This window comes from Sphingobacterium sp. JUb56 (assembly GCF_014191365.1).
GTDB lineage: Bacteria > Bacteroidota > Bacteroidia > Sphingobacteriales > Sphingobacteriaceae > Sphingobacterium > Sphingobacterium anhuiense.
Genome location: NZ_JACHWL010000001.1, coordinates 4210017 through 4267687, shown reverse-complemented (window position 1 = coordinate 4267687; position 57671 = coordinate 4210017). Strand labels below are relative to the sequence as shown.

The 57671-nt window shown below is 37.7% G+C and carries 45 protein-coding genes, 6 tRNA genes and 2 rRNA genes (2 of these 53 cut by a window edge); 22 read left to right on the top strand and 31 right to left on the bottom strand.

Going from position 1 to position 57671, the window contains the following annotated elements:
* The 6 genes from FHR29_RS18145 to FHR29_RS18120 form a co-directional block, all read left to right on the top strand.
* Positions 1-19, top strand: a tRNA-Ile gene (locus FHR29_RS18145); it begins 58 nt to the left of the window's first position.
* A gap of 79 nt (positions 20-98) precedes the next feature.
* Positions 99-172, top strand: a tRNA-Ala gene (locus FHR29_RS18140).
* 223 nt (positions 173-395) lie between these two features.
* A 23S ribosomal RNA gene (locus tag FHR29_RS18135) occupies positions 396-3283 on the top strand.
* A 93-nt stretch (positions 3284-3376) separates the two neighbouring features.
* Positions 3377-3488: ribosomal RNA gene (rrf, locus tag FHR29_RS18130) — 5S ribosomal RNA — on the top strand.
* An 833-nt stretch (positions 3489-4321) separates the two neighbouring features.
* Positions 4322-5731: a Gfo/Idh/MocA family protein gene (locus FHR29_RS18125; protein ID WP_021190651.1), complete on the top strand. Its 1410-nt coding sequence runs from the start codon at positions 4322-4324 to the stop codon at positions 5729-5731.
* A gap of 242 nt (positions 5732-5973) precedes the next feature.
* Positions 5974-6942 carry a formylglycine-generating enzyme family protein gene (locus FHR29_RS18120; RefSeq protein ID WP_132772550.1) on the top strand — a complete coding sequence of 323 codons (969 nt, stop codon included), beginning with the start codon at positions 5974-5976 and terminating at the stop codon, positions 6940-6942.
* A gap of 79 nt (positions 6943-7021) precedes the next feature.
* On the opposite strand, the gene carB is transcribed toward FHR29_RS18120, so the two are convergent.
* Complete coding sequence (gene carB, locus FHR29_RS18115; RefSeq protein WP_132772548.1) at positions 7022-9838, bottom strand: carbamoyl-phosphate synthase large subunit; 2817 nt, start codon at positions 9836-9838, stop codon at positions 7022-7024.
* 227 nt (positions 9839-10065) lie between these two features.
* Positions 10066-12327, bottom strand: a complete 2262-nt coding sequence (locus tag FHR29_RS18110) for a family 20 glycosylhydrolase (RefSeq protein WP_183916174.1) — start codon at positions 12325-12327, stop codon at positions 10066-10068.
* A 148-nt stretch (positions 12328-12475) separates the two neighbouring features.
* On the opposite strand from FHR29_RS18110, the gene lipA reads away from it, so the two are divergent.
* From lipA to FHR29_RS18075, 7 genes are all read left to right on the top strand, one after another.
* A complete protein-coding gene (gene lipA, locus FHR29_RS18105; protein WP_021190648.1) occupies positions 12476-13357 on the top strand; it encodes a lipoyl synthase in 882 nt (293 codons plus the stop codon).
* 90 nt (positions 13358-13447) lie between these two features.
* Positions 13448-14011 (top strand): Crp/Fnr family transcriptional regulator, encoded by a 564-nt coding sequence (locus tag FHR29_RS18100; protein WP_183916172.1) that lies wholly within the window; start codon positions 13448-13450, stop codon positions 14009-14011.
* Positions 14012-14111: 100 nt separating this feature from the next.
* Complete coding sequence (locus tag FHR29_RS18095) at positions 14112-15503, top strand: TolC family protein (RefSeq protein WP_183916170.1); 1392 nt, start codon at positions 14112-14114, stop codon at positions 15501-15503.
* A gap of 2 nt (positions 15504-15505) precedes the next feature.
* A complete protein-coding gene (locus tag FHR29_RS18090) occupies positions 15506-16477 on the top strand; it encodes an HlyD family secretion protein (RefSeq protein WP_183916168.1) in 972 nt (323 codons plus the stop codon).
* 5 nt (positions 16478-16482) lie between these two features.
* Positions 16483-17664 carry an ABC transporter permease gene (locus tag FHR29_RS18085; protein WP_183916166.1) on the top strand — a complete coding sequence of 394 codons (1182 nt, stop codon included), beginning with the start codon at positions 16483-16485 and terminating at the stop codon, positions 17662-17664.
* 240 nt (positions 17665-17904) lie between these two features.
* A complete protein-coding gene (locus tag FHR29_RS18080) occupies positions 17905-18144 on the top strand; it encodes a hypothetical protein (RefSeq protein ID WP_156169715.1) in 240 nt (79 codons plus the stop codon).
* A 154-nt stretch (positions 18145-18298) separates the two neighbouring features.
* Positions 18299-18895, top strand: coding sequence for a hypothetical protein (locus tag FHR29_RS18075; RefSeq protein WP_183916164.1), 597 nt, complete (start codon positions 18299-18301; stop codon positions 18893-18895).
* Positions 18896-19005: 110 nt separating this feature from the next.
* On the opposite strand, the gene FHR29_RS18070 is transcribed toward FHR29_RS18075, so the two are convergent.
* On the bottom strand, positions 19006-19416 hold the full coding sequence (locus tag FHR29_RS18070) for a BrxA/BrxB family bacilliredoxin (RefSeq protein ID WP_021190642.1): 411 nt from the start codon (positions 19414-19416) through the stop codon (positions 19006-19008).
* 171 nt (positions 19417-19587) lie between these two features.
* Between FHR29_RS18070 and ahcY the strand changes: the two genes are divergently transcribed.
* On the top strand, positions 19588-20904 hold the full coding sequence (ahcY, locus tag FHR29_RS18065; RefSeq protein WP_021190641.1) for an adenosylhomocysteinase: 1317 nt from the start codon (positions 19588-19590) through the stop codon (positions 20902-20904).
* A gap of 419 nt (positions 20905-21323) precedes the next feature.
* Here ahcY and FHR29_RS18060 read toward each other — a convergent pair whose 3' ends face one another.
* The 5 genes from FHR29_RS18060 to upp all read right to left on the bottom strand — a co-directional run bounded on the left by FHR29_RS18060 (position 21324) and on the right by upp (position 24653).
* A complete protein-coding gene (locus FHR29_RS18060) occupies positions 21324-21896 on the bottom strand; it encodes a Crp/Fnr family transcriptional regulator (protein WP_183916162.1) in 573 nt (190 codons plus the stop codon).
* Positions 21897-22092: 196 nt separating this feature from the next.
* Positions 22093-22623: an AAA family ATPase gene (locus FHR29_RS18055; protein WP_183916160.1), complete on the bottom strand. Its 531-nt coding sequence runs from the start codon at positions 22621-22623 to the stop codon at positions 22093-22095.
* Between the two features lie 34 nt (positions 22624-22657).
* Positions 22658-23263 (bottom strand): nicotinamide riboside transporter PnuC, encoded by a 606-nt coding sequence (pnuC, locus tag FHR29_RS18050; protein WP_132843893.1) that lies wholly within the window; start codon positions 23261-23263, stop codon positions 22658-22660.
* Positions 23264-23416: 153 nt separating this feature from the next.
* On the bottom strand, positions 23417-23890 hold the full coding sequence (locus FHR29_RS18045) for a ribonuclease H-like YkuK family protein (RefSeq protein WP_132843891.1): 474 nt from the start codon (positions 23888-23890) through the stop codon (positions 23417-23419).
* A 118-nt stretch (positions 23891-24008) separates the two neighbouring features.
* Positions 24009-24653, bottom strand: coding sequence for a uracil phosphoribosyltransferase (gene upp / locus FHR29_RS18040; RefSeq protein ID WP_021190634.1), 645 nt, complete (start codon positions 24651-24653; stop codon positions 24009-24011).
* Positions 24654-24805: 152 nt separating this feature from the next.
* On the opposite strand from upp, the gene uvrB reads away from it, so the two are divergent.
* Positions 24806-26836: an excinuclease ABC subunit UvrB gene (uvrB, locus tag FHR29_RS18035; RefSeq protein ID WP_183916158.1), complete on the top strand. Its 2031-nt coding sequence runs from the start codon at positions 24806-24808 to the stop codon at positions 26834-26836.
* Positions 26837-26858: 22 nt separating this feature from the next.
* Here uvrB and FHR29_RS18030 read toward each other — a convergent pair whose 3' ends face one another.
* The gene (locus FHR29_RS18030; protein ID WP_183916156.1) at positions 26859-27281 is read right to left on the bottom strand and encodes a hypothetical protein; all 423 of its coding nucleotides are present in this window, start codon (positions 27279-27281) and stop codon (positions 26859-26861) included.
* A 162-nt stretch (positions 27282-27443) separates the two neighbouring features.
* On the opposite strand from FHR29_RS18030, the gene proB reads away from it, so the two are divergent.
* From proB to FHR29_RS18015, 3 genes are read left to right on the top strand one after another with little or no spacing between them, the layout of a single operon-like run.
* Positions 27444-28478, top strand: coding sequence for a glutamate 5-kinase (gene proB / locus FHR29_RS18025; protein WP_183916154.1), 1035 nt, complete (start codon positions 27444-27446; stop codon positions 28476-28478).
* Between the two features lies 1 nt (position 28479).
* The gene (locus FHR29_RS18020; protein WP_260292198.1) at positions 28480-29727 is read left to right on the top strand and encodes a glutamate-5-semialdehyde dehydrogenase; all 1248 of its coding nucleotides are present in this window, start codon (positions 28480-28482) and stop codon (positions 29725-29727) included.
* Between the two features lies 1 nt (position 29728).
* Positions 29729-30127: a hypothetical protein gene (locus tag FHR29_RS18015; protein ID WP_132843887.1), complete on the top strand. Its 399-nt coding sequence runs from the start codon at positions 29729-29731 to the stop codon at positions 30125-30127.
* A gap of 97 nt (positions 30128-30224) precedes the next feature.
* Here the strand turns inward: FHR29_RS18015 and FHR29_RS18010 are convergent, their stop codons facing one another.
* Positions 30225-31364 carry an acyl-CoA dehydrogenase gene (locus FHR29_RS18010; protein ID WP_183916151.1) on the bottom strand — a complete coding sequence of 380 codons (1140 nt, stop codon included), beginning with the start codon at positions 31362-31364 and terminating at the stop codon, positions 30225-30227.
* 180 nt (positions 31365-31544) lie between these two features.
* Here FHR29_RS18010 and FHR29_RS18005 point away from each other — a divergent pair, with 180 nt between their 5' ends.
* Positions 31545-32180 (top strand): peroxiredoxin, encoded by a 636-nt coding sequence (locus FHR29_RS18005; RefSeq protein ID WP_183916149.1) that lies wholly within the window; start codon positions 31545-31547, stop codon positions 32178-32180.
* A gap of 70 nt (positions 32181-32250) precedes the next feature.
* On the opposite strand, the gene FHR29_RS18000 is transcribed toward FHR29_RS18005, so the two are convergent.
* Positions 32251-33363 (bottom strand): trypsin-like peptidase domain-containing protein, encoded by a 1113-nt coding sequence (locus FHR29_RS18000; RefSeq protein WP_243655489.1) that lies wholly within the window; start codon positions 33361-33363, stop codon positions 32251-32253.
* A 26-nt stretch (positions 33364-33389) separates the two neighbouring features.
* Entirely contained in the window at positions 33390-33959 is a 570-nt protein-coding gene (locus FHR29_RS17995; protein WP_183916147.1) for an RNA polymerase sigma factor, read from the bottom strand.
* A 339-nt stretch (positions 33960-34298) separates the two neighbouring features.
* Between FHR29_RS17995 and FHR29_RS17990 the strand changes: the two genes are divergently transcribed.
* Positions 34299-38342 (top strand): glycoside hydrolase family 2 TIM barrel-domain containing protein, encoded by a 4044-nt coding sequence (locus FHR29_RS17990; protein ID WP_221197865.1) that lies wholly within the window; start codon positions 34299-34301, stop codon positions 38340-38342.
* 413 nt (positions 38343-38755) lie between these two features.
* Here FHR29_RS17990 and FHR29_RS17985 read toward each other — a convergent pair.
* The 9 genes from FHR29_RS17985 to FHR29_RS17945 form a co-directional block, all read right to left on the bottom strand.
* Positions 38756-38829, bottom strand: a tRNA-Asp gene (locus FHR29_RS17985).
* 14 nt (positions 38830-38843) lie between these two features.
* Positions 38844-38920, bottom strand: a tRNA-Asp gene (locus tag FHR29_RS17980).
* A gap of 26 nt (positions 38921-38946) precedes the next feature.
* Positions 38947-39023: transfer RNA gene (locus FHR29_RS17975), tRNA-Asp, on the bottom strand.
* A 48-nt stretch (positions 39024-39071) separates the two neighbouring features.
* Positions 39072-39148, bottom strand: a tRNA-Asp gene (locus tag FHR29_RS17970).
* 73 nt (positions 39149-39221) lie between these two features.
* Positions 39222-40295 (bottom strand): peptide chain release factor 1, encoded by a 1074-nt coding sequence (gene prfA, locus FHR29_RS17965; protein ID WP_132772513.1) that lies wholly within the window; start codon positions 40293-40295, stop codon positions 39222-39224.
* 92 nt (positions 40296-40387) lie between these two features.
* The gene (locus FHR29_RS17960) at positions 40388-40717 is read right to left on the bottom strand and encodes a multidrug efflux SMR transporter (protein WP_021189301.1); all 330 of its coding nucleotides are present in this window, start codon (positions 40715-40717) and stop codon (positions 40388-40390) included.
* A gap of 62 nt (positions 40718-40779) precedes the next feature.
* Positions 40780-41358, bottom strand: a complete 579-nt coding sequence (locus FHR29_RS17955) for a Crp/Fnr family transcriptional regulator (RefSeq protein WP_132772511.1) — start codon at positions 41356-41358, stop codon at positions 40780-40782.
* Positions 41346-42095, bottom strand: coding sequence for a UDP-2,3-diacylglucosamine diphosphatase (locus tag FHR29_RS17950; RefSeq protein ID WP_183916143.1), 750 nt, complete (start codon positions 42093-42095; stop codon positions 41346-41348). The genes FHR29_RS17955 and FHR29_RS17950 overlap by 13 nt, the downstream gene beginning before the upstream one ends.
* 101 nt (positions 42096-42196) lie before the next feature.
* Positions 42197-44371: a M1 family aminopeptidase gene (locus FHR29_RS17945; protein WP_183916141.1), complete on the bottom strand. Its 2175-nt coding sequence runs from the start codon at positions 44369-44371 to the stop codon at positions 42197-42199.
* Between the two features lie 149 nt (positions 44372-44520).
* Between FHR29_RS17945 and FHR29_RS17940 the strand changes: the two genes are divergently transcribed.
* Positions 44521-46638 carry a prolyl oligopeptidase family protein gene (locus FHR29_RS17940; protein ID WP_183916139.1) on the top strand — a complete coding sequence of 706 codons (2118 nt, stop codon included), beginning with the start codon at positions 44521-44523 and terminating at the stop codon, positions 46636-46638.
* An 80-nt stretch (positions 46639-46718) separates the two neighbouring features.
* Positions 46719-47768, top strand: coding sequence for an NAD(P)-dependent alcohol dehydrogenase (locus tag FHR29_RS17935; protein WP_183916137.1), 1050 nt, complete (start codon positions 46719-46721; stop codon positions 47766-47768).
* Positions 47769-47847: 79 nt separating this feature from the next.
* Here the strand turns inward: FHR29_RS17935 and FHR29_RS17930 are convergent, their stop codons facing one another.
* The 10 genes from FHR29_RS17930 to FHR29_RS17885 all read right to left on the bottom strand — a co-directional run.
* Positions 47848-49077 (bottom strand): thioredoxin fold domain-containing protein, encoded by a 1230-nt coding sequence (locus tag FHR29_RS17930; RefSeq protein ID WP_183916135.1) that lies wholly within the window; start codon positions 49075-49077, stop codon positions 47848-47850.
* A 129-nt stretch (positions 49078-49206) separates the two neighbouring features.
* Positions 49207-50394 (bottom strand): aminopeptidase C, encoded by a 1188-nt coding sequence (locus FHR29_RS17925; protein WP_183916133.1) that lies wholly within the window; start codon positions 50392-50394, stop codon positions 49207-49209.
* A 131-nt stretch (positions 50395-50525) separates the two neighbouring features.
* Positions 50526-51584 carry a TerC/Alx family metal homeostasis membrane protein gene (locus FHR29_RS17920; protein ID WP_021189307.1) on the bottom strand — a complete coding sequence of 353 codons (1059 nt, stop codon included), beginning with the start codon at positions 51582-51584 and terminating at the stop codon, positions 50526-50528.
* A gap of 3 nt (positions 51585-51587) precedes the next feature.
* A complete protein-coding gene (locus FHR29_RS17915; protein WP_132772498.1) occupies positions 51588-52559 on the bottom strand; it encodes a polyprenyl synthetase family protein in 972 nt (323 codons plus the stop codon).
* 58 nt (positions 52560-52617) lie between these two features.
* Positions 52618-53181 carry a DUF3109 family protein gene (locus tag FHR29_RS17910; protein ID WP_132772496.1) on the bottom strand — a complete coding sequence of 188 codons (564 nt, stop codon included), beginning with the start codon at positions 53179-53181 and terminating at the stop codon, positions 52618-52620.
* A gap of 9 nt (positions 53182-53190) precedes the next feature.
* Positions 53191-53976 carry a DUF3108 domain-containing protein gene (locus tag FHR29_RS17905; protein WP_132772494.1) on the bottom strand — a complete coding sequence of 262 codons (786 nt, stop codon included), beginning with the start codon at positions 53974-53976 and terminating at the stop codon, positions 53191-53193.
* 41 nt (positions 53977-54017) lie between these two features.
* Positions 54018-54530 (bottom strand): DUF2480 family protein, encoded by a 513-nt coding sequence (locus tag FHR29_RS17900; protein WP_132772493.1) that lies wholly within the window; start codon positions 54528-54530, stop codon positions 54018-54020.
* A 61-nt stretch (positions 54531-54591) separates the two neighbouring features.
* Entirely contained in the window at positions 54592-56697 is a 2106-nt protein-coding gene (locus tag FHR29_RS17895) for a SurA N-terminal domain-containing protein (protein WP_132843869.1), read from the bottom strand.
* Positions 56698-56857: 160 nt separating this feature from the next.
* Complete coding sequence (gene lptC, locus FHR29_RS17890; RefSeq protein ID WP_183916131.1) at positions 56858-57466, bottom strand: LPS export ABC transporter periplasmic protein LptC; 609 nt, start codon at positions 57464-57466, stop codon at positions 56858-56860.
* A gap of 13 nt (positions 57467-57479) precedes the next feature.
* On the bottom strand, positions 57480-57671 hold the 3' portion of the coding sequence (locus FHR29_RS17885; RefSeq protein ID WP_183916129.1) for a hypothetical protein. Its footprint extends 1131 nt past the window's final position; only the last 192 of its 1323 coding nucleotides appear in the window; the start codon falls outside the window, past its right edge; it ends in the stop codon at positions 57480-57482.

Here is a 57671-nt window from a genome sequence, read left to right as displayed (position 1 = left end):
AATCTGCTCGGGACTACCATCTAGATGTGAGATGACAGACATGAGATCTGAGACGTAAAGTCTACTTTCTCTGTTCCTGAATCTATAATCTACACCACGGGGAATTAGCTCAGCTGGCTAGAGCACCTGCCTTGCACGCAGGGGGTCATCGGTTCGACTCCGATATTCTCCACACGTATGCCCGGACACTAAGATATTGTGTTCACGATAAGGCTACAAAGAGTTCTTTGACATATTGAAAGAAAAAAAATTACAAGAGAAGACAACAGTAGAGACAATACTGTGATGTGCTTGATGTATTATGAAGACCCTCGGTCAAGGCCGAACGGATTAATGCGTAGCATCACGGTTATATATCAAAAAGCAACCCATAGTAGCAAAAGGGCTATGAGGTGAAGAAAGTAAATAAGGGCACACGGGGGATGCCTAGGCTCTCAGAGGCGATGAAGGACGTGATAAGCTGCGATAAGCTTCGGGGATTAGCAAATGTGAGTTTGATCCGAAGATTTCCGAATGGGGCAACCTAGCATACTGAAGGTATGTTGTAAAATACGCGAACGCGCTGAACTGAAACATCTAAGTAGGCGTAGGAGAAGAAAATAATAATGATTTCCCAAGTAGTGGCGAGCGAACGGGAAAGAGCCCAAACCAATAATGTTACGGCATTGTTGGGGTTGTAGGGCTGCGATGTGGCATTAGCAAACAGAAGTGGAATGGGATGGGAAGCCCAGCGATACACGGTGATAGCCCTGTACACGTATAGAATGCTAGCCTAGCAGTACCCTGAGTACCGCGGGGTCGGAGACGCCCTGTGGGAATCTGTCAGCACCATCTGATAAGGCTAAATACTCCTGAGAGACCGATAGTGAACTAGTACCGTGAGGGAAAGGTGAAAAGAACCTCGAACAGAGGAGTGAAAAGAACCTGAAACCGTGTGCTTACAAGCGGTCGGAGCTGGCAGGTCCAGTGACGGCGTGCCTTTTGCATAATGAGCCTACGAGTTACTCTTGTCTGGCAAGGTTAAGTGGTTCAGCCACGCAGCCGAAGCGAAAGCGAGTCTTAATAGGGCGCATAGTCAGATGAGGTAGACGCGAAACCTTGTGATCTACCCTTGGGCAGGTTGAAGTTGCAGTAACATGTAATGGAGGACCGAACCGATAAACGTTGAAAAGTTTCCGGATGACCTGAGGGTAGGGGTGAAAGGCTAATCAAACTGGGAAATAGCTCGTACTCCCCGAAATGTTTTTAGGAACAGCGTCGGCATGGAGTCTTATAGAGGTAGAGCTACCGATTGGGTGCGGGGGAGTCAAATCCTACCAAATCCAGACGAACTCCGAATGCTATAAGATATGGCCGGCAGTGAGGCTTTGGGTGCTAAGGTCCAAGGCCGAGAGGGAAAGAACCCAGACCATCAGCTAAGGTCCCTAAATATACGCTAAGTTGAACTAACGAGGTCCGACTGCACAGACAGCTAGGATGTTGGCTTGGAAGCAGCCATTCATTTAAAGAGTGCGTAACAGCTCACTAGTCGAGCGGTCGGGCGTGGATAATAAACGGGCATCAAGTGTATTACCGAAGCTATGGATTCATGCATTTAGTGCATGTCTGGTAGGGGAGCATTCTATTTACGGAGAAGCGGTCTGGTAATGGGCCGTGGAGTTGATAGAAAAGCAAATGTAGGCATAAGTAACGATAAGGCGGGTGAGAAACCCGCCCACCGAAAGACTAAGGTTTCCTGATCAACGCTAATCGGATCAGGGTTAGTCGGGGCCTAAGGCGCATCCGAAGGGAGTAAGCCGATGGACAACTGGTTAATATTCCAGTACTTTTTATAACTGCGATGTGGTGACGGAGTAGTGACACTGCCGCGAACTGACGGAATAGTTCGTTAAAAGGCGTAGGTATAGGGACGGTAGGCAAATCCGCCGACCCTGCTGAAACCCAATAGTACAGCAAAGCTTCGGCGGCGCTGATAGAGCAGGTAAACAGACTTCCAAGAAAACCCGCTAAGCTTCAGGTTATAAAAACCCGTACCGTAAACCGACACAGGTAGTCGAGGAGAGAATCCTAAGGTGCTCGAGTGAATCATGGCTAAGGAACTCGGCAAAATGGCCCTGTAACTTCGGGAGAAGGGGCGCTTCCTCCAGCGATGGAGAAGCCGCAGTGAAAAGGCCCAGGCGACTGTTTAACAAAAACATATGGCTTTGCAAAATCGAAAGATGAAGTATAAGGCCTGACACCTGCCCGGTGCTGGAAGGTTAAGAGGGGATGTCATCGCAAGAGAAGCATTGAATCGAAGCCCCAGTAAACGGCGGCCGTAACTATAACGGTCCTAAGGTAGCGAAATTCCTTGTCGGGTAAGTTCCGACCTGCACGAATGGTGTAACGATCTGGGCGCTGTCTCAGCCATGAGCTCGGTGAAATTGTGGTATCGGTGAAGACGCCGATTACCCGCAACGGGACGGAAAGACCCCATGCACCTTCACTATAGCTTAACATTGAAATTGGGTACAGGATGTGTAGGATAGGCGGGAGATGTTGAAGTGGCTTCGCCAGGAGTCATGGAATCAACCTTGAAATACCGCCCTTTCTGTATTCGGTTTCTAACTCGATCATGTCGAGGACATTGTTTGGTGGGTAGTTTGACTGGGGTGGTCGCCTCCAAAAAGGTAACGGAGGCTTTCAAAGGTAAGCTCAGTACGCTTGGTAACCGTACGAGGAGTGCAATGGCATAAGCTTGCTTGACTGTGAGACCAACAAGTCGAACAGGGTCGAAAGACGGACATAGTGATCCGGTGGTTCTGTATGGAAGGGCCATCGCTCAAAGGATAAAAGGTACGCTGGGGATAACAGGCTGATCTCCCCCAAGAGCTCATATCGACGGGGAGGTTTGGCACCTCGATGTCGGCTCGTCACATCCTGGGGCTGGAGAAGGTCCCAAGGGTTGGGCTGTTCGCCCATTAAAGTGGCACGCGAGCTGGGTTCAGAACGTCGCGAGACAGTTCGGTCCCTATCTGTTGTGGGCGTTGGAAGTTTGAGTGGATCTGTCCTTAGTACGAGAGGACCGGGATGGACTGACCGCTGGTAAACCAGTTATGCCGCCAGGTGTACGGCTGGGTAGCTACGTCGGGAATAGATAAGCGCTGAAAGCATCTAAGTGCGAAACTAGCCACGAGATGAGACTTCCTTATAGGGCCGTAGTAGACTACTACGTTGATAGGTTGCAGGTGTAAAGGTAGAAATACCATAGCTGAGCAATACTAATCACCCGAAGCTTTCTCAAGCAACGCAAACACTGTTGTCTTCCTCTTTTAGTTTTTCTTTCAATTGTCTATAGATAATGCTTTTTATAGAGCATATATCACATAAAAACATTTTAGGTGCCTATATCGGCGGTGTCTACCTCTTCCCATTCCGAACAGAGAAGTCAAGCCCGCCAGAGCCGATGGTATTGCCGTAACAGGTGGGAGAGTAGGTCGGTGCCTTTTTTTATACAGAAGCCTTTGCTATACAGCAGAGGCTTTTTTGTGTTTATACCTTTTTATGCTGAGAACAGGGCTATTCCTGTTCTTCCGGTAGCTTCTGCAGGCCCTTCATGCTCATCATTTAACCTATTCGGCTTCTATATCCTCTTCCTATCGGACAAGCATAATGGCAGCTTCTGCTTTTATGCTATACATACCCATGCTTATAACCCCATTAGTTTCAGAATCCATAATTACTTATTGATTGCTCCTCATAGTGGCATTAGATTCTCTTAATATGTTGATTGATTCTTCAACATATTACTAGGATTGTGTTCAGTTTGATAACACATTATTATTTCATAGTATATTTTAATAATTCATAAGATATGCTAACGAGCTCTTCAGATTGATGTTTATTAATCCAAAAGAAGGACTTCAGAAATGATTTTTATTTTAATAACAGATACATGTCTCTGCGTTTCATGATAAGAGAATTCAGGATGCTATAAATTATAATTCAGAAGTTTCTTCATTTAATTATGAACAAGATTATTAGATGTAACTAATTGGTTACTAGAATTTGAGAAATATCTGAATGCTGGATGTCACTTTGCAAACGGTTGTTTATTTTAAGCAAACGATTGCTTTGTTTTTTTATTTTTAATTACCGATTTTCTAGTGTATTCTTGTTATAGAAAAGGTCTACGGCTGATTCTATAACTAATTATTGAACGACTGTTATCATTAAGTTTGATAATCATTTCAAAGACTGTTTAGTTTGTTTTAAAATAGGTGATTTTAGAGGGGCTTTCTATGGCCCCTTTAATTTTGTATGTAAATTAATCTATCAAAATATGAATTCTAATAGAAGAGATTTCTTAAAGAAAGCGGGTATCTTATCATCTGTAGCGGTGACATTACCAACTTTAAATTCCAATGTATTGGCTGCAACAAAATTCAACATGTCCGGTCATGCGGCCCCTAAGATTGATAAAGTGCGTGCAGCAGTTATTGGTTTAGGAATGCGTGGTCCTGGTGCTGTGGATCGTTTGTCTTACATTGATGGTGTTGAGATCGTTGCGTTATGTGATAAACATGCAGACCGTGTAGAACGGGCTCAAGGTATCCTGCGTAAGAAATCGCTGAAAGATGCAAAATCTTATTCTGGTGAAGACGGATGGAAAGACATGCTGAAAAATGAGAAATTGGATTTAGTTTATATCTGTTCTCCATGGGACTATCATACTCCCATGAGTATCGGCGCAATGAAAGCTGGTGCGCATGTTGCGTGTGAAGTGCCGATTGCCTTAACTCTTAAAGACTGTTGGGAAGTGGTTCGCGTATCAGAAGAAACGAAAAAACATTGTATGATGTTGGAGAACTGTTGCTATGATTTCTTTGAAATGCTAACATTAAACATGACGCGTCAAGGTCTATTTGGTGAGCTGTTACATGGCGAAGGAGCATATATTCACGATTTATTGGACTTAAATTTTGCGAAAAATGGTTACGATAATATGTGGAGATTGCGTGAAAATATTAAGTTAAATGGTAACTTATATCCAACACATGGTTTAGGTCCGGTTGCGCAATGTATGAATATAAACCGTGGTGATAAAATGAATCATTTAGTTGCTATGTCTACAAATGATTTCCAAATGGGCGCTAAAGCGAAAGAATTGGCAGCAAAAGATTCTTTTTATCAAGAATTTGTTGGTAAGAACTTCCGTGGTAATATGAATACAACTTTAATCCGTACAGAATTGGGTAAGACAATTATGTTGCAACATGATGTGACTTCGCCAAGACCATATTCTAGATTACATACATTAAGCGGTACAAAAGGTTATGCGCAGAAATATCCTGATGAAAATATTGCGTTTGGACATGAATTTATCTCCAAAGATAAAATGAAAGAACTGTATGCTAAATATACACCTGAACTAGTGAAATTTATTGGTGAGCAGGCAAAACAGGTAGGTGGTCATGGTGGAATGGATTTCATGATGGACTGGAGATTAATAGATTGTTTGCGCAATGGTTTACCATTGGATCAAGATGTTTATGATGCAGCTTCTTGGAGTTGTATCGTTCCTTTAAGTTTTGATTCTGTAAAAAACAACTCTAGAACGGTCAATATTCCTGATTTTACTAAAGGTGCATGGAAAACGAATAAGCCTGTAGATATCACTTTAAATGGTGGTGGTACAACGAAAATACGTTCAAAAGAAGGTAAAGTAAGCGGTGTTCAATTAGACGTATAATCTTTTTGTTAACTATTAGAAAGGGAGAGCGGTTATTGTTCTCCCTTTTTTATTGACGATCGTTTCACTTCTTGTTTAAAAATATCTAAATTGTAACTTTATTTGTTATCGACCGACCTATGTACAGGAATATATTCTTTTGTGTCCCATGTTTTGTCTTATTGACTTCATGCTTCAGTAACAGTAAGCCGAAAGGTAATACTGCCGATCTCTTTGTTTCGCAGGATTCTTCCCGCTGTTATATGGCAACAAATATTCCCTCTCGATTCTCGAATTTAGATACTGCGCATCATATTGTTGAAGGGGCTGGTATTGATCAAGTTAAAATGGTCAAGGTTACAGGTGGATATTTTATGATGGGTTCGGATCAGTTTGTTGATGCTAAACCAGTTCATGAAGTTAAAATCAATGATTTTTTAATTGATGAACATGAAGTAACAAATGGTCAATTTGAAGCATTTGTAAAAGCGACCGGTTATGTAACTGTGGCTGAAAGACCGTTAGATCCAAAGGAATTTCCAGGTGTAGATCCGGCGATGTTAAAGCCAGGTTCTGCTATTTTTTCACCACCAAAAGAGGTTCAAGGTTTAACCAATCATCTGCAGTGGTGGTCTTATGTCGTAGGGGCTAATTGGAAGCATCCTGAAGGTCCAAATACCAGTATTGAGGGTAAAGAGGACTTTCCTGTTGTACACATTGCTTATCAAGATGCTGAAGCCTATGCAAAGTGGGCAGGAAAACGTTTACCAACAGAAGCCGAATGGGAATACGCAGCACGTGCTCGTACATCAAATCCGATGACCTATTATTGGGGAAATGAATTGTTGGATAATGATCGTTATTTGGCTAATATTTTTCAAGGACAGTTTCCTGTTCTCAATACGAAGTTAGATGGTTACATCGGTACGTCGCCAGTTAAAGCTTTTCCTGCAAATTCAATCGGTCTGTATGATATGGAAGGGAATGTTTGGGAATGGTGCGCTGACTTTTATCGTCCTGATTATTATGCAAAAAGTACTGCCGATAATCCTAAAGGTCCAACTGATGCATATGATCCCGATGAACCGGGGGCTGTAAAACGAGTACAACGGGGTGGATCGTTTCTCTGCAATGATCAATATTGTGAGCGTTATAAAGCAGGTAGCCGGGGAAAGGGTGAGATTAATAGTCCGACAAACAATGTAGGATTTAGATGCGTTAAAGACATTTAACTCGTGAACAAATATGATCCTATAAAAAAAGCCTTCTTAAATAAATAAGAAGGCTTTTTTATGCAATAAGAGTTTAAGCTTATTTCGATAAGAACATCGATTTTTTAGCAACTAAATCTCTAAAGTAAGGGTCATTTAAATCTTTGATGAAACGGATAGCTTCACCTGTAGACTTCATTTCTGGACCTAACTGTTTATCAACTTCAGGGAATTTAGAGAACGAGAATACAGGTTCTTTGATTGCCCAACCTTGTAATTTGCGCTCGATTTTGAAATCTTTCAATTTGTTTACGCCTAACATGATTTTTGTTGCGATGTTGATGTAAGGTACATCGTATGCTTTAGCGATAAAAGGAACTGTACGAGATGCACGTGGGTTTGCTTCGATTACATATACATTTTCACCTTTCACGGCGAATTGAATATTTAATAGCCCTCTTACATCTAATGCTTTCGCTAATTTGATCGAATACTCTGCCATTTTATCTTGTACAGCTTGTGATAAGCTAAATGGAGGTAGTACTGCGTAAGAGTCACCAGAGTGGATACCTGCAGGTTCGATGTGTTCCATCATACCAATGATGTGTACATCTTCACCATCACAGATGGAATCAGATTCTGCTTCTTCAGCACGATCCAAGAAGTGGTCAATTAGGACACGGTTTCCAGGAAGGTTTTTCAATAAGTTAACAACTGCTTTCTCTAAGTCATCATCGTTGATCACGATGCTCATTCCTTGACCACCTAGTACATATGATGGACGAACAAGAACTGGATATCCAACTTCGTTCGCAACTTTGATTGCTTCTTCTGCCGACTCAGCTACACCATACTTAGGATAAGGAATATCCAAAGATTTCAATAGATCTGAGAAACGACCGCGATCTTCAGCTAAATCCATATTTTGGAAATCTGTTCCGATGATCTTAACACCAAGTGCTTCTAATTGATCAGCCATTTTAAGAGCTGTCTGACCACCTAATTGAACGATAACACCTACTGGTTTCTCTAATTCAATAATTTCGCGAACATGTTCCCAGAATACTGGCTCAAAGTATAATTTATCAGCCATGTTGAAGTCCGTTGAAACTGTCTCTGGGTTACAGTTAACCATGATTGCTTCGAATCCTGCTTCTTTAGCGGCTAATAAACCGTGTACACAAGAGTAATCAAATTCGATACCTTGACCGATACGGTTAGGACCTGAGCCTAATACAACGATTTTTTTCTTATCAGAAGCTACTGATTCGTTTTCTTCTTCAAAAGTAGAGTAGTAGTATGGTGTTTGCGCAGGGAATTCCGCAGCACAAGTATCAACCATTTTGTAAACACGGCTAATGCCTAATGCCTTACGACGGTCATATACTTCATCTTCCGTTACATTTCCTAATAACCAAGAGATTTGGATATCTGAATAACCTTTTTGTTTCAAGGTCATGAAGAAGTCTTTTGGAATATTGTTCAATTGGTAGCGGCGAAGTTCTGTTTCTAAGGCTACTAACTCTTGAATTTGTACTAAGTACCATTTATCGATACGTGTTGCTTTGCGGATAGATTCCAATGGAACACCCAATTCAAACGCATCTTTGATATGAAACAGACGATCACCACTTGGATGCTCAAGGCTATGCATGATTTCTTCTAAATTGCGTAATTGACGACCATCAGCTCCTAAACCTGCGCGGTTTGTTTCTAATGATTGACATGCTTTTTGAAGTGCTTCGATAAAAGTACGGCCGATTGCCATTACTTCACCTACCGCTTTCATCTGCAAACCTAATTCTGTATTTGCTCCTTTGAATTTATCAAAGTTGAAACGAGGTACTTTTACGATTACATAATCTAAAGTTGGCTCGAAGTAAGCTGACGTAGTTTTTGTGATTTGGTTTTGTAATTCATCCAAATTGTAACCAATCGCTAATTTAGCAGCAATTTTTGCAATGGGGTAACCCGTTGCTTTAGATGCTAATGCTGAAGAGCGAGATACACGAGGGTTGATTTCGATTGCGATGATGTCTTCATCCTCCGGATTAACAGAGAACTGTACGTTACAACCTCCTGCAAAGTTACCAATAGAACGCATCATCAGGATTGCTTGATTACGCATGTCTTGGTAGCATTTGTCGGATAAAGTCATCCCTGGAGCAACCGTGATTGAGTCACCTGTATGGATTCCCATCGGATCAAAGTTCTCAATAGTACAGATGATAATTACGTTATCATTGGTATCACGTAATAACTCTAATTCGAATTCTTTCCAGCCTAATACTGCTTTTTCAACTAATACTTCGTGAGTAGGAGAAGCACTTAAACCTCTACTAAGAGCTGCGTCGAATTCATCTTTCGAGTGTACAAATCCGCCACCAGTACCAGCTAAGGTATAAGAAGGACGAATCACTAATGGATAACCAATTTCTTGCGCTGCTTCTTTACCTTCTAAGAAAGAGTTAGCGATTTTCGAAGGTGCTACACCTACACCGATATCAATCATTAATTGACGGAACTCTTCACGGTTTTCTGTTTTTTCAATTGCAGCAACATCAACACCGATAACTTTAACGTCGTATTTTTCCCATAGTCCGATGTTTGAAGCTTCGATACATAAGTTTAACGCTGTTTGGCCACCCATAGTAGGTAGAACGGCGTCAATCTTTTGTTCTTTAAGAATTTCTTCAATACTTTCTACAGTTAAAGGAAGTAAATAAACGTGGTCTGCAATGACTTTATCAGTCATAATCGTTGCAGGGTTCGAGTTGATGATGGAAACTTCAATGCCTTCTTCTTTTAGAGAAAGGGCTGCTTGAGATCCCGAATAATCAAATTCACAGGCTTGACCAATTACAATTGGACCTGATCCAATGATTAAAACCGATTTAATGGAGGTGTTTCTTGGCATTATATCTAGTTCAAAAAATAAAATTTCAAAGTATGAACAAAGACAATCAAAAATGCGCTTCGAGAAGGGTATATTCCGACCGCTTTGTCGGAGTGCAAAATTACATTATTTTATTTGATTTTCCGATATTTATTTTCAGATAAATCATTTATGTACGGGAGGATAGTCAAAAAGAGAGCAGCAGCACATTTTTTTAATACCGCTGCTCTCTGTAAAGAATGCATTATTTAATAGACAATCAGCTCATCCGCAAATAGAAATCCTTTTTTCGGATTTGTTGCTACGACACGTACAAAACGTGCTTGTTGAGGCTTCGCTAATTTCAATTCAAACCGTTTGAAAGTTAAGGTTGGGTCTTGATCAGAAACGTCGTTCTGTACGATACCGACCTCTCTGAAAGTTCGACCATTTTCGGATAATAAAACTTTAAATTCTCCAGGCATATATACGCCAGGACCTGTAATCTGCATGAAATTCATGGCAACACTATTGATCTCTTCACGTCGCTCGAAATCAACAACAACATCAAGATCTTTTAAAAATCCTTGCCATTGCCCATCTTGGTATGTTAACCCGCCTTTAACACCGTTTGTTAATGTCAGTTCTTTCTGTGCAGGATATCCATCGTCCCATTTATTTGTATAAGAAACAGCTTTTCCTATTGCTTTATGAACATCCAGTTGGATCGTTTCGATGGGTCCGACCTGAGTTGAATCTAAAAAGTAAGCTGCTTTAACAATCGTAGGAACAGAGAGATCAAATGAATTGTTATAAGGGGTTGCTTGATAAGTGGGTTTTGATCCATCTATCGTAAATCGGATATTATCTGCATGTAATTGTTCGGTCGTTAATGTTACCGTATTTGAGGCCTTCTTTGCATCAAAATCTACGGAAGCTTTTACATTGTACGATGGTCGATAATAATTGATATCGAAGTGCTGTAAAATTTTATAGTGTGATTGCAGTCTTTTATGGAAGTTCGGCCAATTTTTTAGATCAGCTTTTGTCCAGACAACTTCAGCTAAAGCTAATGTTCTTGGAAAAGCCATGTATTCTAATTGTTGATAATTAGGCATGTATTCTGCCCATAAATTTGCCTGAGCACCTAAAACATGCTTAATTTTATCTTGCTGAATAGCAGCTGGAATAGGGTTGTATTCATAGACTTTACTGATAGGAAGGTATCCGCCAATTGTTTCAGGTTGCGTTCTAGGGTCCGTTTGGTATGAATCAAAATAAAGGTGGGATCCTGGGGTCATGATGACATCGTGTCCTGCATTAGCCGAATTGATACCTCCTGATTCGCCTCTCCAGCTCATCACAGTAGCACCTTTTGTCAATCCTCCTTCTAAGATTTCGTCCCAGCCGATAATTTTACGACCTTTAGATTGGACATATTCATCCATCTGTTTAATCAAGTAACTTTGAAGTTCTTCTTCAGATTTTAAACCTTCTTTTGCTTTTAAAGCTTGACATTTAGGACAGGTTTTCCAATGTTTCTTATCGGCCTCATCTCCTCCAATATGAATGTAAGGTGAAGGAAATATGGCAATAACTTCATCCAGTACATTTTTTAAAAACTCATAAGTTTTCTCATTACCGACACAGAATTCAGATTGTGTATACGGTTTACCGGAGCAGGATAATTCGGGGTAAATGGCTAAAACTTCTTCAGAGTGTCCAGGCATTTCAACTTCAGGAATGACATTAATCCCCCGTTGCGCGGCATAGGCTACGAGTTCTCTGGCTTGATCCTGTGTATAGAATCCACCACTTGCATTTGGAGTTCCTGCATCCACATATTGACGGCCATTGTTCCACCAGTCTTTCCATTTTACATGCGTGCGCCACGCCGCTTTATTGGTTAATTCTGGGTATTTCTTAATCTCTAATCTCCATCCCGCTCCATCAGTCAAATGCCAGTGCAGATTATTCAATTTGTAGAGAGCCATAACATCTACAAATTTCTTCATAATAGGGAAAGGAATAAAATGACGTGAAGGATCTAAATGTAATCCGCGATATGAAAAACTTGGTTGATCTTCGATATCCACAGCATTTATCTGAGCAGGATCGTCCTGTAAGTAGCCGAGTTGAACAAGTGTGTAAATGGCATTGATGACAGGGGCAACTTCATGAGCTAGGATAACAATTCCTTTATCAGTAATACCGATGCGATAGGCTGCTTTATCTAGTTTATCTGTTTCCTCAGCTTTTAAGATGCGAATTCCTTCTTTGGGGGCTTTCTTTATCTTTTTTACAATTTCGGTCGTAATAGATGTTATAGCCGGATGTTCCGTTAGTAACTGACTGGCATTTATGAATTCTTCTGAAACATAAACTTTTGGAAAAGCTGGAATTTGATAAGAACCAACTGCTAGTGTAAGACTGCTGGGTTTCGGTATTAAGTCAAAATTTTGCTGAGCAAATATTTTTAGGGGTAAAAGTCCCGCTAAAAGTACCAAAGTTACTGAATGGCTAAATCGCATGTGAATTGGTATTTAATATGATGTTTTACAAATATCATAAAAAAAACAATACGTTCAACTGTATGATATGTGGTGACAATGGTTATTATGATAGTATTCAAACAAAATGTCGATAAAAAATTACATTTATAATCATTAACTTTGCATCATGATTGAACTTCCAGTTATCCCTGCAACACAAACACAGCGTAAGCCAGATTGGTTGCGTGTAAAATTGCCAGTTGGTAAAGAATATAGACATGTAAGAGGACTAGTAGACGAGCATAAGCTACATACGATCTGTGAGAGTGGAAACTGTCCTAATATGGGTGAGTGTTGGGGTGCAGGAACTGCTACATTCATGATTTTAGGCAATATTTGTACACGTTCGTGTTCGTTTTGCGCTGTATCAACGGGGCGTCCCAAAGCTGTTGAACTGGATGAACCAGCGCGAGTTGCTAATTCGGTTAAACTGATGCAGGTGAAACATTGTGTCATTACTTCTGTCGATCGTGATGACTTGAAAGATGGGGGTTCTATCATTTGGGCAGAAACAATCAATGCTATTCGTCAAGAAAGTCCTACAACTACTTTAGAGACTTTGATTCCTGATTTTAAAGGACAATGGGAAAATCTTGATCGCGTGCTTGCTGTTCGTCCAGAGGTTGTATCTCATAATATTGAAACCGTAAGACGTTTGACTCGTGAAGTGCGTATTCAAGCAAAATATGATCGTTCATTAGAATGTCTTCGTCGTATTTCTGAAGCCGGTCTGCGTACCAAATCGGGTATTATGCTTGGTTTTGGAGAGACTGAGGAAGATGTTATTGAGACAATGCAAGATTTATTTAATGTAGGGGTTGATATTTTAACAATAGGTCAATACTTACAGCCGACTAAGGCTCATCACCCTGTAGTGGAGTGGGTTACACCTGCGCAGTTTGATAAATATAAAGAAATTGGTTTAAAAATGGGATTCAAATATGTTGAATCTGGTCCATTAGTGAGATCTTCTTATCATGCAGAAAAGCATTTGTTTGATATGCAATAGAAGAAAAAATATATGTTAGAAAAGCCCTTACTATAAATAGTAAGGGCTTTTTTTTGTGGTTTTTTGATTTAAAATTGGCATATTTAAGTTATGACTGCATTGGAACATTTCAAAACCTTATATCTTATTGATGACGACTTAATGTTGTTGTTTTCTCAGATTATTGAAACAAAGGAATTTTATAAAGGAGATATAATTTTTGAACCTGATAGCTACTTAAAATATATTTATTTTGTAGAATCTGGCTTAACACGGATCTTCTACTATAAGAATGGTAAGGATATTACACATTATTTCTTTGGACCCAATACATTTAGTACAGGTATAGAGAGTGTTTTCTATCAAAAACCTTCTTTATTTGGTTTTCAAGCCTTGACCACATGTAAAATTTCATTCATATCTTTTCAACATATTTTGGAATTAGCAAAGACTCACATTGTCGTGAATCAGATCATTCAAAAAGTTTTACTCGATTCGGTGATCAGTTTCTCCAATCGGTTTTATAATATGCAGTTTCAAACGGCTATGGAACGATACCAATTATTATTAACAGAAAATTCGGAACTTCTTAAAAATGCTTCTCTAGGACATATTGCCTCATATTTAGGGATGTCGCAACAGACTTTATCGGTAATAAGAGGACAACTTGATTAATTTTTTCCTTTTTAAGATATCTTAAAAATTAAATCGTAAAACATACGCATCTTTGTATTGTTACTTAATATACTAATCGACCCTTATGCGAGTTATGAATATGTTAGTTAAAAAGATTTCATGCTTTATATTTTTAATGCCTTTTCTGTTTCAAAATACAACGTTTGGACAGCAAGGTATTAGTCCCCAGCTAAAAGAATTTATTCAAAAGGCAATTCAGAATAATAGCGATATTAAGAATAGTTATTTAGAAAATCAGAAAACCCTTTTAGATAAGAATTCTGTGAGCGGAAAGTTATTACCCCACATATCTGCTATGGGCATGTATGGATATCTCAATGCTAGTGGAGAATTGGATCTTCCAACAAAAACCCTTCCGATCTTGGGACTGAATCTTTTTGAAGGCGCACAAAAATTTAATACCTCTTCTCAGGTTGGCTTTGCAGGTGTAAATGCGACACAGGTTATCTTTAGTGGTCTACAGATTACGAATGGGAAAAAAGCTTTGGACGAAAAGTATAAAGCACAGCAGCTGATGACCGAGGCCGGTTATGAGGGCCTTGCTCAGGAAGTGGTGCAGACTTTCGACCAGATCATGTTATTGAAAGAAGTTGATGCCTTGATTGCTGATTCGGAGAAAAGATTGAATAAGGAGCATCTTAAAGTAGTAAAAGCGATCGAGAATGGTTTGGCTATACCTTACGATCGTGATAAAATTAAATTGGCTATGCTGGAGTTAGAAAGCAAGAAAGCCGAATCGACCAATAGTCGTGAACTCTTATATTTTAAATTGGAGGAATTGACTAAAATGCCTCTAGATAGTCTTAAGACAGTGAGCTATCCATTGGAACTAGCGATTGTAGATCCGATACAACCTGCTGTAGAGAACAGGAAGGAAATGCAAGCTTTGGCAAGTTCTCAACGTGCATACGAGTATGTACTGAAAAAAGAAAAGGGTGCAAAATTACCACAGATTTTTGCTTTTGGTAGTGCTTTTTATTTCAACGCCTTTGACACAAAGTTCAAATTCAAAGATGTACCGCTTGCCGGTGATCTTAATTTAAGTGCTAATCATTTTCAGATGGCACCGGGTTTTGCTGTAGGGGTTGGTGTTAAGTGGGATGTATTTGATGGAAATCAACATCGAAATAATATCAAAAAAGCAAATCTGGATCTGGTTATGAATCAGAATAAATGGAATGATACGCGGGATAAACTAATGTTGCTGCAACGTAAGACAAATTCGGATTACCAGTTGTCGATGAAAAAAATGGCGGTGCATGAACAGCAGATAAAAATTGCAAATAATAATCTTTCATTGGCATCAAAGCAATTTGAAGCTGGATTAATAGATGTAACGGAAAGGTTAAGTGCAGAAAATGAGCTTTACAAGCAGTCACTTAGTTTTTATAATCAACTTTTATTACAGCGTACTGCTGTTTTAGAATTATTAAAATCACAAGGAAGTCTTTATCAATCATTAGTGAAATAATTATGAGAAAATATATATCTATACTTGGAATCGCGGCATTAATGCAAAGCTGTAGCAATGAAGCTCCTCTTAAAAATACTTTTGAGGGAAAGATTGAGCGGGATCAGATTGCTGTAACGACCAAGATTCCTGGCAAAATACATCAGATTTTAGTGAGTGAGGGCGATGTTGTGCAGGCTGGTGACACCTTGATGATTTTGGAGTTTCCAGAGGTTGAAGCCAAATCTATTCAGGCTAAAGGGGCTCTTGAGTCTGCTGAGGCGCAATATAAAATGGCTGTAAAAGGAGCAACAGATAATCAGTTGAAGCAATTGCGAGCGAAGCGTGATGGGTTGCGTGAGCAATTTGAATTTGCACAAAAATCACTGAATAGAATGCAAAACCTCATTAAGGACTCTTTGGTTGCTCAACAGCAATACGATGAAGTTTATATGAAATTTCAAGGAGCAAAGAATCAATATTTAGCTGTTCAGGCCGAACTTGCGGATGCTGAAAACGGTGCCCGAGTAGAACAGCAGAAAATGGCGCTGGGACAAAAGGAGAGAGCAATAGGGGCGGTATCCGAAGTGGATGTTGCAACGAAGGAACGTTTTATCATCGCGCCTCAAAATATGACAATTGAAACCATAAATTTAAAAGTCGGGGAACTTGCTTTGGCGGGATATAGCTTAATTTCTGGTTACTTGGTGGATGGTACCTATTTTCGGGTTACAATTCCTGAAAAGCAGTTACATAACCTGACGGTAGGAAGTAAGCAGCAACTTTCATTTCCATATTTAGAGAATAAAAAAATAGAAGCTGAGGTGGTTTCCATTAAAACATTGAGTTCTTATGCGAATATTGCTACGGCTTATCCTGATTTTGAACAGCAGGAATCTTTGTTTGAGGTAAAATTGAAACCTGTGCAAAAAGATGGTTCGGATAAATTATTGACTAAGGCGACGTTTATTCTTCATCTTGATAACACAAAATAAGTATTATGCGCACATTCGTATCCTTATTAAAACGAGAATTTAGGCTCTTTTTTCAAAATAAAGTGTTATTGATGCTTTTTGTGGGCGCACCTATTTTATATGGGGTGTTAATTGGTGCAGTTTATCAAAAGGGTAAAGTGACTCATCTACCTATTATCGTTGTAGATCAAGACAGAAGTCCGCTAAGCAAGCAACTGATCACAATGTTTAATGAGAGTGAGGTGATTTATGTTGCAGCAGTTTTGCCAGATGCTTTTAATGCAAAACAAGAGGCATTGAAACATGAAGCAACGGTTGTGGTACAGATTCCAAAGAATTTTGATTCGGATGTGAACTATAACCGTTCTACGGAGTTGACGCTCTTTGTCAATGCAGCCAATACATTAACTTCTAATTATGCGAGCATGGCGGCGAATGTCTGTGCAGCAACATTAAAAGCTGGTATTCAGATTAAAGCACAGCAGAAGAAAGGTGTCCCAGGGTACGTAGCCAATCAGCAATATGAACCTTTTAAAACTACAATCATTAAACAGCATATTAAAAGCGGAAACTATTTATATTTCATGCTTCCGGGCGTGCTATTAACTGTATTACAACAAGTGATGATGTTAGCTTTGGCATTAAGTTTTGCATCAGAGTTTGAAAAGGGAACATTTGTGGAGTTAGTATCTAAATCGTCTAATGTGCTGCTGCTGATTTTAGTGAAAATAGCTCCTTTTTTGATCATGTCCGTAGGTATTTATTTTCTTTATTATGGTTTTTCACTTTTTTATAGAATGCCTCTTGAAATACCAATTGGTCCGTTTTTATTAGGAACTGTATTCTTCTTACTCGCAGTTAGTTTTATCGGTATACTGGTGAGTATTATTATTCCGAGTCAACTTAAAGCAACCGAGATACTCATGGTTATCGCTACACCAAGCTTTATCTTGAGCGGCTTTACGTGGCCTTTGAGCCAGATGCCTGATTGGGTAGTCTATATCTCTAAATTGATTCCGCTGACACATTATTTAGAGATCTTCCGAGTGTTAGTGATAGAACAGGGGGCAGTTGCAAATGTGAAGTCCTCGATCTTAGCGCTGGCTTTGACAACAGTTGTTTGTTTTATTCTTTCATTTGTTCTATTGTATTTAAAAGTTCGAAAAATAAAGAAGGAGAATGTACCAGTTGTTAAGGAGATTGAATGATGTGTATGAATATAAGGATATGTGCATGAAGTATGGAGGTTAAAACATACAGTTTTAATATTTTACAAATTTCAGTTTAAAAATAACATCATTACTTGTAATCATAATTATTATAATACAATAATAAATGATTTTTGATTTTAATTTATTGTAAATAAGTGTGTTAAATAATTTTGGGATTGTTTTGTGGCACTTGGTTTGAGCGATTCTTATCAAAATAAACTAACGCTATCTTCAATTATGAAAGCAATAAAATTTTCAGGAATAACTGCAGCTATCGTTGCCTCTTTATTGGTTTATGGAGCAGCCGCAGTATCTGCGCAACAGACGCATCCTGTGAAAAAATCGGAACCAAAGGTGAAGCCAGCAGCACCGGTTAAAGAAAATCCTGAGGCGGCAAAGGATTCAACTGCAGGAAAAAAGACTCCTGACAGAAAGGGTAATAAAATGATGCCTAAAGCTAAGCCACCAGGTAAATAAAGAACCAGATTAAAGGGTTTTATGACTGATCTCATAAAACCCTTTTTTATTAACCATTAGTAACGTTAAATGTCTGTTAACGTGCTTGTTGTTAAGGCGTTTTGGCATTTATTTTGATTTTTAAAACTAGTTTTACACTTAAATATATTGGGTTATGAATACCTTAAATTATTTTAAAAAAATGGCAGCATTAGCTGCATTTATTTCTTTGTTTGGTATTACCATGAGTACTGCACAAGAAACTACTCCAAACAAGGCTGTTAAAAAAACAGAGAAAGCGGTGAAGGATAATACCGTAAAAGCAAAAGAGACAGCTAAAAAGGAGAAGGTTTCCGCAAGTAAAACGGTAAAAGCTTCGGAAAAAGTAAAGGAGAATGCTGCAAGTACAAAACAGGTCGCTGAAAAAGAAAGTAAGGTCGCTAAATCAGATGCCGTTAAAGCTACTAAAGCTGCCGGAAAAGCGAAGGATGAAGCAATAAAAGCGAAGGAAGTAAATAAGCAGTCAGTTAAGAACGAAAGCGCTTTATCAAAAGCGGAATCTGAAAAAGCGATTAAATCAACTGAGAAAGCTAAAAGTAATGTGACAGCTTCAACAAATAAGGTGAAAAAATCGACTGCAACTCCTACTAAAGCAACTGCAGGCAAGTTATCTTCAGAGAAGTATAATGGTCATGATGTATATATTGGCCCAGAAGGGGGCAAATATTATATCAATAGTAATGGTAATAAGACTTATATTCCAAGAAATTAATTTGAATCTGCAGGGCTCATTTGAGCAAAACAAATGATTTGATAATATCAAAAAAGGCTATTCGAATAACTCGAACAGCCTTTTTCTTTTTCAAAAATCAAAATAAATGATTAACAGTACTCGTCAAATGCAGCTGCTAAATTATCAGCGATCATTTGGGCAGAGCGACCTTCAATCATGTGTCTTTCTATCATGTGAACTAATTTGCCATCTTTGAATAATGCCATAGCAGGAGAAGACGGAGGATAAGGCAACATATAGTTTCTAGCTTTATCAACAGCTTCTTTTTCCATACCAGCAAAAACAGTAACAAATTTAGTTGGATGTTTTTCATTTTTTACTGCCGCTTTAGCAGCAGGACGAGCATTTGCTGCTGCACAACCACATACTGAGTTTACAACCACAAATACAGTTCCTTCTGTAGCAATAGCCGCATCAACTTGCTCAGCAGTTTTTAATTCTTCGAAACCTACATCTGTAAGCTCTTTACGCATTGGTTCTACTAAATATTCTGGATACATAATCTTCTTTTTTAAATTTAATCATACAAATATAAGTGTTGTTAGGAGCTAAGTCAAGACGTTAGTCTCAAAACAATGTCAGAATTTTACAGCTTTCAAATTCAACGTTTTGATTTAAAGGTATTGAATGGTATTTTTGCTAATAAATTTAAAACTTAAAAAGAATAATATATGTCATCAGTAGAAAGTACGTACGTACCATACAAAGTTAAGGACATCACCCTTGCTGAATGGGGCCGTAAAGAAATAGAATTAGCGGAAGCTGAAATGCCGGGTTTAATGAGCCTTCGTGCTGAGTTTGGTGCTGCAAAACCTTTAAAAGGTGCGCGTATTGCGGGTTGTCTTCACATGACTATTCAGACAGCTGTTTTAATTGAAACTTTGGTTGAACTGGGTGCTGATGTGACTTGGTCATCTTGTAATATCTTTTCTACACAAGACCACGCCGCTGCTGCCATTGCAGCTGCTGGGATTCCCGTATATGCTTGGAAAGGTATGAACGAAGAAGAATTCAATTGGTGTATTGAGCAAACATTATTCTTTGGTGAAGAGCGTCAACCGTTGAATATGATCTTAGACGATGGTGGTGATTTAACAAATATGGTGTTTGATAAATATCCAGAATTGATCGCTGAAATCAAAGGTTTGTCTGAAGAAACAACTACTGGTGTTCACCGTTTATACGAACGTATGAAGAACGGGACATTACATTTACCAGCTATCAATGTTAATGATTCTGTTACAAAATCTAAATTTGATAATAAATATGGTTGTCGCGAATCTTTAGTGGATGCTATCCGTCGTGCAACAGATTTGATGTTGGCAGGTAAAGTTGCTGTTGTAGCGGGTTACGGTGATGTAGGAAAAGGTTCTGCAGAGTCTTTACGTTCTGCTGGTGTTCGTGTTATCGTGACTGAAATCGATCCTATCTGTGCTTTACAGGCAGCTATGGAAGGATTTGAAGTGAAAAAATTTGCTGATGCTGTGAAAGAAGCTAATATCGTTGTTACGACTACAGGTAATAAAGATATTGTTCGTCCTGAGCATTTCAAATCAATGAAAGACAAAACGGTCGTTTGTAATATCGGTCACTTTGATAATGAAATTGATGTTGCTTGGTTAAATGAAAACTATGGTAATACAAAAATTGAAATTAAACCTCAGGTTGATAAATATACGATTGACGGTGTTGATATCATTTTATTAGCAGAAGGTAGATTAGTGAATTTAGGCTGTGCTACTGGACATCCTTCATTCGTAATGTCAAATTCATTCACAAACCAAACGTTAGCGCAATTGGAATTATGGACGAATACGGCTGCTTATGAGAATAAAGTGTACACACTTCCAAAATATTTGGATGAGAAAGTTGCTCGTTTACATTTAGCGCATATCGGTGTTGAACTGGATGTGTTGACTGAAGAGCAGGCTTCTTATATTGGTGTTACAGTTGACGGTCCGTTTAAAGCGGAAGCTTACCGTTACTAGTATTATTTTTTGTAAAAAGCCTCAATTGATTTCAATTGAGGCTTTTTTGTTTATTGCTGTTGGTCGCTTTCACATAACTGACCATGCATTCATAAAGGTGAAAATAATCAGTAATGTAATTAAGATATAATGTTCTTTAAATTTTATGAGTAGAATATAAACTAGAATAATTGGTAATATTAATTGAAATATAACATATACGATCATGTCTAGCTGTAATGTATACCGATCATAAGTTTCATTGATTCTACTATCTTCTATTTTTGTGCAGATATAAAACCATAATAGATATTGATAAGCATTCAATAGGATGCTTAAATAGGAAATAATTAAAATAAGCTTTTTCATAATTATGTAAATGAATTGTTTACCAAACTTATTTTAATATTATCTTAATCAATTTGACAAATGTCAAATAATTATGTATTTGCTCTGATCCGACTTAATGTTGATAAATTAATGCCTAAATACGAGGCAATATATCTTAATGGTATTCTTTTAAGAGCCTGTTGGTTTTCTTCAATAAATTGGAAATAACGATCTTTTGCAGATAACATTCTTAAATTATAAATGCGTTTTTCTGAATTTATATAGTATTCCTCCGTCATTCTTCTTCCGAAATAATTGAATTCTGGGAAATCTTCATATATTCTTTCTAATTGTTTTTTGGGAATTTTAATTATTTCACAATCTTCAATAGTTTCGATCGCTTCTACAGATGGTTTATTGCTAAAAAAACTAAATACAGATAAAACCAGATCATTTTCAAATAATAAGCTTGAGGTTTGATTATTTCCCTGTTGATCGTAAGAGTGAATTCGAATGGAACCCGAAAGAATAAAATAAATGTGTTGACTGATTTGTCCTTCTTTGAGTAATTTGGTTTTTTTTGGATAGTGAATAATTTCAGTGTATTCGTCTAAAAAGTTGATTAATCCTCTTGATGGTTCTTTATACTTAAAGAAAATTCTAGCAATTTTTTCTGTATTCATAAATTGGTTCAGTTCTGCTACAAAGCCTATTGCATGTTAAAATACGATTTATTTTGCGGTAATAACAAGATAAAATCTTTTTTATGATCAATATTACTTTTGACATTTCTATAACCGGAATCTATGAATTTCTATAACCGGAATCTATGAATTATGAACGAGCTTCGATATCAGTTTAATACAAATGGCAAAAAAGTTATTTGCTTTTAATCGCCTTAAGTGCATTTTCAAAACGTTCAGCTCCTAATCCGGAAATAATGGCATATCGAGCATTGAGTTGATTTAATTCCTGTTTCCACACTTCCATAAAGTGTTCACGTTGCTCCGGGAAATCGCGTAATGGATCTTCCTCCCATGGTAGGTCGATATCCATGAGTAGGAAAAGGTCATATGGTCGTTGTTGTATTTCGTTTTTTACTTCCTGAGGTGTATTACCAAAGAGATGATCACACCAGATTTTGACAGTCAATATCGTTGTATCACATATCAACATATTATTATAGGCTAAAGGTATTAAAGTGTCTTCAAGCGCGATTTGTCCATAATACATATTAACTTCATCTTGCAGCGTGTATTCATTATGCAAGTTTTTACAATATTCACGTGCAAATTCAGGCACGCAAACCGTGCTGAAATGTCTTGCTATAGCCTGAGCAATCGTTGATTTACCTGTTGATTCAGGTCCAACGACAGCGATCTTCATTAATTCTGGATTTGATGTACTCATTTGTGCGCATAAAGTTAGGCATCTTGTTTGGACATTATTGCATAAAAGTACGATAAGTGGACTTCCAGTCTCTATAGCCTCCCCAAGCAATCACGGCAAATACAAAATATAGAATCGCCGTTAGCAATAAACCTTTATGTAGGTAAAGTGGAATATAACAGATATCTACAAAAACCCACAGTAGCCAGTTCTGCAGTACTTTTCGTGTCATTAAAAATTGTGCAACAAAGCTTACGGCAGTGCAAAAACCATCTGCATATGGAACGTCTGAATCGGTCAGCTTTTGTAGAAAAGTGCCAAGCAAAGCAGTCAGGATTCCGATAGTAATTATCGTGAACAGCATTTCACGTTTTGTAAAGGAGACAATAGGCTTATCGTTTTCTCTGATTTTCTTTGACCAATAATACCAGCCATAAATGGCTGTACCTAAAAAATAGAGTTGTAATACAGCGTCCCCATATAATTTACTATGATAGAAAATATAGCCATAGGTCACCACACTGATTACGCTGATGGGCCAATTAAGGATATGTTGTTTAGCGGCGAGATAGACACATAAAAAACCGGTGATGGTACCGATCCATTCAAGCATGGTCGTCTGGGCAAATTGTTGTATAATCTGCTGTATAATTGCTGGCATAGCTCTCGTGTCTTTAGAAGTAAAGATACGAATTTAGCAAAACCGTTCATTTGTCCAAAAGTAATTTTAGGACATCAACACTTTAAGATGAATTTCGCACTATTAGAGCTATCGTATCGAACGATCTTTAAGGTGCTCAGTCACTATTTTCATTTATTGTACTTGCTTGTTTGCACAAGTCGTACTGGCAAATGATTCTGGTTTTGCCTTGAACACAAAACCCATTCCCATAATGTAACCCATGGCTTCTTTTAATGCGACATTAGATTGAAAATTAGGGTTGGTATTAATGTCTGCATGGACTTCCAAATCGATTTGGTATTGCTCTAGGAGTGGACAAAGTGCGTAAGCAACGTCGATGGATTTTTGAACTTCGAGGAGCATCCGTTCTTTAATGCCCATCAGGTGATTTCTTTTATCTTTATGTACGAACATAAATCCGCCTCGGTGTTCTCGGAGGAAAACAATAACGGTTGCAAAATCAATAGTTCCTCTTTTAATCTGTGAATCTGTCCCGATATAGACTTTGAGCTTATTGCCTAGATCTATTTCTTTTAAGATGTTGGTTTCAACAGCATCCCATATGGATGTCTTGATGCTTTCGCCATTGTATTTTTGCCAAGTCATATAAAGATAAGTTAGTTTGTGTATGTGCGTATTTCATTTTGTTGTTTAAATTTACTGATATATAATGTGTTAAGAGCGGTGCTCTGTATTAAGTTTTTACTACTAAATTATTAAAAAACTAATGCTTATTTCCAAAAGCAAGGTCTCCCGCATCGCCTAAACCGGGTACAATGTACGCTTTGCTTGTCAGTTCATTATCTACTGCTCCGACCCATATTGTCGCTTTGGGTAAGAATGCCTGCACATGTCTAATACCTTCTTCGGAAGCGATGGCAATAACAATATGTAATTCTCTAATTGCATAATCATTTAAAAGATCCTTACAGCATAGTACTGCGCTTTTTCCGGTGGCGAGCATCGGATCGGCAACAATGACAATTTTGTTATCCAGATTTGGGGTGTTTACATATTCTTTATGGATTTCAAATTCACCACTTTTCTTGGTGTGACGATAGGCCGCAATAAATGCACTGTCCGAGTGATCGAAAACATTCAACAAACCTTGATGTAAGGGTAATCCTGCTCGCAGAATAGTTGCCAAAACGGGTTGATCAAGGAGCATCTGCGTATTTGCAACACCCAATGGAGTTTCTACATCTACAGGTGCATAAGTCAGTGTTTTACTGATTTCATAGGCAAATATTTCCCCAAGGCGTTCTAGATTGCGCCGGAAGCGCATGCGGTCTTTCTGAATGTTGACATCACGTAGTTCGGCAATGTATTGATTTGCGATGCTGTTCTGTGTGCTGAGGATATTGAGCATATCGTGTAGATTTTAGTGATTATACCAATTTACACAAATATTATTACTTATTGTTTGTTTAAACGGAAAAATAGTTGTGAATAGCAGACTCATTGAATAATATAAATGCCTCATTTATTTTGATTAAATTTGTATTACTTGAATAAGATTTTATGAAGTTCCAACTTACGTCTGAATATAAGCCTACTGGAGATCAACCTACTGCAATCAAAGAATTGGTGCAGGGTTTAAACGAAGGAGAACAATACCAAACACTCTTAGGGGTGACTGGATCTGGAAAAACGTTTACAGTGGCGAATGTGATTCAGCAAACACAGAAACCGACTTTAATACTCAGCCATAATAAAACATTAGCAGCTCAGCTTTACGGAGAGTTTAAGCAGTTTTTTCCTGACAATGCTGTCAATTATTTTGTTTCTTACTACGACTACTATCAGCCGGAAGCTTTTATCGCGTCATCGAATACGTATATTGAGAAAGATCTAGCGATCAATGAAGAGATTGAGAAATTACGTCTTGCTACTACAACGGCACTGATGTCGGGAAGGCGTGATGTTATTGTTGTATCTTCTGTTTCCTGTATTTATGGTATGGGTAATCCTGAAGATTTCTCCAAGTCGATTTTTCGATTTGCTGTTGGGACAGTGATTTCCCGTAACGCATTTTTGCATCGCTTGGTTGAGATCTTGTATGCGCGTACGACGACTGAATTTAAGAGAGGTACTTTTCGTGTAAAGGGAGATACAGTAGATATTTTCCCAGCCTATTTGGATTTTGCCATTCGCGTATCATTTTTTGGTGATGAGATTGATGAGTTGAGTGAAATCGATCCGGTAACAGGAAAGACCTTAAGTAGAATGGAAGATCTAGCTCTTTTTCCTGCAACACTCTTTGTAACACCAAAGGAAAAGTTTACTTCAACGATCTGGGCAATTCAAGAAGAGATGGTGCAACGTAGAACACAGTTGGAAGAGGAAGGTAAGATGCTGGAAGCGAAACGTCTGGAAGAACGTGTTAATTACGATCTGGAGATGATGCGAGAGCTTGGCTATTGTTCCGGAATTGAAAATTATTCCCGGTTTTTTGATGGTCGTGAGCCTGGGATGCGCCCTTTCTGTTTACTGGATTATTTTCCCGAAGATTATTTACTTGTTATAGACGAAAGTCATGTAACGATTCCGCAATTACGGGCCATGTATGGTGGAGACCGTTCCAGAAAAATTGCTTTGGTAGAACATGGTTTTAGGTTACCGGCAGCGCTTGACAATAGGCCTTTGAATTTCCCTGAATTTGAATCTTTGACGAATCAGACGATTTATGTTTCTGCAACACCGGGAGATTACGAGTTACAGCAGACGGAAGGTGTTTTTGTTGAGCAAGTTATACGGCCGACAGGGTTGTTAGATCCGATTATTGAAGTTCATCCTGCGATTAATCAGGTGGATGATTTCCTTGAGGAAGCAGATAAGGCCATTAAAGCCGGAGGACGTGTGTTAGCGACAACGTTGACGAAGCGTATGGCAGAAGAGTTAACCAAATATATGACTAAGCTGCATATAAAAGTTAGGTATATCCACTCTGAAGTAAAGACATTGGAACGGGTCGAAATATTAAGAGGATTGCGTCTTGGTGAATTTGATGTTCTGGTAGGGGTTAACTTATTGAGGGAAGGTCTTGATTTACCTGAAGTAACATTAGTCGCGATATTGGATGCTGATAAGGAAGGTTTTTTGCGATCTCAGAGATCATTGATTCAGACAATCGGTCGTGCTGCGCGTAATGACAAAGGGCGTGTGATCATGTATGCAGATCGGATGACGGATAGTATGGCTGCTACTATTGATGAGACTACCCGCCGTCGTGAGAAACAAATGAAATATAACGAAGACCATCATATTACGCCTCGAACTGTCGGAAAAACTAAAGAGGAGATTATGGAGCAAACCTCGGTCGCTGATTTCAATGGACTGGAGCCGAAGATATATGTTGAGCCAGATCCTTCGGTAGCCATTGCCGCAGATCCGGTGTTACAATACCTAGGTGAGAAAGAGCTTAAAAAAGCGATCGACACAGTTCGTAAGAAAATGGAAAAGGCAGCTAAAGAAATGGACTTCTTAGAAGCCGCTAAACTTAGAGATGAGATGTTCTCCTTAGAGAAAATATTTGATGAACGATTTAAATAAAAAAAGGGCTTAAGCCCTTTTTTTATTCTTTTTCTTTATATAAAGTTTTGTCGCCTTTAATTAATGTCCAGCAATGCTGATCCTGAATTAACTTGTAATCCTGATTTTCATACTCATATTCTTTGACGTGTTTTAAGACAATGCTTTCTGGGCTTTCTTTTAGAAAAACCTCTGCGGCATGTTTCTTATCATCAATAATCAGAAATGCCGCTGTTTCATAGCTATCTGAATTATTAACGATATCCAATTGTATCTGCTCAAAAGGCCTAACACAGCTATCTTTTAAAGTTGACCAAGTGTATCCTGCACTTGCGATACAGCCGTGCTTGTCTTTATCACCGCCCACTGTCGCTGTTTCTTTGGATTGGGTAGCCTCCTTGTTCTTTTGTTGGCATGAAACGAACAAAAGCGAAGCAACCATGATACTGTTAAGTAAACGATTCATATATGATGGTGTTTTGAATTGAGAGTATTCCTACACAAATTGTACCATATAAAATATACCTTTTTGGTAGATAATTTTTCATAAACCTTTCTTTTGTCAAAACGCTTCTTTATTTTTATAAGAATAAGTAATTACCTAAACAAAATAAACACAAAAAAATATATGAAAAAGCCAATTGTTGTTATCAAGTTTGGCTCAGCTTCTATTACGACAGCGGACGGGGAGGTAGATGAACGGATCGTATTGGAGATCGCAAGACAGGTCGCTCAAATACAACAGCATTATAATGTCGTTCTGGTTTCTTCAGGAGCAGTTGCGGCAGGGAAAAAGTTTTTGACACGGTATTCGGGGACTTTGTCAGAAAGAAAGGCTGCAGCAGCTATTGGTAATCCTTTGTTATTGCAAATTTATAGTACTTATTTTCGACCCTTTAAAATTGCTTTAGCTCAAAGTTTATGTGAGCGTCAGCATTTTGCAAATAGGAATCAATTTGTGCAATTGAAAAATACTTATGAAACTTTATGGAAAAATAACATTATTCCTATTGCCAATGAAAATGATGTGGTGAGTAATAAAGAATTGAAATTTTCTGATAATGATGAGTTGGCGACTTTGATTGCAGTTGGCTTTGGTGCTGAGCAAATTTTATTTACAACTTCGGTACCCGGAGTTATGGATTCGGAAGGAATAGTTATCCCCGAATTAAAAGTGATCGATAAGGCCGCACTTTCTTTAGCAAGAACAGATAAGTCTTCTGTCGGTCTTGGTGGTATGACGTCAAAATTAAATTTTGCACGGTTGGCTAATCAGATGGGGATACGGGCTGTTATTTTTAGCATGCAAACTGAAAATGCCTTGCTGAAGGCGATCGAAGGTCAAACGGGTACGATCTGCATGGCACAGCCTAAAAAGGTTTCTTCCCGCAATAAATGGTTAGCAAGTGGAAGTTTAATTAAGGGTAAAGTAATTATTGATAGAGGTGCTGCAGAGGCACTTTTGCAACGAAAAAGTCTCTTACTTGTTGGTGTTAAAACCTGTGTTGAACAGTTTGAGGAAGGTGAAGTGTTCCATATTTTTGACGAAGATGATCAAATCATTGCTGTTGCTAAATCTAAGTGGGATATGGGCGATTTAATGAAGAATGTAAAACGTAAAGATATCATCTTAGCACATGCTGATGATATCGTATTGTTATAATATGGAAAATATCACAGAGCAATTAGAAGCAGCATTGGCTGCAACAAGGGATATAAATCAATTGGATTCAGATACAAAAGCACATATTTTAACTGATCTGGCAGAGGCATTGCGAGGACGGGTTACTGCTATTCTATTTGAAAATGAAAAAGATCTGAAATTATTAGATGCAGATGATCCGAAAAGGGATCGGTTGGTTTTGAATGCCGAAAGGATAGAGGCTTTGGCAAAAAGTGTGTTGGATGTTGCTAAACTTCCTGATCCTTCCGGAAAGTTATTAAACCAACAGGTTTTGGATAATGGTTTATTGTTGGAAAAGAAAGCAGTTCCTTTGGGGGTAGTCGCGGTTATATATGAGTCTAGACCGAATGTGACTATTGATGTGGCTGCATTATGTATTCGCTCGGGCAATGTTTGTCTGTTGCGGGGTGGCACGGATGCTTTTCATACAAATCAGATATTGGTTGAGATCATTCAAAAAGTTTTGATTCAGCATCATTTAAACCCAAATATTGTTCAATTACTGCCAACAGACCGGAAATTTGTACAAGAATTACTTACGGCAACTAAATTTGTGGATATTATTATCCCCCGAGGTTCGCAATCATTGATTGATTTTGTTCGTGCGCATGCTAAAGTACCCGTTATTGAAACAGGTGCTGGAGTGTGTCATACCTATGTAGAGCAATCAGCAACAATCGATAAGGCAGTTGCTATTGTTGCTAACGCAAAAATATCCCGACCTTCTGTTTGCAATGCATTGGATACGATATTATTAGATGAAGAGATTGCTGATTCATTTTTAGATGGAATTATCGTTCCCTTTGAAAAGGAGCGGGTGGAAGTTTTTGCTGATGAACGGAGTTATGCTATTTTAGAGCGATTGGGATATCCTTATTTGCAACAAGCAAATGAAGTTGATTTTGGGCGTGAATTTTTAGATCTTAAATGTTCAATTAAAATATTAAACGGACTGGAACAGGCTTTGACGCACATTGCTACTTATTCCTCCCGTCATTCAGAATGTATTGTCTCCAATGATTCGGAAAAATTGGAACGATTTATGAATGCTGTGGATGCCGCTGCAGTGTATGCCAATGCCTCCACGCGATTTACAGATGGTGGAGAATTTGGTTTAGGAGCTGAGATCGGTATTTCTACACAAAAGCTTCACGCTAGAGGACCTTTTGCCTTAGAAAAATTAGTGACTGAAAAATGGTATGTAACGGGTAATGGACAAATAAGATAGTATGGGAATTAGATTTGAAAGTAATTCATTGTTGAATTGGACAAATGAAATGGGTAAGTTTTTGAGATTACTTGTCGATGAACAGCATGTTTTTGATGAGCCTTCATCCATTGTATTTGATAAAGCTTACGATGAGTTTTTTAAAAAAAGCCGTCAATTTTTCTTGACGGTAACTGATGAAGCTTTATTAAGCTACGCGAAAGAAGATCTGGAAGTGGAGCAGATAAGACCATTAGCATTGGTACTGATGCACGATGGTTTGAAAAGTAAGGACGTTCAAGAACAGCAAATCTTACTTCTAAAATCTAAGTTGTTATTAAATTATGTAATGAAAGAAACCTCTAGCTTTGCATTTGAAGATTATGGCTATTTAGCAACAATAGATGGTAAGCTTGTTTAATGGCAGATAAAATTTGATCACTTTTTAATCTGCTATCCTTAAAATAGAGGAAAATAAAAAGATTCACAGGGCATGACCGGTTACCCTGTGAATCTTTTTATTTTAGTATCTCTCTAGCGATGACTAATCGCTGTATCTCAGAAGTTCCTTCATAAATCTGTGTGATCTTTGCGTCACGCATCAATCTTTCTACATGGTACTCTTTTACATATCCATATCCACCATGGATCTGAACGGCTTCAATACTTGTTTTCATCGCAACTTCGGAAGCATGTAGTTTGGCCATTGCCGCTTCTTTGCTGTAGGGCAACCCTTGATCTTTTGTCCATGCTGCTTTATATGTCAATAGTCTTGCGGCTTCTATTTCAACTTCCATATCTGCGAGTTTAAATTGGATAGCCTGATGCTCTGCAATTGGTTTTCCAAAGGTTTTTCGCTCTTTTGCATAAGCAAGAGCGAATTCATAAGCACCTGCGGCGATACCTAATGCTTGGGCCGCAATACCAATTCTACCTCCATCTAATGTTTTCATGGCAAATTTGAATCCAAATCCATCTTCACCTATGCGGTTTTCTTTAGGGACTTTAACATCAGTAAATAAGAGTGAGTGGGTATCTGAGCTTCTGATGCCAAGTTTATTCTCTTTTGGTCCGATTGTAAAACCAGGCATCTCTTTTTCTACAATCAGTACATTTATTCCGCGATGTGCTTTTTCGGGATGCGTCTGTGCAATGATGAGGCAAATATCGGCATTACCGCCATTTGTGATCCAGTTTTTAGTGCCATTTAAAAGGTAATGATCTCCTTGATCTATTGCTGTTGTGTGCTGGGATGTTGCATCGGAACCCGCTTCAGGTTCGGATAGGGCAAAAGCACCTAGCTTTTCTCCAGAAGCTAAAGGTCTTAAATACTTTTCTTTTTGCTCTTCGGTGCCGAAAGCTTCTAAGCCGTAGCATACGAGAGAATTATTAACAGACATGATCACTGCAGCTGATGCGTCGATTTTAGCAATTTCTTCCAAGACCAAGGTATAAGCTAATGCATCAAGCCCTGCACCTCCATACTTACTGTCGACCATCATGCCCATAAATCCTAATTCACCCATTTTCTTCACCTGGTCGTAAGGGAATAGTGCTTTCTCATCCCGTTCTATGACACCCGGTTTTAAATCCTGCTGCGCGAAATCTCGAGCAGCTTCCTGAATCATGCTATATTCTTCGTTTAATTCAAAATTCATAATGTGTACATTGGTAATGGTTTGTAAGTAAATATACTTATTTTATTATTATGCTCGCATAATAAAGTTTGATAATTTTTAACAGGTTTTTGTAAAAAACAAAGCTTAGATTTTGTTATGAATAAAAATCTACTATATTTGTAGAGTATATAGTGTATTACGAATTTAAAAAAGAAAGATATGAGTTTAAGATTAGGAGATGAAGCGCCAAATTTTAAAGCGCAGACGACAATAGGAGATATTGATTTCCATGAGTTTATTAAAGATAGCTGGGTTGTGTTTTTTTCGCACCCTTCTGATTATACACCTGTTTGTACAACTGAACTTGGACGGACAGCGAAATTAAAATCGGAGTTTGATAAAAGGGGTGTGAAAGCAATCGCTTTAAGTGTTGATCCTGTTCAAGATCATTTGGATTGGATACAGGATATCAACGAAACCCAGCATACTACTGTTAATTTTCCGATTATTGCTGACGAAGATCGTCATGTATCCGAATTGTATGATATGATTCACCCCAATGCTTCTGCAACGGTAACAGTACGTTCGGTATTTATTATAGGGCCAGATAAAAAAATTAAATTAACACTAACGTACCCTGCATCTACCGGTCGTAATTTTGATGAAATTTTACGTGTTATTGATTCTTTACAGTTGACTGCCGATTATTCTGTAGCTACACCTGCGGACTGGAAACATGGAGAGGATGTGATTGTGGTCCCTGCTATCAAAACAGAGGACATCCCTGCAAAGTTCCCGAAAGGCTTTAAAGAAATCAAACCTTACTTAAGAACAACTCCACAGCCTAATTTATAATTAGGAGTATATTATTCATAAAAAAAGGCATCAATTTGAATTGATGCCTTTTTTTATGGGTCTTAAATGATTAATATACTTTCACCATGTATATATAATCTTGCATTCTTTTTATTTGCTCTGTTCTTGAAAGACCAGAGAGCATATTTTTCTTATTTAATTTTACTTGCCCTTGCAATGAATCGGCAGGTATTTCATCTAATGCTTTCAATATCGATTTTGTTTTGATTGCAAAACCGGCACCATCAATCCCTCTTTGTTTACCGGAGATAATACCGATAACATTTCCTTTGGTGTCCATTACTGGACCACCGCTGTTACCTGGGTTAACAGGGATTGAAATTTGATAAGCGATTGTATCACCGGCATATCCTGTCGATGAACTCAAATATCCTTGCCCGTACACGGCCTCATCCCGTGGGAAACCTATCGTATAAATATCTTCCCCTAAATCTGATGCTGCGGTTTTAAAGGTGTATGGTAAAGTTTTGCCTCTTTTAAAGTTAGCATCTTCAATTAGTAGTATCGCTAAATCATTGCTGGCGTCCGAATGGATTACCTGTGCTTTGTATGATTCCCCTTTATTATTTTGCAGGTATATTGAATCTGCACCGCTTACAACATGGTAGTTGGTCACGACATAACCATTATTTGAAACCATAAACCCTGTAGCTCCATATTGACTGACAGAAGATTCACTTGCTTTGGTTGATTTATTATTAATACTTTTCAGCGCAGCATTATGTTCATTGACATCTTTCTTCACATTATTCATGTCACGCTTCAATGCACTGTAATCTGTATTAGCTTTATCAATATTCTTATAATATCCTGAAATCCATAAGGTGGAAAATACGGCAACTACGGCTACCGAAGCAGCTACTAATGAACTTGCTTTCAATTTTTCCCACAAAGAGATTACTTTTGTTTGCTTCATCGGAATCACTTTCGCCTGCTGATGCGATTGGTGATAACTTTTAGCGGACTGTGCGAGTTGCTGTTTGAAATCAATACGTGACTGTGTATCTTTAAGATTGTCAAGAAATTGACGGTGTTGTGTTAGCTGTGCCGAGAAAGAAGGGTTTTCTGCACAGAAAGATTCGAAAGAAGCACGCTCTTCTTTTATCATTTCATCCCTGAGATAGCGATCTGCTAATTCAAAAAACTCTTGTTGGCTCATCATACTCATTGTTTGTTATACTAATTTTTTTACTGCATGAAAAATAGTTTTTTCAATCTTTGCAGGCATTTGTATTTTTGAGTTTTGGCATTGTCTGTATTGGTATATCCAAACTTCTCGCAGATCTCCTGCATGGAATGGTTCTGGATATAGAAATCGTGGAGAATGGTTTTACAAGGTTCTCCTAAAAGAGACATTGCATGTTCCATTTGTTCAAATTTTTTGTCAAGCTCCTGATGTCGCTCGATATCATCGTTATCCGGTAACGAATCTTCATAACCTCGGATATCTACTGATCCAAAACCTGCACGATTTAACTGCTTAAGCCAAAGTCTTCGGCAAATCGAATATAGATAGGTTTTAAGTTTACTGCTTAATTCAAAATTACCTTTAGAAACCTTGTCATAAAGAACAATCACGGCCTCTTGGAAGATATCTTTTGCCTCATCTTCGCTTCCGTTATTTTGAGAAATCATATGGGCAATAGATGGATAGTATAATTCATATATTGCATCCAATGCAATACTACTACCCGATTTAATACCGGCTATGATTTGCTCATCATTCTCGAGCTTATTTGATTTACTGATCTTACTCACCTATTAATACCTTAATATAACTAATAGTAACCCAACGAGTTTAATATTTGTGTTGTTTGGTAGAAAAACCCATTCTACGTAGGGCCAAACCTACTCTTTTTTTTTGATAAGCGTAAATTTTTTAAACGAAAAAAATAGCGGTTTCGTGTGCATCAAGTTTATTTTTGATTTTGTGCACTCAGCCGTTTATGAAGCTTTCCTAATTAACTTTTTGAACAGAATGGAACTTATCCATCTTTATATATATAAATTTTACGCAATCGAATGATTAATTGTAGCTACTTGTATTTCATTATATTGCTTATATTTTTGTGGACAACCTCTATTTAATAAATGAATATGATCAAATCATTATCTATGCGAATAAGCTGTGTCATGGCAGTTTTATTAGCATCGGCCTTTCAGGCGAATGCACAAATCGGTGATCCGATTGCAGGCTTTCGTTATGGGGTCGAAACGATTCCAACAGGTAAAGAGTGGGAGTCTCCCCAAGACCTCGCGCTCAATAAGGAGCAACCCCATGCTTATTTTTTCTCTTTTAAAGATGCTGATAAGGCTCGTAAAGTATTACCGGAAAATAGTGAGTATTGGAAGTCTTTAAACGGTACCTGGAAATTTAATTGGGTAAAAACTCCTGATGAAAGACCGAAGAATTTTTTTGATCCTCAAGCAGATGTAACAGCTTGGGATAATGTTGGTGTTCCAATGAGCTGGAATATAGCGGGCATTCAAAAAGATGGTACGCTAAAATATGGTGTGCCGATCTATGTTAACCAACCTGTTATTTTTCAACATCAGGTAAAAGTGGATGACTGGCGCGGAGGTGTTATGCGTACCCCACCAAAGCATTGGACAACGTATATCTACCGAAATGAAGTTGGATCTTATAGACGCTCATTCGAAGTGCCAACTAATTGGGACGGCCGTGATATCTATATTAATTTTGATGGGGTAGATTCATTTTTTTATCTATGGATCAATGGGAAGTATGTTGGTTTCTCAAAAAATTCACGTAATGTCGCTTCTTTTAATATCACTGATTATTTGAATAAGAAAGGTGAAAATGTTGTCGCCGTAGAAGTGTACAGGAATTCAGATGCTTCTTTTATTGAGGCTCAGGATATGTTCCGTCTTCCGGGGATATTTAGAACTGTCGCTTTAACAGCAAAGCCGAAGGTTCAGATTCGTGATGTTGTCGCCATTCCAGATCTGGATGAAAAGTATCAAAATGGAACTTTAAGTATTAAAGCTGAAATCTTAAATAAAGATAAAAAAGTTGCTAAAGGTCATCAGATTAAATATAGTCTTTATGCGAATGAACTTTATAGCGATGTTAATACAGCTGTAAAATCTATTTTGGTATCGAGTGATGTGGTAGATGTTAATCCGAATACCTCATCTATCGTGAAAGCTTCTCTTCAAGTTGAAAACCCCAATAAATGGTCAGCAGAGCGCCCATACCGGTACACACTTGTTGCTGAATTAAAAGATAGTAAAAACCGTACAATAGAAACATCTTCTCTTTACGTTGGTTTCCGTAAAGTGGAAATTAAAGATACAAAGGCTTCTGATGATGAGTTTGGTTTGGCAGGACGTTATTTCTTTGTAAATGGCAAAACTGTAAAATTGAAAGGGGTAAATCGCCATGAATCAAATCCTGAGAAAGGAAAAGTGGTGACACATGAGCAGATGGAGCAAGAAATTATCTTGATGAAGAAAGCGAATATCAATCATGTTCGTAATTCACATTATCCAGATGATCCATATTGGTATTACTTATGTGATAAATACGGAATCTATTTAGAAGATGAGGCTAATATTGAAAGTCATGAATATTACTATGGCGATGCTTCTCTTTCACACCCTCCGGAATGGAAGAATGCACACGTAGCACGTAACTTGGAGATGGTTCATGCAAATGTAAATCATCCTTCTATTGTTCTCTGGTCATTGGGTAATGAGGCCGGCCCAGGAAACAACTTTGTAGCGGCATATGATGCGATTAAAAAATTTGATACATCACGTCCTGTTCAGTACGAGCGTAATAATAATATCGTTGATATGGGGTCGAACCAATACCCTTCGATCGAATGGGTTCGTCAAGCTGTAAAAGGGCAGTTTAAGATGAAATACCCGTTCCATATTTCCGAATATGCACACTCTATGGGGAATGCATCAGGTAACCTGATTGATTATTGGGAAGCAATTGAATCGACAAATTTCTTTATGGGCGGAGCTACTTGGGATTGGATCGATCAGGCCATGTATTATTATGATAAACAGTCTGGTGAAAAGTTCTTTGCTTATGGTGGTGATTTTGGTGATAAACCTAATGATGGAACATTTGTCAATAATGGTTTGATTTTCGCAGATATGAAGCCAAAGCCACAATATTATGAGGTAAAGAAAGTTTACCAGAATGTGGGCGTTAAGGCTGTTGATATTGCACAGGGTAAAATAGAAATCTTTAATAAGAACTATTTTGTTTCTTTAGCGGATTACGATATCGTTTGGTCTTTATATGAAAATGGTGTGGAGATACAGAAGCCTGTCTCAGTAGTAAAGGGTGAAACAGTTGGAGCACGTGAGAAGAAAGTGGTTACATTACCTTTGGACTTTCAAAAATTAAATAAACAATCGGAATACTTTGTTAAAGTACAGTTCTTATTAGCTAAAGATCAATTATGGGCAGCTAAAGGATATTTACAGATGGAGGAACAGTTGTTTGTTAAAGCTGCAAGTGAAAAACCTACTATAGCTGCTGTTCAGACAAACGCTAAACTAAGCATCGTTGATGAACAAAAGTTAAAAGTAATTAAAGGTTCAGATTTCATTATTAAGTTTGATACGGAAAATGGTAGTATTTATAGCCTAAACTATGCTGGTAAACAGGTTATTCGTGACGGTGAGGGACCTAAATTAGATGCTTTCCGTGCACCAGTAGATAATGATAACTGGGCTTATCAGCAATGGTTTCAAAAGGGCTTACATAATCTGAAGCACAAAGCATTATCCAGCTCGATCTACACGAGACAAGATGGAGCAATCATTCTATCATTTATGGTCGAATCGCAAGCGCCTAATGCAGCGACTATTCATGGTGGTACTTCTGGAACATATACGATTGAAGAACATAAAGACAAACCTTTTGGCGCTAATGACTTCAAGTTTACAACAAATCAGGTCTGGACAGTATATCAAGATGGTTCGCTCGAATTAGCCGCTAATGTGACATCCAATGATGAAACGTTAGCTTTAGCCCGATTAGGTTATGGTTTGCAGCTACCAGATCAATATAGCAACTATACGTATTACGGAAGAGGACCGATCAATAACTATGCAGACCGTAAAACTGCACAGAATATAGAGTTACATACGAGTACGGTTAAAGACCAATTTGTTCCATGGCCCAATCCTCAAAGTATGAGTAATAATGAAGAGGTGCGTTGGACAGCTTTAACGGATGAGTCGGGGTCTGGTGTGGTCTTTATTGCCAAAGATCATATGTCGACATCTGCATTACCGTGGAGCGAGATGGAAGTTACCTTAGCAAGTCATCCCTATAAATTACCAAAAAGCTCAGGTACACATTTACATGTGGATGCGGCAGTTACCGGTTTGGGTGGAAATAGCTGTGGGCAAGGACCTCCATTGGAACAAGATCGTGTGAAAGCAAAATCAACTTCGTTTGGCTTTATTATCCGTCCTGTTGCTAATCAGGATTATCGTCAGAAGTCTCAGGTATCTCTAGCGGGTGATGTGCCGATCTCGGTGTCAAGAAGCCGTAACGGTGATGTGCATATCGCAAGTGAGCAGGTAGGTGCGGAACTATATTATACCATTGGTAAAGGAAAGCCACAAATATACAAAGCTCCTGTTAACTTACGTGAAGGTGGTATTGTGACAGCATGGGCAAAGGGCAATGAGAAATTGAAAGCTTCCTTCCAATTTCCTAAAATAGAAAGTATCCCGATGCAAGTTGTATTTGCTTCGAGTGAAGAAACAGGGGAAGGTGAAGCTTCTAATTTATTAGATGGTGATCCAAGTACAATTTGGCATTCGATGTATTCAGTTACTGTGGCACAATATCCGCATTGGGTAGATTTTGATGCGAATGCAATTAAAACCATTAAAGCTTTTACCTATACCCCACGTCAAGGTGGTGGTAATGGTACCATTAAAAGCTATAAATTGCAAGTGAGTACAGATGGTAAGAATTGGAGCGAGCCAGTTGCTGAAGGTAATTTCGAAAATAACGGAAAACCGAAGACAGTAACTTTGGCTAAGCCAGTAAAAGGTCGTTTTATTCGTTTTACAGCATTAAGTTCGCAAAATGGACAAGACTTTGCTGCAGCTGCGGAATTCTCTGTGAGCGCAGAATAATAGCTTTATAATAAAACAAAAGAGAAGCCTTCGTATGCCTTGCATATTAAGGCTTCTTTTTTTGTCAGTATCTATATATTGATAGGAATTTTAGATTGTACATTTAATTTAGACAGTTAGCCAATGATAAGCTTGTCTTGCGCTATTATGAGTCAAAAATGATATTTAGGGACGAGTTAACACAATAATCTGCTAGATCTATCTCTGAGTTTGAAAAATAGATTAAAAGCGTTAAAATAATAGGGTATTTAGATGTTCAAGATGTTGAACATGTTTTACTTTATGCATATTTCGTATAGCTATACTAAAAGCTATCTATAGAAAATGTAATAAAAAAAGAACAGGTGAATTAGGGAGAAATCCTAATAAACAAAAAAAGCTTTCAATTTGCATTGAAAGCTTTTTTATTCCAGCGGTCCGGACGGGACTCGAACCCGCGACCCCATGCGTGACAGGCATGTATTCTAACCAGCTGAACTACCGGACCGTTTTTACTTTTTTTGGCGGTCTGGACGGGACTCGAACCCGCGACCCCATGCGTGACAGGCATGTATTCTAACCAGCTGAACTACCAGACCGAAAAATGTAAAATGTTATTTAAAATTGGCGGTCCGGACGGGACTCGAACCCGCGACCCCATGCGTGACAGGCATGTATTCTAACCAGCTGAACTACCGGACCAAATTTTAAATGTTGTTAAAGAACTATTCGAGATTACTCTCTTATTTCTGGCGGTCTGGACGGGACTCGAACCCGCGACCCCATGCGTGACAGGCATGTATTCTAACCAGCTGAACTACCAGACCGTTTACCTTCTCTCTTGAAGGTGTGCAAATATAGCGTTTATTTCTTTATTTGCTAATATTATTTTAAAAAAAACTAGTCTACGGCTCCGTCTTTCATCTTTTCTGCATTCTCAGCGAACTGTAATGCGTCGATAATCGGCTGAATATCACCGTCCAAAATAGCTGGTAAATTGTATGTTGTCATTCCAATACGGTGCTCTGTAAATCTTCCCTGAGGGTAGTTATAAGTACGAATTTTTGCAGAACGGTCACCGGTTGAGACTAAAGTTTTTCTTTTTGCTGCAATATCGCCGTTCTTTTTGTTCAATTCGATCTCGTAAAGTTTAGTACGAAGCATTTCCATTGCCAATTCACGGTTCGCTAATTGAGAACGTTCTACTTGACATACCACTACAATACCAGAAGGTTTGTGAGTCAACTGTACTTTTGTTTCTACCTTATTGACGTTCTGACCACCGGCACCACCTGAACGTGACGTATGCATCTCAACATCTCCTGGGTTGATGTCAACATCCACTTCTTCAGCTTCTGGAAGAACAGCAACAGATGCCGCAGAAGTATGGACACGACCTTGCGTTTCTGTATCAGGAACACGTTGTACACGGTGTACACCTGATTCATATTTCAATTGCCCATAAGTATCTTCACCCATTACTTTCAAGATTACCTCTTTATAGCCACCAGAAGTTCCTTCCGTTACATCCATAACCTCAACTTTCCAGCCTTTGGTTTCAAAGAAACGGGTATACATACGGTATAAATCACCTGCAAATAATGCCGCTTCATCACCACCAGTACCACCACGAATCTCTAAAATTGCATTTTTGTCATCTTCCGGATCTTTCGGAATCAGCATCATGCGGATTTCATCTTCCTTCTCTTCTTTTGCAACTAATAATTCATCAAGTTCTTCTTTCGCCATATCGCGAAGTTCTTGATCTTTCTCATTGCTGATAATATCTTTATTGGTATCGATATTGCTTACCATATTTCTGTAAATATGGTACTGATCTACGATTTTGCCTAAATCTTTGTATTCTTTATTTAATTTGGCAAAACGCTTCATATCTTTGATGGTCTCTGGATTGCTTAATTCAGCCTCCACTTCTTCCCATCTTTCTTTTATCGCCTGTAATTTTTCTAACATAATTCACATTATTCAAACCCTGCGACATGCGCAAGAGCTTTTAAGCTTACAAAAGTAAAGAAATTTTGTCGATTTAATAATAGTTCTATTGCTTAATGTGAAGAAACTGCCTTCAAGCCTACAATAGATGCGATAAGAGTGAAAATGAAGAATATGCGCCAAAAATCTGCAGGTTCTTTAAAGAAGAAGATTCCGATTAAAACTGTTCCTACGGCACCAATTCCTGTCCAAACTGCATACGCAGTACCGAGCGGTAATGTTTGCGTTGCTTTGATTAGTAAACCCATGCTTAAAAACAGGGAAAGGACAAATCCGAAATACCAAAGATACATGGCAGAACCTTCGCTTTGTTTTGCCTTTCCTAAGCAGGTGGTAAACCCAATTTCAAATAATCCACCTAAAATTAATAATATCCAATTCATAGCCTTTTTTTTTGCAAAGATGGATACAATTAGCGTAATTATTTTTTACTAATGTTAAAAAATTACCGAATGTTGGCGCGGATACGGCTTAGGGTGACTTGGGAAATTCCTAAATAGGAGGCAATGTAACCTAATTTGATACGGTTGATATAAGTGGGGTATTTATCGAGCAGATCCATATATCTACTTTGTGCAGTATTGAAAAGTTTGGACATCGCTCTCTGTTCAATTTTAATAAATTCGTACTCCGCAATTTTTCTCCCTAAGTTAGCAATGCGAATATTTTCTTCATACAACCTGAAAAGGGCGGGAGAGTTTATTTTAAATAAAGTAGCATCTTCTACAATAGCAATGTTTTCATATCCAGGCTCATTTCGGGCGTAGGTATTGATCGACATCAGCATACAGCCTGCATCATTAAAATCAAGTGTGATTTCTCTATTAGGAACTTCATAATAGACGCGTGCTAATCCTGATGATAGTATGTAGATATCATGTTGCAGTTTGTCCTGTTGTATAATGATGGTATTCCGAGGGATGTGGACTTCGGTCGTAATAGCTTCTATAGCCTCAATGTCATCTGCTTCTAAGGGGTAGTAACTCAAAAGGCAATCGCGTAAACTTTTTTTTATTTCGACCATTTTTCAAGTTTTAGTTTATGACCATCCCAGACTGCATAGGTCTGGTAATTCATCCATTCACCTAAGTTTATCACTCGGCTTTGATCCGAAAGTTTGATGTCATAAGGTAAATGACGATGTCCGAAAATGTAGAAATCATGGTGCTGCTTGGCTTCCATTTCTTTTGCATAACCAATGAGCCATTCCTGATCTTCACCTAAAAAATGCTCATCTTCATTATTAGCAAGTCGACTGTGTTTTGACCAGCGTGTGGCAATGCCGATTCCTAAATTTGGGTGCAATCTTGCAAATAGCCATTGACAGGTCTTACTTCGGAAGAATTTTTTTAAGATTTTATATTTACGATCTCCCGCACCTAAGCCATCACCATGATGGAGATAAAAAGATTTTTGATCTCGGTTTATGAGTAGTTCGTCATCGACAATAGTTGCTTGCAGTTCGTTTTTAAAATAATCGAACATCCACATGTCATGATTTCCTTTAAAGATGGCTAATTTGACTCCCTTATCCACCAATTCTGCCAGTTTTCCGAGAAAACGAATATATCCTTTTGGTACAACGGTACTGTATTCAAACCAAAAGTCAAAAATATCACCGACTAAATATAATTCAGCAACATCATCTTTAATATGATCAAGCCAAGATATAATTACACGTTCTCTTTCTTTGGATTTACTTTGTGGATAAGATCCCAAATGAAAATCCGAAGCGAAATAGATATTTTTTCCTGTTGACATGTGGTCAAAACTACCTAAATCACTTCGGATTTCAAACTTCGATAAATTTGTTTTTTACAATTCTAATTTTTAATGGAAATAACATCCATTAAAAATTAACATCAGCGTTTTTCTGTAAGCTGTTTGATGAATGGTGCTAAATATGCTTTTGCTTCGGAATCCAATGATTCAATTGATTTATTCAATTTTGAAGGAACGATTTTTTTTATGGCCAACAATGATGCACTTAATACAGCATAGGATTGTTCTTTTAGACCTTTTTCAATAATAGGCAAGTATTTATGATTACCGCTATTTCCTAATGCGACCAATGCTGAAGCTCTTACTTTCGTTTTGGGATCCTGTTGCGCCATGGAGATAATTTTTGCTTCAACACTATTTTTAACGGATGGGTCTGTTAAATCCAATCCTTGAATTGCAGCAGCTCTAAGATCTTCTTCTTTGTCGTTTAATGCTTCTATCAACAATTTTGTTGTTTCCGTATTTTTATTGTGTAAGGCATATCCAATTGCTTTAATACGGTTATAATAGGTCGGTACATTTTGATATTGATACGTATAGTCGGACATTGTTTTATTATCGATGACCTCACCAACCAATATTTTAGTAGGATCAAAATCGATAAAATCAGGCTTTTGTTCAAAAGGAAAACTAAATTCCTGTGCTCGCTGATTAATAAGAATAGTTTTAGTCTCTTTTCCATTTGCCGTATAAAAATCGATGCTTAAAGGTAAAGTGAACGTTTGTACGCTGACATCCTGCATCTGCTTAATGGCTAATTTCTGCGTCCCATTTTCATAACTATATTGGATATTTAAAATAGGATGACCGCCTTGATAATACCATTGATTGAAATATGGACTCCAATCTTTACCTGTTATTTCTTCCATAGCAAGTCGAAGCTGGTGCGTTTCTCCTGTTTTATGGGCATTGTCTGTTAAATATTTTTGTAACGATTTATAGAAAGCAGCATCTCCCATCTGATTTTTTAATGCATAGAGAATGACCGATCCTTTTGAATAGGAAATATTATCAAACATATCTTCTTTATCGTTATAATGAAAGCGTGCTAAGGTAGGGCTTATTCCATTTTTGGTCGATCTTAAATAACTTTGCAGTTTTTCAAACCGAGATTTATCTTCTTTATCTTGTCCGCCATCATGACCGCGCCATATCACCTCTCCAAATGTTGCAAAAGATTCATTCATGGTCAGATTTGACCATGATTCGGCTGTTACTAAATCACCGAACCATTGATGAAATAGTTCATGGGCAATAGTTCCTTCCTCATTATCATCTAGTAATTCCCGTGTTGTCTTTTGTACCGGTTCACCATGTAAAGTTGCGGTTGTATTTTCCATAGCTCCCGATACATAGTCTCGCGCAACTACTTGGGCATATTTATTCCAGGGATATTCTACGCCTAAAATTTGACTGTAGTAAGCCATCATTGCTGGTGTTTTGCCGAATATATCTTTCGCATATGGAGCGTATTTTGGTTCGAGGTAATAATCTACCGGAATGGATTTGTAGTGATCATTTGTTATTTTGAAATCACCAACGGCCATCATAAATAAGTATGGAGCATGAGCTTGGGTCATTTCCCAAGTATCTGTTCGGGTACCATCCGTATTTTTATGCTGTGCTGTTAACGCTCCATTAGAAAGGGTTGTATAGTGGTCCTGCACCGTAATGGAGATTTCAGAAGTAGTTTTTTGATTTGGTTTATCTATGGTAGGAAACCAGGCCGAAGAGGCCTCCGTTTCACCCTGTGTCCATATCTGGATCGGTTTATTTGGAACTTTTCCATCCGGGTTGATAAAATACAATCCTTTTGCATCGGAAATTGCCGCACTGCCTTTGGCTTTTAATTCATCTGGTTTAGAAGTGTAGGCTATATAAATGGTGTATTTCTCGGTCCCTTGAAATGGTTTTCCTAAGTTAATGAATAGCGATTCGCCATCATAATCATATTTGAGTGGTGTTTTTTGATTACCTTCTTGTAATGCAATCTCTTTTATGTCCATCCCCTTGGCATCTAAGCGTAAAGAGTCGGTCGGATAGAAGTGAGGTTTTAGCGTCAACCATTCTTCTCCATATAGGTAGCGTTTTCCGTAATCAAATTTTACATTCAGTTTAGTATGGACCAAATCATTGATTTTAGTCTCTGTGGCCCGGTATTGATTGATCGGTAACGCTTGATTAGGTTGTGCAAATACTGTTGTTAAGCTGGCAGCAGTTAGTACACTTAGCGTTAAAAATATTTTATGAATCATTCGATGTTAATTTATACTTAGGCAATTTGCGATATTTTCTGTAGTAAACGAATTTTGTTGAAAAAATGTTTGCCTAATCTAATTATTTAAGCGACGCTGAAACACGTTATAATTTATTAAATTTGTTTATAACCTCATTTGAAAAAAACATGAATAAAAAACTGAGTTTAATTTTAACAGTAATAGCTATGTCGTCCGTACATCTTGGAAACGCACAAGAATTGAAATATCCAGAAACAAAAAAAGGTCAGGTAGTTGATCAGTTCTTTGGCGAATCAGTGCCAGATCCTTACCGTTGGTTGGAAAATGACTTAGCAGCGGATACAAAATCTTGGGTTGTTGCGCAAAATAAAGTGACATATGATTATTTAGCTCAGATTCCATATCGCGATCAGCTGAAACAACAATTGACAGATATTTGGAATTATGAGAAAGTTGGAACTCCTTTTATAGAAGGTGCTTATACTTATTTTTATAAAAATGATGGTTTGCAGCAACACGCCGTTCTATATAGAAAATCAAATAAAGGTGGAAAGGAAGAGGTCTTTTTAGATCCAAATACATTTTCTAAAGATGGATCAACTTCTTTGTCAGATGTAAGTTTTTCAAAAGACGGTAGTTTGATGGCTTATTCTATTTCAGAAGGAGGCTCGGATTGGAGAAAAGTAATTATTTTGAATACTGCTGATAAAAAACAAATTGGTGAGACGTTAATTGATATCAAATTCTCAGGTATTGCCTGGAAGGGGAATACTGGATTTTATTACTCCAGCTATGATAAACCGAAAGGCTCAGAATTATCGGAGAAAACAGATCAGCATAAAGTTTATTTTCATCAACTAGGTACCGCTCAGGCAAAAGATAAAATGATTTTCGGTGGAGCTGCTGTTCAACGCCGTTATATCGGTGCCAACTTAACGGATGATGAGCGGTTTTTAATCATTTCTGCCGCAAATACAACGACCGGCAATGAATTGTATGTACAGGATTTATCTAAGCCTGGAAGTAAGATCATCAACATCTTAAGTGGATTTGACAGTAACACAAGTATCATTGATAATGATGGCGATACTTTTTATGTGCAAACAAATTTAAATGCACCAAATAATAAATTGGTGAAGATGAACATTCGTCAACCTGAGTCGAAGAACTGGATTGATGTTATTCCTCAAACGGAAAATGTTCTTGAAGTTTCGACTGGTGGCGGTTATTTATTTGCTAATTATCTTAAAGATGCAATCTCAGTTATTGAGCAATACGATTATACAGGAAAAAAAATCCGTGAGATCAAATTACCGGGTGTAGGAACTGCTGCAGGTTTCTCCGGCAAGAAAAAGGAAAAAACAATCTATTACGGTTTTTCAAATTACATCACCCCATCTACAAGTTTTACATTTAATGTAGACAATGGACAATCTGAGGTTTATATTAAACCTAAAGTGAAGTTCAATTCAGATGAGTTTGAATCTAAACAAGTTTTCTACACATCAAAAGATGGAACAAAAGTTCCAATGATCATCACGCACAAAAAGGGATTGAAGCTGGATGGTAAAAATCCGACCATTGTTTACGGTTATGGTGGCTTTAATATCAGTTTGACTCCCGGTTTTAGTGTATCTACAGCCAATTGGATTCAAAATGGTGGCGTATATGCTGTCGCAAACTTACGAGGTGGAGGTGAATATGGTCAAAAATGGCATGATGGTGGCCGTCAGTTTAATAAGCTGAATGTGTTTAACGATTTTATTGCCGCAGCAAAGTATTTACAGAGCAATGGCTATACTTCTCCTGATTATACTGCACTATCTGGAGGTTCAAATGGAGGATTGCTCGTTGGGGCAACCATTACGTTAGATCCAACTATTGCAAAAGTAGCTTTACCAGCAGTAGGAGTGCTGGATATGTTACGTTATCATACATTTACAGCAGGAGCAGGTTGGGGATATGATTATGGTACTGCTAATGACAGCAAAGAGATGTTTGATTATCTGAAGGGATATTCACCTGTACATAATGTTAAAGAAGGTGTTTGTTATCCTGCGACTTTGGTTACCACCGGAGATCATGATGACCGTGTAGTGCCTGCACATTCTTATAAGTTTGTTTCAGAACTACAGGCAAAACAGAAGTGTGATCGTCCTGTTCTCATTCGGATTGAAACAAAAGCTGGGCATGGGGCAGGCCGTTCTACAGAAGTGGTGATTAATGAAACAGCTGATAAATATGCTTTTACCCTGTGGAATATGGGAATTAAAGCACTAAAATAAATATCATTTCAAAGTAAATCCACTCCTGACAAGAGTGGATTTTTTATTAAAAGAGCTACTTTTACTTAAAACAAACTAAGATGAGTACAAAAGCATATGCAGCCTTTTCGGAGGCCGAAGATTTAAAACCACATCAGATTCAACGCCGGGATTTGCAGGATAAGGATGTTTTTATTGATATTGAATATTGTGGTGTTTGCCATAGTGACATTCATACAGCAAGAGCAGAATGGGGACAGCCTCATTACCCCGTAGTTCCTGGTCATGAAATTATTGGACGTGTATTGGCCGTAGGGCCAAATGTGACAAAATATGAGGTCGGTGACCTTGTTGGTGTAGGCTGTATGGTCGAATCATGCAAGCACTGTAATCCTTGTGATGAAGGGTTGGAGCAGTACTGTGAAAGTGGGATGATCGGCACTTATAACAGTGCTAAATCTAAACATGGTGGTATTACCTATGGTGGCTACTCGGAGAATATCGTTGTAGAGGAAGATTTTGTTCTGAGTATCCCGACAACAATTGATGTGAAAGCAGCTGCTCCTTTATTGTGCGCAGGTATTACAACATGGTCGCCTTTGCGTCACTGGAATGTGAAAAAAGGTGATAAAGTTGGTGTAATTGGTCTTGGAGGATTGGGGCATATGGGTGTTAAATTTGCGAAAGCGATGGGTGCACATGTTGTCATGATTACAACTTCTCCAGAAAAGGGTGAAGATGCAAAGAAATTAGGTGCTGATGAAGTTTTGATTTCTAAAGATGCGTCACAATTGCAGGCGCATGCAAATACGTTTGATTTTTTATTGAATACAATTCCAGTGGGTCATGACGTTAATCCATATTTAAGTCTTTTAAAATTGGATAAAACAATGTGTATTGTAGGAGCTGTAGAGCCATTGCCTGGAGTTCATGGTGGTTTGCTGATCGGTAAGCGTAGACACTTAGCAGGATCGTTGATCGGTGGTATCAAAGAGACGCAGGAAATGTTAGATTTCTGTGGTGAACACCAGATCGTTTCAGATGTTGAGGTTATCAATATTCAAGATATCAATAATGCATACGAACGTATGATTAAATCAGATGTGAAGTACCGTTTTGTAATCGATATGAAATCATTGAAAGACAGTTAATAATTTCTGCGGTATCGAAAAGGGTTGAAAATAAATAATTTTCAACCCTTTTTCTATTTAATAATTATGTTCAAGAGTATTATAAATTCCAGGTTGGGATATCACTTTTCATTTTAGCTAGTGTATCCTGATAGTTATCTTGTTCGCCTTCTGTCGCTAGAGATAATGCTTCTTCTTGCCATTTTATAGCATTTATCTTATCTCCTTTTTTATACAATAGATTGGCATAGGTGTCTAAGTATGCGCTTTTTACATCTTGTTCTACAGCTCTTTTGCTCCATTTTAAAGCTGCGTCTAAACATGCCGCATCGGTACTGTTTTCAAAAATTTCCCAAGCATAACTATTCAATTGATTTGAATTTAGATCTTCTGATGTTAAATAGCTGTCAACAATATTTGTTAAAGAAGACCAATTACGCGATTGTACATAATACTGTGCCTTCATCAATTTGAAGATTGGGTCAAAATTGATATTTGTGTATTTGTCGGAAATTTCTGTTTTTAAAGCTTCCCAATTAGGTTCTGTATTGAAATCGATTTTAGTTCCTAATACTTCATTGATGGCCACAGTGGCAAGTACACGATTTGCCGCACCGTTTTTTTCTAATAAAGCATCAATTTTTTCAGGATTATCCCGTAGTAGCTCGAAAGCTTTAGATCGGGATGTGCGTGTGTTTGCCACGAGATAGGCAGCACATTCTTTCGTTAAATTTTCAGGTTTGGTATGGGAGATAATGATATCTTCAGCTTGTGTCACAGTAGCTTCATCATAAGCTGTGTTCGCAGCTCTAACCATACGGTGCGCTAAGGATAAGTCTGTTGGATTCTCGTTAAACGCTTTTAACAAGGCATAATACTGTGTTTCAGATTTTAAAGCATCTTTACTCCGCTCAATGAATTCATCAGCATCGCCACCTCCGACCATACGGTGCACAAGTTCACCTTGAGGATTGAAAATTAAGAAGGTAGGATATGCGGCAATTTTGTAGTCTTTACCGAACCGTTCGGCTTCTTCATACCATGCTTTCACTTCTTCACTATCCTTGTCCGTTTTATCCATTTGGATTTTGGCGTTAACAAATTTAGAATTGAAGAAATCTCCCACTTTTGTTTGTGGAAATACACTAGCACTCATGTATTTACAAGGACCACACCAGGTAGTAAACAAATCCACAAAGATAAATTTGTTTTCTTTTTTTGCTTTTTCTTTAATTTGGCTCCAGTTCAATCCGTGCTCAAATGTTATTCCTTTTTCTTGACCTATAACGGCAAAGGGTAAAATAAGGAGGAATAATAATATCTTTTTCATAACCAGTCTCTAAGAAGTTGCTCACTTAATCATTTCTTGAAATTAAAGTTATGTAATAAAATTGTAAAAAAAATAGGTTACAGAAATTTATTTCTGTAACCTATTTGTAGAATGGTGCTTTTTATAAGCCTAGATCTTCATTTTGGACTTTAAACCTTTTTGAATCCCGTCTTTATGAACTAAAAGTGATGTTGTTTTGTAACGAACAAACTCTTTTGTTACATACAAGTAACCTTTATAATCGTTTGTCACACCCCAAGAGTTTTTAACGATATAATATTCTTTACCTGTTTGATCTTTGGCTAATCCAACGATGTGCATACCGTGATCATCAGTTGTTTGGTAGTTGTCGAAAGCAGTCTGTCTTTGTTCAGCTGTAATTTTAGCCTCAGGTTTTGGTCCAACAAACATTTCTTGTTGTTCTTGTGGGGTCATTTGCTCGAATGGTTTTGCAGGGACATAAGCCACACCATTTTTCCAGCTAAAGCTTTTCTCAGAAACATCTGTTGCCCACGCTACTGTATAACCATTATTCAATGCATTATCAATGATATCAGTTAGGTCATTGATTTGAACATTATAAAAATTATCAAATGACCAGTTATCAGGAATCAATAATACAAATTTATTGTAGTAAGGTTGATCTGTAACAGAGGCAATACCGACATATTCATCAGGGTTAATACCAATTACTTGATCAGCAAATGTACGTGGTGTATAGCTTTTACCTTTGTATTGGAAGTTTTTAGGGACTTCACCTAGGTAGGAATCCATTGCGGCAGTGTACGCTTTTTCCCAGTTTGGAGTTAACGTTTTGCTTTTTACAAAAGTAGCTAACATGGCATCCAACATATTGGTCATTTCACCAAAGTTGTTTTTATCAGATCCATAGTGTAGGCCTGTGTACTCTGTTTGTGGCAAAGCACCATAGTGGCGGAACGCATTTAAAACATCATGAAATTGTCCACCTTCGCCTAAAGATAATCCGCCGTGTAAACGCACGTAGTTTTTTGCTTTTCCTAAATAAGTATTACGAGCAGAGAAAATCTGTGAAATTTCTACAGGTTCTTTTCCCATACGGATCATTTCAGACTCGAGGAATGAATTCCCAGAATATGACCAACAAGTACCGGAAGAACCTTGGTTTTTGATCGAAGTATTTTTTAGATTAATGATTTCGGTAAAAGTGAAGCCAGCCTTACTGTTATCATTTTGATTTGTTTTTAAGGCATTGATTAAATTATCCTGAGCCTTTACTACTTGTAATGAAGCTGCAAATAGTGATGCTGCCAATACGAGTGATTTATTCCAATTCATTTTTTAAAAGTTAATGATTTTATGATGCTAAATTAAAAATAAATTCATTTACCATCATGACATTCTTACAATTTGATTGTAATAAAATTGTGCTTAACAAAAAAACGGGGCTTTTAAAGCCCCGTTTTTTATTAATTTTCTATTTTGAGATCTGGTTTTTTAGGAAATACCAATGACGCGACGACACTGATCACCAAAATACTGACGATAATAATCAATGAATGTGATGTTGAAAAACCAATTTGTACCAACCAGTGATGCAGTAACATTTTTAATCCAATGAAGATTAGTAAAAATGCTAATCCTACCTTCAAGTAATGGAATTTGTGAATGATATTAACCAATAAGAAGAACATCGAACGCAATCCTAATACCGCGAAGATATTAGAGAAAAATACGACGTATGCATCTTTTGTTACCGAGAAGATCGCTGGAATAGAATCTACAGCAAAAATCAAATCGGTAAATTCAATTACCAACAGAACCAAGAATAAAGGTGTCATATATTTGACACCATTTTCAATATGGAAAAAGTGACCACCATCTAATTTAGGCGTTACCTTAAAATATTTAGATGCAAATTTTACCACAGGATGGTTTTGTGGATCCACTTCTTCCTCTTGATTTCTATTTAAGAACATCTTAATACCGGTAATCAATAAGAATCCTCCGAAGATGTATAAGATCCACCCGAATTTTGTAATCAATGCTGCTCCTAAGAAGATGAATATGAAACGCATTAATACGGCTCCAATTACGCCCCATACCAATACTTTATGGTAGTAACGTTCTGGAATACCAAAAGATGAAAATAAGAGCACCATAACGAAGATATTATCGACAGATAGGGCATATTCTACTACATAGCCTGTTATAAATTCTAGGGCTAGGTTATTATTGTATAACGCAATACTTCCTTCCAGATCTCCAGGTATGATTTTAACGTCATGCAGATGAGCTTTGATGACTTGTTGCAGATGATCTAGATCTTGAATGTTGTGTAATTCATGGCCATAGTGACGTAACACCCAGTAGAAGCCTAATGCTAATAATACCCAGATTATACTCATGATGGCGGCACTTTTTAGAGATACAGTTTTGTCTCCTTTCGAAAACACTCCTAAATCGATCGCTAACATTAAAATAATGAAGATTAAAAATCCTCCAAAAAACATGATCTCGTGACTCATTTTCTATTTTTTTCTTTCAGTTGTAAATTTGACAAGTTGTAGTAACCCTGTTTTATATTCATTATCAGGAAATTCATCTAATATTTTAAAAGCATCTTTTTGGTAATCCAACATTTTTTCTGTTGCATATTCCAATCCACCACTTTGTCTTACAAACGCGATGACTTCTGCTACTTTTTTATTGTCATCATTATGGTTTTTTACCAGATTGATGATTCTTCTTTTTTCTGATTTGTCCGCTTGACTCAATGCATATATCAGTGGTAGAGTCATTTTTTTCTCTTTGATATCATTACCGAGTGGCTTGCCCACATCGTCGACTCCAAAATCAAATAAATCATCTTTTATCTGAAAAGCGATACCGATTTTTTCGCCAAATGCATGTAGTTTCTGAACGGTCGCCGCATCGGCTCCCGAAGATGATGCTCCACAAGCACAACAGGAAGCAATCAATGAAGCTGTCTTCTGACGGATGACTTCAAAATAGATTGATTCTTCGATATCCAGTTTCCGCGCTTTTTCAATCTGTAATAATTCACCTTCACTCATTTGTTCAACGGCCTCTGAAACAATTTTCAGTAAGTCATATTCATGATGCTTTACTGAGAGAAGCAATCCTTTGGAAAGTAAAAAATCTCCGACTAGAACGGATACTTTATTTTTCCAGAGTGCGTTCACAGAAAAGAAACCTCTTCGTTCATTTGCATTATCTACAACATCATCATGGACCAATGACGCTGTATGAAGTAACTCAACTAAGGAAGCGCCACGATAGGTGGATTCTTTTATACCGTTGCACAGGCCTGCCGAAAAGAAAACAAACATTGGACGCATCTGTTTTCCTTTGGTTTTCACAATATATCCTGTAATACGATCTAATAGAGGGATTGAACTTTTCATTGAAGCTTTAAATTCAGTTTCAAAAGTTGCCAATTCCTTGAGGATGGGACGTTGTATTTCTTTTAATTTCAGCATGCAAGATGGTTAAAAACCACTATAATCTCCTTAAATGTCTATAAATATAAGCAATAGATTATAATGAATCTACCGCATTCTCTAATTTTTGGTACCATTCGTCACCATATTCCCGAATCAACGGGTCTTTTAGAAACTTGTATACGGGAACCTGTAGTTCTTTTCCAAAAGTACATGCATCTTTGCAGATGTGCCATCTGTCGTAATGAAGCACATCAAATTCAGGATAATTTGTCGTGCGAATAGGGTATAGGTGACAGGAAATTGGCTTTTTCCAGTTGATATCTCCAAGCTCATATGCTTTCTCAATGGCACATTTTGTGATACCATTTTCCCAGGTAACATATGCACATTCTTTATTGCCATCGACACATGGGGTTGTTAAATCTCCGTCCATATCAATCACATGTGTGCCTTGATCTTCTATGGCTTCTATACCCTTAGCTGTCATGTAAGGTTTTACTTTAGGATATATCTCCGCAAGTATGGCCAGCTCATTTTGTTTTAATGGAGCGCCGGAATCTCCTTCTATACAGCAAATGCCTTTGCATTTGGAAAGATTGCATACGAAATCATTGTTAATCAAATCTTCGTGCACTAATACATTTCCTACTTCTATCATGATATTTTTTTATTTTGAATAACTCGCACGCTGTCCGAGTTTATGTTTCAAGCCTTCGGCTTTTAAGAGTTCTAATGTCACAGAACCAATTAAAATGTCTACGTTAGCTTTTACTGGGATACGATTCCCATCATTGGTTACCCAAAGATATAACTTACTGTTTTTCTTGAAAATTCGACCTGGCTTTATTTCAGGACTGAATTTAAGACATTCTAATGATCCTAAATCTGTTTTTATGGTTTCTACACCAATATATTTGATGCCTAATGTGGCGATTTCGTCGTTTAAGAAATAAGTCAATTTAAATGACTCTCCTGGCTTGACAGACGAAAGGTCCAAATTGCGCGCAAAATAGTATGCTGATAGTAAATCAAATGTTTGAGATACTACACTTTTAAAGTCTCCTTTGTTTCCGCTTACTGATCTTGTCTTTTGGTCGAAAGTAACCTTATCATTCCTTCTGTAGCCTCCTTCTCGGATGTTTTCAGTGTAATAATAAGGAAGATAAGTCTTACCATCTATATAGGAGTTGTATTCGTTCTTTACTGTATATAAAGCAAATGCTCCGGCAGTTTTCCCAGTTGCATATAACCGAAATGCAGGCGCCCCACTACCTGATTTAGTATCTGTTACCGTCAATAGGCCAGTTGCCGCAGAGAGAAAACCATACTTTAATTTGTACTCTAATTTTTCTCCGCCTTTAAAAGCGGATTCTTTCAAATGAGGAAGTTCTTGAGCAAATATCTGACCGCAGAAACTGAGCACTAAGAGTATTAACGAGACTAGCTTTTTCATATACGTAAGAATACAAAAATATTTTGAAATTACGAATACCGCTATTTACGTTTAAAGACAGGAACGGTAGAACAAGGTTCTCCATACATGATACTTTTCGCAACTTTTGCCAAGGCAGTAGTGAACTGAACGAAAGCCGATTCTGGAATTTTGATATCTCCACATCCTTTCACAACTACGCGTTGATCTGTATATTCAGACATGTCAATTTCGGCTATAGTTTGGGCGTACAGTATACGTTCCAGTTCAACAAGATCTCCAAATACAACAGTCTTTGCAAATGGTTCTAATTTGGTCGCTAAGAGCATATATGCCCATGTCTGGACAATAGCATCAGTCGAACATGTAATTGCGACATGTTTGCCCGCATATGCTGACCAGTCATGTGTTTTTATAAAATCTCTAAAGTCTTTCTCTTTTAAGATCAGGCCATGAAATAGATTGTCTTTAATATCATATTCAACAAGTTCACCTGTTGGCTTGAACTTCGCAAGATCTACAGTGATAATACCACTCTGAGCAACTTTATTTACAATGTCGGTTTGAATATCCATATCAAATAATAAAAAAGCCGGACGATATACTCGTCCGGCTACAAAGTTAATTAAAATTATCTTAAAAGAATTTCACGCGATTGTCAGTGATTTCTGATTTATCTTGTAAAGCTTTGAAAATTGAAGCCCAAGAACGTTGCAGTTTTCCGGCTAAAATTTGTTTTTTCTGAGCATTTAAATCAGGAATCGCAGCAGGGTTAACAAAGCCATTCACTTGAACAGCGTATACACCTTGTGCACCTTCAATTGCTTTAGATGGTTTGTTCGGTTGTAAACCAAATACCGTACCTACCACTTTGTTTTCTAAAGAAACTCCAGGGATAACTGGATTTGCCAATACGATATTTTCAACTGCTACTGGAGTTTTACCTAATTTCTGTCCTACCTGATCAAGAGAGCTAGCACCGCTTAAGGCAGCATTCATTTTCTCTGTCAATAGTTTTGCTTTAACTGCATTTTTTACAGCAGGCTCAATATCTTTTTTTACAGTTGCTAAAGGCAAGATACCTTTAGGTTGTACATCTACAAGGCGTGCTAATATATACGATTGTTCTGTTTCAAAAACACGATCAGAAATATCATCTTTTTTAGCTTCGAATGCCCATTTGATCAATTCTCTTGGAGCTTCATTGCCGTCTAATGTATTATCCATTGCTAAAACACGAGTTGCAGTAGTTGCTTTCAATCCTAATTTTTGAGCTTCTTGAGCAAAGTTTTGTGCTGTAGCTGCAGTCAAGAAAGCATTTGCTTTGCTATGTGCCGTGTTTAATGTTTCTTTACCGCTGATAATCGCTTTATCTACGATCGCAGCTTTAACATATTTTGCAGAACCAATTTGATTCTCGATTTTGATGATATGTACACCAAATTGTGATTCCACAACTTTAATATCACCTGTTTTTCCATTGAATACAGCGTTATCAAAAACAGGAACCATTTGTCCACGAGGGAATGTTCCAAGTTCGCCGCCATTTACTTTACTACCTTGGTCAGTACTGAATTGGACAGCTAGTGAAGAGAAGCTTTCTCCCTTCGCTAATAAACCTTTGATTGAGTCTGCTTTTGCTAATGCTTTCTGAACACCACCTTCAGCAGTTGCATTCAATAAAATGTGACTAGCTTTTACGGAGTCAGGTCCAACAGTTGTTTGTGCTACTTTAGCAATTTCAAATAGACCGTTAGATTCGTAAGGACCAACAATAGTTCCAGCCGGAACATTGAAAAGTACTGAATCCAATGCTGGACTTAATTGACCTTTTTTAACAAAAGTGTAAGGGTATTTATTGTCGGAGTTGATCGATGCAAATAAAGAATCGTTTGTTGAAGCTGCTAATTCAGTTTTCAATCTATTGATAGTCTCTTTTGCATAATCGATATCTTTTGCAGTAGGACGTGCATCTACAACAACATACTCGATAGAGCGAGTTTCTTCTTGATTTTTAAATGAGTTTTTATGCTCATCGTAATATGCTTGATAGTCAGCATCCGTGATTTTAATTTCACTATCCTTAACGCCAGCATAATCCAATAATACATATTTGAAATTTGCTAATTTATTGCGTTGTTGATATTCATCATTAGCTTCTAAAGATGTAACATAAACACTGTTGTTTAATAAGCTTGAGTATTTATTGTTCAAACGTTCTTCCTTTACAGCTGCTAATAACATTTCCCACTGTTGTGCCGCCTGAGGATTACCTGCAGTGTTTAATTGTGAAATGAATGTTAACAATTGGTTACGATTAAATTGACCTGTCTGTGGATCAGTAAAAGCTTGAACGATTTGATTAGAAGGACGATTACCAGTTACTAAATCATTTAATTCATTCTTACCAACCTCTAAGCCGATTTTTTCAATTTCGCTTTTTAGGATTTCTTTTTGCAACAATTGATTCCATACCTGTTGTACAGCATATGATTTCATTTGAGGAGTCAAGTTACCACCCATTTGTTGCTTAAACATTTCTGCTGTTTGATCAACTTGTTGGTTGAATTCTTGGAAATCGATTTTCTCTCCATTTATTTCTGCTACGCGATTTTGGTTTTTAGCCCAAAACGGAGTTCCAGATTTGACAACATCTCCTAATAAAAATGCTAGAATTGCCACAGCCATAGCTCCAGTTAAAATGAAACCAGCTCGGTTGCGCAAAAAGCTCATTAATCCCATAGTCTGTTTATTGTGTTTATTATTGTTTAAATACTTAAAATACCATTATTTAGGAAATAGTATGCCTAAATGCGGTGCAAGATACAATTTTTATAAAAAAAAGAGTAATTATTTCTGATTAAGGGAAACTTATTTCATCCAAATTTGTTTTGAGCAAATTTTATTGACCAAATGAAGGGAACATACTATTGTCTTTTACGAGCATGACACCTGTTGAATTTTGGATATTTATTTTTTTAAAATCCTTATCAGAAGTAAAGGAAGATCCTTGCAGGTTACCTCTATTATCTTTGAAATAGGCCGTTATAGGCATATTATTATAGAAAGATTCTTTGCCTTCATCGTAGATGATTTCATCTGTTTTAATGATTGACCCGTCTGCCATCGTTACGACAACGTTCTTTTTGAAAGTTGTTGTTTTTGCCGCTTCATGCTGAATCGCATAATCCGAGATAATACGTTGTGTTTCTTTAACATCTTTATCATAGAATATGATCTGGATACCTTTAGGAAATTCATACACTTGTGTACTATCATGTTTAATGCGCATTTCAGGAGCTGTCATCCGTGCTTTTACGATCGTTGAATCGCTATAGATGACGTCCACGTGACGAGAGATATCAACGGCTTCTTCTTTTTTAAGATTAGCGATCCGATCTACTTCTTTTAAATCGGGTTCACAAGCTGTAAAGAAGATTGCCCCTACTGCAATGAGGAGCAGTAGAGGCAATGTATAATGCTTTTTTGAGGCAATTGTATATGTTGCCATATCAGTCTCTTGATTAATCAATGGAGTTTCTTCTAAACCAACGGTCATTTAAAGTAAAACCAACATTCAAGTTGACGTATCTCTCTCTGATCAGGCTATTGTTCATGGTTCCCATTTGTCCAAGTTCTGCAGAGATATTGATTTTAGAAAATGCACCTGAATAAGGATTTCTTGCTAATGGAAGGCCAACCCCAAAGGTAATAGC

What these genes read in the sequence shown, in the direction of transcription:
- FHR29_RS18110 (WP_183916174.1), bottom strand. Translation starts at nt 12,327, where the DNA reads ATGCGATTTAGCCATTCAGTAACTTTGGTACTTTTAGCGGGACTTTTA.
- FHR29_RS17945 (WP_183916141.1), bottom strand. Translation starts at nt 44,371, where the DNA reads ATGATTCATAAAATATTTTTAACGCTAAGTGTACTAACTGCTGCCAGC.
- ahcY (WP_021190641.1), top strand. Translation starts at nt 19,588, where the DNA reads ATGTCATCAGTAGAAAGTACGTACGTACCATACAAAGTTAAGGACATC.
- FHR29_RS17960 (WP_021189301.1), bottom strand. Translation starts at nt 40,717, where the DNA reads ATGAATTGGATATTATTAATTTTAGGTGGATTATTTGAAATTGGGTTT.
- FHR29_RS18030 (WP_183916156.1), bottom strand. Translation starts at nt 27,281, where the DNA reads ATGAATCGTTTACTTAACAGTATCATGGTTGCTTCGCTTTTGTTCGTT.
- carB (WP_132772548.1), bottom strand. Translation starts at nt 9,838, where the DNA reads ATGCCAAGAAACACCTCCATTAAATCGGTTTTAATCATTGGATCAGGT.
- FHR29_RS18045 (WP_132843891.1), bottom strand. Translation starts at nt 23,890, where the DNA reads ATGACTTGGCAAAAATACAATGGCGAAAGCATCAAGACATCCATATGG.
- FHR29_RS18020 (WP_260292198.1), top strand. Translation starts at nt 28,480, where the DNA reads ATGGAAAATATCACAGAGCAATTAGAAGCAGCATTGGCTGCAACAAGG.
- FHR29_RS18060 (WP_183916162.1), bottom strand. Translation starts at nt 21,896, where the DNA reads ATGAATACAGAAAAAATTGCTAGAATTTTCTTTAAGTATAAAGAACCA.
- FHR29_RS17955 (WP_132772511.1), bottom strand. Translation starts at nt 41,358, where the DNA reads ATGGTCGAAATAAAAAAAAGTTTACGCGATTGCCTTTTGAGTTACTAC.
- pnuC (WP_132843893.1), bottom strand. Translation starts at nt 23,263, where the DNA reads ATGCCAGCAATTATACAGCAGATTATACAACAATTTGCCCAGACGACC.
- proB (WP_183916154.1), top strand. Translation starts at nt 27,444, where the DNA reads ATGAAAAAGCCAATTGTTGTTATCAAGTTTGGCTCAGCTTCTATTACG.
- FHR29_RS18120 (WP_132772550.1), top strand. Translation starts at nt 5,974, where the DNA reads ATGGCAACAAATATTCCCTCTCGATTCTCGAATTTAGATACTGCGCAT.
- FHR29_RS18070 (WP_021190642.1), bottom strand. Translation starts at nt 19,416, where the DNA reads ATGTATCCAGAATATTTAGTAGAACCAATGCGTAAAGAGCTTACAGAT.
- FHR29_RS18095 (WP_183916170.1), top strand. Translation starts at nt 14,112, where the DNA reads ATGTTAGTTAAAAAGATTTCATGCTTTATATTTTTAATGCCTTTTCTG.
- FHR29_RS17950 (WP_183916143.1), bottom strand. Translation starts at nt 42,095, where the DNA reads ATGTCAACAGGAAAAAATATCTATTTCGCTTCGGATTTTCATTTGGGA.
- FHR29_RS18075 (WP_183916164.1), top strand. Translation starts at nt 18,299, where the DNA reads ATGAATACCTTAAATTATTTTAAAAAAATGGCAGCATTAGCTGCATTT.
- FHR29_RS17940 (WP_183916139.1), top strand. Translation starts at nt 44,521, where the DNA reads ATGAATAAAAAACTGAGTTTAATTTTAACAGTAATAGCTATGTCGTCC.
- FHR29_RS18090 (WP_183916168.1), top strand. Translation starts at nt 15,506, where the DNA reads ATGAGAAAATATATATCTATACTTGGAATCGCGGCATTAATGCAAAGC.
- FHR29_RS18055 (WP_183916160.1), bottom strand. Translation starts at nt 22,623, where the DNA reads ATGAGTACATCAAATCCAGAATTAATGAAGATCGCTGTCGTTGGACCT.
- FHR29_RS18085 (WP_183916166.1), top strand. Translation starts at nt 16,483, where the DNA reads ATGCGCACATTCGTATCCTTATTAAAACGAGAATTTAGGCTCTTTTTT.
- FHR29_RS17925 (WP_183916133.1), bottom strand. Translation starts at nt 50,394, where the DNA reads ATGAATTGGAATAAATCACTCGTATTGGCAGCATCACTATTTGCAGCT.
- FHR29_RS17930 (WP_183916135.1), bottom strand. Translation starts at nt 49,077, where the DNA reads ATGAAAAAGATATTATTATTCCTCCTTATTTTACCCTTTGCCGTTATA.
- FHR29_RS18125 (WP_021190651.1), top strand. Translation starts at nt 4,322, where the DNA reads ATGAATTCTAATAGAAGAGATTTCTTAAAGAAAGCGGGTATCTTATCA.
- FHR29_RS18010 (WP_183916151.1), bottom strand. Translation starts at nt 31,364, where the DNA reads ATGAATTTTGAATTAAACGAAGAATATAGCATGATTCAGGAAGCTGCT.
- FHR29_RS17935 (WP_183916137.1), top strand. Translation starts at nt 46,719, where the DNA reads ATGAGTACAAAAGCATATGCAGCCTTTTCGGAGGCCGAAGATTTAAAA.
- FHR29_RS17895 (WP_132843869.1), bottom strand. Translation starts at nt 56,697, where the DNA reads ATGGGATTAATGAGCTTTTTGCGCAACCGAGCTGGTTTCATTTTAACT.
- FHR29_RS18015 (WP_132843887.1), top strand. Translation starts at nt 29,729, where the DNA reads ATGGGAATTAGATTTGAAAGTAATTCATTGTTGAATTGGACAAATGAA.
- FHR29_RS18100 (WP_183916172.1), top strand. Translation starts at nt 13,448, where the DNA reads ATGACTGCATTGGAACATTTCAAAACCTTATATCTTATTGATGACGAC.
- FHR29_RS17905 (WP_132772494.1), bottom strand. Translation starts at nt 53,976, where the DNA reads ATGAAAAAGCTAGTCTCGTTAATACTCTTAGTGCTCAGTTTCTGCGGT.
- FHR29_RS18080 (WP_156169715.1), top strand. Translation starts at nt 17,905, where the DNA reads ATGAAAGCAATAAAATTTTCAGGAATAACTGCAGCTATCGTTGCCTCT.
- upp (WP_021190634.1), bottom strand. Translation starts at nt 24,653, where the DNA reads ATGCTCAATATCCTCAGCACACAGAACAGCATCGCAAATCAATACATT.
- lptC (WP_183916131.1), bottom strand. Translation starts at nt 57,466, where the DNA reads ATGGCAACATATACAATTGCCTCAAAAAAGCATTATACATTGCCTCTA.
- FHR29_RS17920 (WP_021189307.1), bottom strand. Translation starts at nt 51,584, where the DNA reads ATGAGTCACGAGATCATGTTTTTTGGAGGATTTTTAATCTTCATTATT.
- FHR29_RS17990 (WP_221197865.1), top strand. Translation starts at nt 34,299, where the DNA reads ATGATCAAATCATTATCTATGCGAATAAGCTGTGTCATGGCAGTTTTA.
- FHR29_RS17900 (WP_132772493.1), bottom strand. Translation starts at nt 54,530, where the DNA reads ATGGATATTCAAACCGACATTGTAAATAAAGTTGCTCAGAGTGGTATT.
- FHR29_RS17910 (WP_132772496.1), bottom strand. Translation starts at nt 53,181, where the DNA reads ATGATAGAAGTAGGAAATGTATTAGTGCACGAAGATTTGATTAACAAT.
- FHR29_RS18000 (WP_243655489.1), bottom strand. Translation starts at nt 33,363, where the DNA reads ATGATGAGCCAACAAGAGTTTTTTGAATTAGCAGATCGCTATCTCAGG.
- FHR29_RS18005 (WP_183916149.1), top strand. Translation starts at nt 31,545, where the DNA reads ATGAGTTTAAGATTAGGAGATGAAGCGCCAAATTTTAAAGCGCAGACG.
- uvrB (WP_183916158.1), top strand. Translation starts at nt 24,806, where the DNA reads ATGAAGTTCCAACTTACGTCTGAATATAAGCCTACTGGAGATCAACCT.
- FHR29_RS17915 (WP_132772498.1), bottom strand. Translation starts at nt 52,559, where the DNA reads ATGCTGAAATTAAAAGAAATACAACGTCCCATCCTCAAGGAATTGGCA.
- lipA (WP_021190648.1), top strand. Translation starts at nt 12,476, where the DNA reads ATGATTGAACTTCCAGTTATCCCTGCAACACAAACACAGCGTAAGCCA.
- prfA (WP_132772513.1), bottom strand. Translation starts at nt 40,295, where the DNA reads ATGTTAGAAAAATTACAGGCGATAAAAGAAAGATGGGAAGAAGTGGAG.